49 protein-coding genes and 8 pseudogenes (2 of these 57 cut by a window edge) are annotated in these 56,805 nt (G+C 68.8%); 29 read left to right on the top strand and 28 right to left on the bottom strand.

From position 1 onward, the window contains the following. Positions 1-149, bottom strand: partial view of a CsbD family protein gene (locus AAFF41_RS49090; RefSeq protein ID WP_319753653.1) — the 5' portion only. Its footprint begins 25 nt before the window's first position; the window shows 149 of its 174 coding nt (coding positions 1-149); the start codon lies at positions 147-149; its stop codon lies off the left edge, out of view. 214 nt (positions 150-363) lie between these two features. Here AAFF41_RS49090 and AAFF41_RS49085 point away from each other — a divergent pair, with 214 nt between their 5' ends. The 3 genes from AAFF41_RS49085 (at position 364) to AAFF41_RS49065 (ending at position 3,231) form a co-directional block, all read left to right on the top strand. After that, on the top strand, positions 364-525 hold the full coding sequence (locus AAFF41_RS49085; RefSeq protein ID WP_319753654.1) for a hydrophobic protein: 162 nt from the start codon (positions 364-366) through the stop codon (positions 523-525). 968 nt (positions 526-1,493) lie between these two features. Next, positions 1,494-2,075: a DUF2231 domain-containing protein gene (locus AAFF41_RS49075; RefSeq protein WP_319753655.1), complete on the top strand. Its 582-nt coding sequence runs from the start codon at positions 1,494-1,496 to the stop codon at positions 2,073-2,075. 664 nt (positions 2,076-2,739) lie between these two features. Beyond that, on the top strand, positions 2,740-3,231 hold the full coding sequence (locus AAFF41_RS49065; RefSeq protein WP_343326130.1) for an SPW repeat protein: 492 nt from the start codon (positions 2,740-2,742) through the stop codon (positions 3,229-3,231). Positions 3,232-3,548: 317 nt separating this feature from the next. Here the strand turns inward: AAFF41_RS49065 and AAFF41_RS49060 are convergent, their stop codons facing one another. Further along, on the bottom strand, positions 3,549-4,418 hold the full coding sequence (locus AAFF41_RS49060; protein WP_425526217.1) for a UbiA family prenyltransferase: 870 nt from the start codon (positions 4,416-4,418) through the stop codon (positions 3,549-3,551). A gap of 149 nt (positions 4,419-4,567) precedes the next feature. Between AAFF41_RS49060 and AAFF41_RS49055 the strand changes: the two genes are divergently transcribed. Genes AAFF41_RS49055 through AAFF41_RS49045 form a run of 3 tightly spaced genes read left to right on the top strand, consistent with a single transcriptional unit; the run spans position 4,568 to position 7,205 of the window. Further along, complete coding sequence (locus AAFF41_RS49055) at positions 4,568-5,635, top strand: type III polyketide synthase (protein WP_343326129.1); 1,068 nt, start codon at positions 4,568-4,570, stop codon at positions 5,633-5,635. 26 nt (positions 5,636-5,661) lie between these two features. Then, positions 5,662-6,195, top strand: a complete 534-nt coding sequence (locus AAFF41_RS49050) for an isoprenylcysteine carboxyl methyltransferase family protein (RefSeq protein WP_319753659.1) — start codon at positions 5,662-5,664, stop codon at positions 6,193-6,195. Continuing rightward, positions 6,192-7,205 (top strand): NAD(P)/FAD-dependent oxidoreductase, encoded by a 1,014-nt coding sequence (locus tag AAFF41_RS49045; RefSeq protein WP_343326128.1) that lies wholly within the window; start codon positions 6,192-6,194, stop codon positions 7,203-7,205. Before AAFF41_RS49050 ends, AAFF41_RS49045 begins: the two co-directional genes overlap by 4 nt. 140 nt (positions 7,206-7,345) lie before the next feature. On the opposite strand, the pseudogene AAFF41_RS52045 reads toward AAFF41_RS49045, so the two are convergent. From AAFF41_RS52045 to AAFF41_RS49020, 5 genes and pseudogenes are all read right to left on the bottom strand, one after another. Next, positions 7,346-7,608, bottom strand: a pseudogene (locus tag AAFF41_RS52045) (transposase); the annotation flags it as partial. 376 nt (positions 7,609-7,984) lie between these two features. Beyond that, positions 7,985-8,191 (bottom strand): hypothetical protein, encoded by a 207-nt coding sequence (locus AAFF41_RS49035; protein ID WP_343326127.1) that lies wholly within the window; start codon positions 8,189-8,191, stop codon positions 7,985-7,987. Positions 8,192-8,477: 286 nt separating this feature from the next. Next, the gene (locus AAFF41_RS49030; protein ID WP_343326126.1) at positions 8,478-9,404 is read right to left on the bottom strand and encodes a TauD/TfdA dioxygenase family protein; all 927 of its coding nucleotides are present in this window, start codon (positions 9,402-9,404) and stop codon (positions 8,478-8,480) included. A 150-nt stretch (positions 9,405-9,554) separates the two neighbouring features. Then, positions 9,555-10,157: a TetR/AcrR family transcriptional regulator gene (locus tag AAFF41_RS49025; RefSeq protein ID WP_319753664.1), complete on the bottom strand. Its 603-nt coding sequence runs from the start codon at positions 10,155-10,157 to the stop codon at positions 9,555-9,557. Between the two features lie 382 nt (positions 10,158-10,539). Then, a complete protein-coding gene (locus AAFF41_RS49020) occupies positions 10,540-10,809 on the bottom strand; it encodes an Arm DNA-binding domain-containing protein (RefSeq protein WP_319753665.1) in 270 nt (89 codons plus the stop codon). A gap of 230 nt (positions 10,810-11,039) precedes the next feature. Here AAFF41_RS49020 and AAFF41_RS49015 point away from each other — a divergent pair, with 230 nt between their 5' ends. From AAFF41_RS49015 to AAFF41_RS49000, 4 genes and pseudogenes are all read left to right on the top strand, one after another. After that, a complete protein-coding gene (locus tag AAFF41_RS49015; protein WP_343326125.1) occupies positions 11,040-12,056 on the top strand; it encodes a DNA-directed RNA polymerase subunit alpha in 1,017 nt (338 codons plus the stop codon). Positions 12,057-12,314: 258 nt separating this feature from the next. Continuing rightward, positions 12,315-12,470, top strand: a pseudogene (merB, locus tag AAFF41_RS49010) (organomercurial lyase); the annotation flags it as partial. Positions 12,471-12,615: 145 nt separating this feature from the next. Continuing rightward, positions 12,616-13,146 (top strand): hypothetical protein, encoded by a 531-nt coding sequence (locus AAFF41_RS49005; RefSeq protein WP_343326124.1) that lies wholly within the window; start codon positions 12,616-12,618, stop codon positions 13,144-13,146. Positions 13,147-13,714: 568 nt separating this feature from the next. Further along, a complete protein-coding gene (locus AAFF41_RS49000) occupies positions 13,715-14,071 on the top strand; it encodes a hypothetical protein (RefSeq protein ID WP_319754485.1) in 357 nt (118 codons plus the stop codon). A 147-nt stretch (positions 14,072-14,218) separates the two neighbouring features. On the opposite strand, the gene AAFF41_RS48995 is transcribed toward AAFF41_RS49000, so the two are convergent. After that, positions 14,219-14,344, bottom strand: a complete 126-nt coding sequence (locus tag AAFF41_RS48995) for a hypothetical protein (RefSeq protein WP_319754486.1) — start codon at positions 14,342-14,344, stop codon at positions 14,219-14,221. Between the two features lie 380 nt (positions 14,345-14,724). Between AAFF41_RS48995 and AAFF41_RS48990 the strand changes: the two are divergent. The 9 genes and pseudogenes from AAFF41_RS48990 (at position 14,725) to AAFF41_RS48950 (ending at position 27,789) form a co-directional block, all read left to right on the top strand. After that, positions 14,725-14,950: pseudogene (locus AAFF41_RS48990) on the top strand (VOC family protein). 551 nt (positions 14,951-15,501) lie between these two features. Beyond that, positions 15,502-16,733, top strand: a pseudogene (locus tag AAFF41_RS48985) (IS110 family RNA-guided transposase). A gap of 297 nt (positions 16,734-17,030) precedes the next feature. Continuing rightward, positions 17,031-17,480 carry a HAMP domain-containing protein gene (locus AAFF41_RS48980; protein WP_343326123.1) on the top strand — a complete coding sequence of 150 codons (450 nt, stop codon included), beginning with the start codon at positions 17,031-17,033 and terminating at the stop codon, positions 17,478-17,480. 17 nt (positions 17,481-17,497) lie between these two features. Next, on the top strand, positions 17,498-21,604 hold the full coding sequence (locus tag AAFF41_RS48975; RefSeq protein WP_343326122.1) for a HAMP domain-containing protein: 4,107 nt from the start codon (positions 17,498-17,500) through the stop codon (positions 21,602-21,604). Between the two features lie 145 nt (positions 21,605-21,749). After that, the gene (locus AAFF41_RS48970) at positions 21,750-24,128 is read left to right on the top strand and encodes a SpoIIE family protein phosphatase (RefSeq protein ID WP_343326473.1); all 2,379 of its coding nucleotides are present in this window, start codon (positions 21,750-21,752) and stop codon (positions 24,126-24,128) included. A gap of 552 nt (positions 24,129-24,680) precedes the next feature. Continuing rightward, on the top strand, positions 24,681-25,040 hold the full coding sequence (locus AAFF41_RS48965) for an STAS domain-containing protein (RefSeq protein ID WP_319754488.1): 360 nt from the start codon (positions 24,681-24,683) through the stop codon (positions 25,038-25,040). Continuing rightward, positions 25,037-25,966, top strand: a complete 930-nt coding sequence (locus AAFF41_RS48960) for a sensor histidine kinase (RefSeq protein WP_319754489.1) — start codon at positions 25,037-25,039, stop codon at positions 25,964-25,966. The genes AAFF41_RS48965 and AAFF41_RS48960 overlap by 4 nt, the downstream gene beginning before the upstream one ends. A gap of 399 nt (positions 25,967-26,365) precedes the next feature. After that, a complete protein-coding gene (locus AAFF41_RS48955; protein ID WP_343326121.1) occupies positions 26,366-26,842 on the top strand; it encodes an Imm21 family immunity protein in 477 nt (158 codons plus the stop codon). Positions 26,843-27,210: 368 nt separating this feature from the next. Further along, complete coding sequence (locus AAFF41_RS48950) at positions 27,211-27,789, top strand: DUF4240 domain-containing protein (protein WP_343326120.1); 579 nt, start codon at positions 27,211-27,213, stop codon at positions 27,787-27,789. A 22-nt stretch (positions 27,790-27,811) separates the two neighbouring features. On the opposite strand, the gene AAFF41_RS48945 is transcribed toward AAFF41_RS48950, so the two are convergent. The 3 genes and pseudogenes from AAFF41_RS48945 to AAFF41_RS48940 form a co-directional block, all read right to left on the bottom strand. Continuing rightward, entirely contained in the window at positions 27,812-28,978 is a 1,167-nt protein-coding gene (locus AAFF41_RS48945; protein WP_343326472.1) for an ISL3 family transposase, read from the bottom strand. Between the two features lie 202 nt (positions 28,979-29,180). Continuing rightward, positions 29,181-29,405: pseudogene (locus AAFF41_RS52040) on the bottom strand (transposase family protein); the annotation flags it as partial. Between the two features lie 680 nt (positions 29,406-30,085). Then, complete coding sequence (locus AAFF41_RS48940) at positions 30,086-33,022, bottom strand: AfsR/SARP family transcriptional regulator (RefSeq protein WP_343326119.1); 2,937 nt, start codon at positions 33,020-33,022, stop codon at positions 30,086-30,088. Between the two features lie 392 nt (positions 33,023-33,414). Here AAFF41_RS48940 and AAFF41_RS48935 point away from each other — a divergent pair, with 392 nt between their 5' ends. After that, positions 33,415-33,816 (top strand): hypothetical protein, encoded by a 402-nt coding sequence (locus AAFF41_RS48935; protein WP_054229750.1) that lies wholly within the window; start codon positions 33,415-33,417, stop codon positions 33,814-33,816. 86 nt (positions 33,817-33,902) lie between these two features. Next, positions 33,903-34,745 (top strand): hypothetical protein, encoded by an 843-nt coding sequence (locus AAFF41_RS48930; RefSeq protein ID WP_319754603.1) that lies wholly within the window; start codon positions 33,903-33,905, stop codon positions 34,743-34,745. A 68-nt stretch (positions 34,746-34,813) separates the two neighbouring features. On the opposite strand, the gene AAFF41_RS48925 is transcribed toward AAFF41_RS48930, so the two are convergent. Next, the gene (locus tag AAFF41_RS48925; RefSeq protein WP_343326118.1) at positions 34,814-36,052 is read right to left on the bottom strand and encodes an IS256 family transposase; all 1,239 of its coding nucleotides are present in this window, start codon (positions 36,050-36,052) and stop codon (positions 34,814-34,816) included. 200 nt (positions 36,053-36,252) lie between these two features. On the opposite strand from AAFF41_RS48925, the gene AAFF41_RS48920 reads away from it, so the two are divergent. Beyond that, the gene (locus AAFF41_RS48920) at positions 36,253-36,447 is read left to right on the top strand and encodes a hypothetical protein (protein WP_319754605.1); all 195 of its coding nucleotides are present in this window, start codon (positions 36,253-36,255) and stop codon (positions 36,445-36,447) included. 283 nt (positions 36,448-36,730) lie between these two features. On the opposite strand, the gene AAFF41_RS48915 is transcribed toward AAFF41_RS48920, so the two are convergent. Next, complete coding sequence (locus AAFF41_RS48915) at positions 36,731-36,877, bottom strand: hypothetical protein (RefSeq protein ID WP_319754606.1); 147 nt, start codon at positions 36,875-36,877, stop codon at positions 36,731-36,733. Positions 36,878-37,153: 276 nt separating this feature from the next. Further along, on the bottom strand, positions 37,154-38,017 hold the full coding sequence (locus tag AAFF41_RS48910; RefSeq protein WP_319754607.1) for a LysR family transcriptional regulator: 864 nt from the start codon (positions 38,015-38,017) through the stop codon (positions 37,154-37,156). Between the two features lie 93 nt (positions 38,018-38,110). Between AAFF41_RS48910 and AAFF41_RS48905 the strand changes: the two genes are divergently transcribed. Further along, positions 38,111-38,848: an SDR family oxidoreductase gene (locus AAFF41_RS48905; protein ID WP_319754608.1), complete on the top strand. Its 738-nt coding sequence runs from the start codon at positions 38,111-38,113 to the stop codon at positions 38,846-38,848. 852 nt (positions 38,849-39,700) lie between these two features. Further along, on the top strand, positions 39,701-40,264 hold the full coding sequence (locus AAFF41_RS48900; RefSeq protein ID WP_319754887.1) for a dihydrofolate reductase family protein: 564 nt from the start codon (positions 39,701-39,703) through the stop codon (positions 40,262-40,264). A 156-nt stretch (positions 40,265-40,420) separates the two neighbouring features. Here the strand turns inward: AAFF41_RS48900 and AAFF41_RS48895 are convergent. The 5 genes and pseudogenes from AAFF41_RS48895 to AAFF41_RS48875 all read right to left on the bottom strand — a co-directional run. Then, a pseudogene (locus AAFF41_RS48895) lies at positions 40,421-41,048 on the bottom strand (transposase). Positions 41,049-41,333: 285 nt separating this feature from the next. Then, a complete protein-coding gene (locus AAFF41_RS48890; RefSeq protein ID WP_343326117.1) occupies positions 41,334-41,753 on the bottom strand; it encodes an SRPBCC family protein in 420 nt (139 codons plus the stop codon). Further along, complete coding sequence (locus AAFF41_RS48885; protein ID WP_343326116.1) at positions 41,750-42,073, bottom strand: metalloregulator ArsR/SmtB family transcription factor; 324 nt, start codon at positions 42,071-42,073, stop codon at positions 41,750-41,752. Before AAFF41_RS48885 ends, AAFF41_RS48890 begins: the two co-directional genes overlap by 4 nt. A gap of 147 nt (positions 42,074-42,220) precedes the next feature. Beyond that, on the bottom strand, positions 42,221-43,003 hold the full coding sequence (locus AAFF41_RS48880) for a class I SAM-dependent methyltransferase (protein WP_319754118.1): 783 nt from the start codon (positions 43,001-43,003) through the stop codon (positions 42,221-42,223). Between the two features lie 42 nt (positions 43,004-43,045). Then, positions 43,046-43,201, bottom strand: a pseudogene (locus tag AAFF41_RS48875) (IS630 family transposase); the annotation flags it as partial. 1,120 nt (positions 43,202-44,321) lie between these two features. Here AAFF41_RS48875 and AAFF41_RS48870 point away from each other — a divergent pair. Next, positions 44,322-47,030 (top strand): SpoIIE family protein phosphatase, encoded by a 2,709-nt coding sequence (locus AAFF41_RS48870; protein ID WP_343326115.1) that lies wholly within the window; start codon positions 44,322-44,324, stop codon positions 47,028-47,030. 700 nt (positions 47,031-47,730) lie between these two features. Here AAFF41_RS48870 and AAFF41_RS48865 read toward each other — a convergent pair. The 6 genes from AAFF41_RS48865 to AAFF41_RS48840 are packed head-to-tail and all read right to left on the bottom strand — an operon-like array spanning position 47,731 to position 52,546. Then, positions 47,731-48,348: an RNA-guided endonuclease InsQ/TnpB family protein gene (locus tag AAFF41_RS48865; RefSeq protein ID WP_343326114.1), complete on the bottom strand. Its 618-nt coding sequence runs from the start codon at positions 48,346-48,348 to the stop codon at positions 47,731-47,733. 26 nt (positions 48,349-48,374) lie between these two features. Further along, on the bottom strand, positions 48,375-48,950 hold the full coding sequence (locus tag AAFF41_RS48860) for a hypothetical protein (RefSeq protein ID WP_343326113.1): 576 nt from the start codon (positions 48,948-48,950) through the stop codon (positions 48,375-48,377). Next, entirely contained in the window at positions 48,947-50,344 is a 1,398-nt protein-coding gene (locus tag AAFF41_RS48855; RefSeq protein WP_343326112.1) for a hypothetical protein, read from the bottom strand. Before AAFF41_RS48855 ends, AAFF41_RS48860 begins: the two co-directional genes overlap by 4 nt. Then, complete coding sequence (locus tag AAFF41_RS48850) at positions 50,341-51,174, bottom strand: ABC transporter ATP-binding protein (protein ID WP_343326111.1); 834 nt, start codon at positions 51,172-51,174, stop codon at positions 50,341-50,343. Before AAFF41_RS48850 ends, AAFF41_RS48855 begins: the two co-directional genes overlap by 4 nt. Further along, positions 51,171-51,989: a zf-HC2 domain-containing protein gene (locus AAFF41_RS48845; protein ID WP_319754111.1), complete on the bottom strand. Its 819-nt coding sequence runs from the start codon at positions 51,987-51,989 to the stop codon at positions 51,171-51,173. Before AAFF41_RS48845 ends, AAFF41_RS48850 begins: the two co-directional genes overlap by 4 nt. After that, on the bottom strand, positions 51,986-52,546 hold the full coding sequence (locus tag AAFF41_RS48840; protein ID WP_319754110.1) for an RNA polymerase sigma factor: 561 nt from the start codon (positions 52,544-52,546) through the stop codon (positions 51,986-51,988). Before AAFF41_RS48840 ends, AAFF41_RS48845 begins: the two co-directional genes overlap by 4 nt. 382 nt (positions 52,547-52,928) lie before the next feature. Between AAFF41_RS48840 and AAFF41_RS48835 the strand changes: the two genes are divergently transcribed. Both AAFF41_RS48835 and AAFF41_RS48830 read left to right on the top strand, forming a co-directional pair. Next, positions 52,929-53,126, top strand: coding sequence for a hypothetical protein (locus tag AAFF41_RS48835; RefSeq protein ID WP_343326110.1), 198 nt, complete (start codon positions 52,929-52,931; stop codon positions 53,124-53,126). Positions 53,127-53,258: 132 nt separating this feature from the next. Then, a complete protein-coding gene (locus AAFF41_RS48830) occupies positions 53,259-53,807 on the top strand; it encodes a YciI family protein (protein WP_319754109.1) in 549 nt (182 codons plus the stop codon). A gap of 400 nt (positions 53,808-54,207) precedes the next feature. Here AAFF41_RS48830 and AAFF41_RS48825 read toward each other — a convergent pair whose 3' ends face one another. Next, entirely contained in the window at positions 54,208-54,903 is a 696-nt protein-coding gene (locus tag AAFF41_RS48825) for an alpha/beta hydrolase (protein ID WP_343326109.1), read from the bottom strand. Between the two features lie 76 nt (positions 54,904-54,979). Between AAFF41_RS48825 and AAFF41_RS48820 the strand changes: the two genes are divergently transcribed. Next, positions 54,980-55,570, top strand: a complete 591-nt coding sequence (locus AAFF41_RS48820) for a TetR/AcrR family transcriptional regulator (protein ID WP_319754107.1) — start codon at positions 54,980-54,982, stop codon at positions 55,568-55,570. Here AAFF41_RS48820 and AAFF41_RS48815 read toward each other — a convergent pair. Then, positions 55,549-55,992 (bottom strand): hypothetical protein, encoded by a 444-nt coding sequence (locus AAFF41_RS48815; protein WP_319754121.1) that lies wholly within the window; start codon positions 55,990-55,992, stop codon positions 55,549-55,551. The genes AAFF41_RS48820 and AAFF41_RS48815 overlap by 22 nt on opposite strands. Positions 55,993-56,167: 175 nt before the next feature. Then, positions 56,168-56,467, bottom strand: a pseudogene (locus AAFF41_RS48810) (transposase family protein); the annotation flags it as partial. 50 nt (positions 56,468-56,517) lie between these two features. On the opposite strand from AAFF41_RS48810, the gene AAFF41_RS48805 reads away from it, so the two are divergent. Continuing rightward, positions 56,518-56,805, top strand: the 5' portion of a protein-coding gene (locus AAFF41_RS48805; RefSeq protein ID WP_319754106.1) for a VOC family protein. 153 nt of this gene lie beyond the right edge of the window; the window shows 288 of its 441 coding nt (coding positions 1-288); it begins with the start codon at positions 56,518-56,520; the stop codon falls past the right edge of the window.

The following is a 56,805-nucleotide window of genomic DNA, read 5'->3' as shown; positions in this document are numbered from 1 at the left end:
TTTTCCTTGGCTTGGCGGGCGTCGCCCTTGGCCTGCTCGGCACGGCCCTCGGCGGTCAACTTCTCGTTGCCGACGGCGCCACCCGTGGTCTCCTTGACCTTGCCCTTGGCTTGCTCGGTCTTGGCCTGAGTCTTCTCGCTGCCGGACATATCACTCAACTCCTGGGAATCGCTCGACGGATTCGACATCAGCACGCCTGACCCGAACGCCCACTCTCAAACTGGATGCCAGCACATACTCAAGAAACCTCACGGTCATTAACCGATGAACCTGTGTGCCGTACAAGAATCGCGGAGAACATTCACTTCCCGATGGCGTGACGTGGAAGAAGCTGGGCACACGGTGGCCTGGAGGTTGATAACTATGGTTCCCCTGCTTCTCGTTCTTCTGCTCGCCCTGATTCTCTTCGGCGCGGGATTCGCGCTGAAGGCTTTGTGGTTCGTCGCGGTCATCGTGTTGGTGGTCTGGCTGGTCGGGTTCGTCGCCCGCCCCAAGGGAGGAAGCGGCCGCTGGTACCGCTGGTAGCCGCAGCAGACGACAGCTCTCCGTGTGGGCCCAGCCACCAAGCCTGGCTGGGCCCCCACGTTTGCCACGCGTCCGCAAGAGAATGGGGTCGCTGTTCTGACGGGAAGATTCCGGCTACGCGGGTGAGGAAGCCGCAGCGATGGTGGTCAGGGAACCGTGCCTGTCGCCGTCCGGGGGAGCCTTCGCGCGGCGCCTGCTCCGACCACTGACAGCAGTCGGCCGCCACCCGGGCCGCAAAACGGACGAAGCTGCGATCCACCACGTCTGCTGGATGTGCCGCAGGGCCGGCCGATCGCCGAACGCGCGACGCGGCCCGTGGATCGACTCGTCCAGTTCACCCCCGGCCAGCAGCTCACGGGACAGGCCGTCGAGCCGAACCGAGACCCCGCTGCGGACAGCCCGGCGAGCGGATCGGGACGCGGTGGAAACAGATGTGCGCCCGTCCGCCCCACGGGCGTACCTCGATGGCGACGCGCGCCGTGCCCAACCGACCGCTGTCGGCCTCGAGCTCCAGCCAGCGGGGCGGTTCCACCCGACGAACCACCGTCCGCCTTTCGTACGTCCATGGGCCCAGGCCGACGCGATACGCCAACGCCGCGTCGACCTGCGGCCACCGAGATGAATGGGTTGAGATCGTCGAGTAGCCTCCCGTAGCCGCATCATGCGCAGGACGACAACAGGCGTTCTTGCGGCCGTCCCCGCGCCTGGCCGCACACTGGATCGATGGTGCTCCCTCATGCCACCGCCGGCGAGGAGGCTTCACGCTGATCACCCCGGCCTGTGCGGCTCCAGCGACTCATCCGTCCGGCAAACCCTGCCGCCCTGTCGACCTGCCGCCCACCCGGGAGACATCGAGCCGCGGCGCACGGCTGGCCCAGCGGCCGGACACCGAAATCGTGCAGGCCAACCGTTCGGGTTCAGTCGAGGCCGCGGTGGGATGGTGGCGTGATGCCGGGTAGTCGTTGTGCATGAACACTCACACCCTCGACACCTCTACGAAGGCGGGAAAGGCCTCGGCCCTAGACACCGCGTCGACATGGTGGCTGACGACTCTGGACCGTATCGAACGGTCGGTAGGAGCGGATCCGGCGATCCGGGTTCTCCAGCGGGGAATCCGCTCGGTCCCGCTGGGCGAGGTACGCGATCTGCTGCGCGGCAGGCCGCTGGGCCATCCCGTACATCCCATTCTGGTACAGGTACCGATCGGCTGCTGGCTGTCGGCCGCTGTACTGGACCTCGTGCCCGCAGGGCAGCGCGCGCCTACGATCCTCACGGCCGTCGGTTTGGCCGGAGTCGCCCCGGCAGCGGTCGCCGGCTGGGCCGACTGGGCGGACCTGCCGCCCGAACAGGCCCGGGTCGGACTGGCCCACGCGGTCTCGAACGTGGCCGCGGTGGCCTTCTACACCGCGTCCCTGACGGCGCGGCTCCGCGGGCACTCGACGAAGGGCAGGCTGTGGTCATTGGGTGGGCTGACGGCGGTCGCTGTGAGCGGCGCGCTGGGCGGGCACGTCGCCTATCGGCAGGCCGTCGGAGCGCAACCCACAATCTGAGCAAAGCGCGTGGCGACCATGCCGAATGCGGGTGAAGGTCCAGGCGCCGTGCCCGCGAAACGGCAGGGGCCAGACGCCAGCGCAGTCGGGCTGGTCGCTTCGGACGGCCGGGCAGCCCCGGGCCGAGCCGCCGGGTCCCGGATCGGACCCGCACCCTCGACCCGTGCGGCCTGCTCGTCGTGGCCCGCCTCGCGCAGGAGCCGGACGGCCTCGCCGAGATCGAAGTCCGCCGACCCGGTCAGCTGGTGGAACCCATAGAGGTGCCCGCGGGCCCGATCCGTGGTCTCCAACACCTTCGAGAGAGCGCGCCCGGCGCGAGCGCCGTCTAGACGTCGACGCCGTCGGGTACCTGGTGCGCCGCGTCCCATTCGCGATTGCTTTCCATAGTGGTTCCCTGCCCCCGAGGGTGTCTTGCCGAGCAGGCGATTGCGCCATGCGGCGTACGCACGTCCACCGGGCGCAGGCCCGAGGTAGAAGGTCGGTAATGCCTATCTGGTCGTGGGTGCGCGCATCAGCCGTCCACCATCCGCGCGGACGGCGTGCGCCAGCGGCCACATCCGGCACCGGCGCACGCCGCCACGACGAGAGACATGCCCCGTTTGAGCATTTACGCATGCTTTATGGGGGTAGATGGTGAGTGAATATCTTTCCCTTGGAGGCCATCATGGCGACCCATCACGCACCCATCGAAGAACACCCCGACCTGATGGAACTGCGCGCCCGGCACGACCGCGCCGCCATCACCCCACGCGCCCAGATGATCGAGGCCCTCGCGCTCATCACCGGCCTGTACCTCGCCGCGTCCCCCTGGATAGTCGGCTTCAACGGCTTCACCACCCTCGCCGTCACCAACCTCATCGCCGGGATCGCCTACATGCTGCTCCTGGGCGGCCTGGGCAGTTCCTACGAGCGCACCCACTCCATGGCCTGGGCCGCCGCCGCCATCGGCATCTGGACCTGCGTCGCCCCCTGGATCGTCGCCGGCGACGTCGCCCACACCCGCTCCATCACCAGCAACCTCATCACGGGCGCCATCGCCACGCTCCTCGCCCTCGCCGCCGCCTCCGCCGCCCGCGACCACACCGACAACCGCCGCAGCAGCACCGGCAACTACAACGACCGCCGCACCCGGTCCCAGGGGCGCGAAGACCGCTGACCCTTCGCACCTCGCCGTCCCAGGGGCGCGAAGACGCTGACCCTTCGCACCTCGCCGGGAGAACCGCGCCCCTTCACCTCCTGGCGCCCCCTCTCATCGCCAAGGCCCTGATCTTGCTCCGCCGGTCTCGGACGGTGATCGACTCCTCCCCCTGTGCGGGCAGAGTCCGAAGGGCATTACTCGTCGCGCCATACGTCCACTTGCTCTGCTCGGGCTGCGACCCAGGACTGCATGGACCTTTGGACCCGCGAGCTGTGAGGCGATCCGCACGATCTCGGGCTAGGTCATGGTGTGAGCCGACCAGCGAGGCCAAACGGTCAGGCGATCCCGGTGCCGCGCAGCAGCAACAACGCCACGTCCACCACCGCCACTGCGACGGCTGCCGCGAACGCCGCCCGCTGCCGGCGGCGTCCCAGCACCATCCCCGCCACCGCCACCACTGTGGCCACCGCGAGGGCCGCCACTCCCCATCTGCCGGGGCCTCCGGCGGGCCCCAGCGCCAGAACCGCGGACGCGGTCACCAGCGGCACCGGCAGCAGCAGCCGCGCGCCGTCCGGGCCCAGCCGGTGCGGAAGTCCCCGTACGCCTGTCGCCAGATCCCCGTGGATATCCGGCAGCACATCACCCAGATGGGCTCCAACCCCCAATAGGGCCCCGGCGGTGACAACCCACCAGGCCGGCCACGGCTGCCCCGGCAGCCCCAGCGCCACGAACGCCGGGAGCGCGGCGAAACCCACCGCGTACGGCGCCCAGGACCATGCAGTCGCCTTGAGCCGCAGGTCGTACGCCCACGCCGCCGCCACCCCGACCAGGTGAACGACGCCCGCCCACAGGCCGCAGGCGAACGACAACGGCACGCACAGCGCCAGCGCGACATACGCCGCCACCCACACCTCCGTCACACCCACCGTGCCGTCGACGACGGGTTTGCCACGGCGGCCGGCGGCGATGTCCCGGCGCGCATCGAACGCGTCGTTGCACCAGCCCACGGACAACTGCCCGGTCAGAACTGCGGCTGCGGTCAGGACACACCGTGCGGCGCCCTGTTCGGCGGTCGCGGCCAGCGCGGCCATCAAGGCGGTGACCGCCACGACAGGCCCGGGATGGCACGACCCGGCCAGGCCTCCCATCCGGTCGGCCCAACTCGCGGCCGCGCCGTCGGCCGTCGACTGCTCAGGAGTGCCCACCCGGCCGATCGTAGGCGTCCCGGCCCCCACCCGGCTGGAGCACGCGCCCCTGGACTAACGGCCGGACGGGCGATCCATGGTGTCGAAGCCCCGGTCCGGGGAACACGTGCAGAGCAACTCACCCCAGTCGATAGCCGGACGGGAACCATATGACGCGGATCGCCGCCGTTCACGGTGCCCTCGCACCACACCGTCGCACCCAGTCCGAGATCACCGACATGGTGGCTCGCACCTGCCTGCCCGAGGGCACCGACCGCCGGGTCCTGGACCGGCTGCACCGCAGCGCGAAGGTCAGCGCGCGCCACATGACGCTGCCGCTGGAACGGTACGAGGAACTGGACGGATTCGGCGCCGCCAACGACGTCTTCATCGCCGCCGCCACCGACCTGGGCGCCAAGGCAGTGAGAGCCGCACTGCACATGGCTGGTCTGTCCGCCGCCGACGTGGACCTGCTGATCTTCACCTCCGTCACCGGCATCGCCGCCCCCTCGATCGACGCACGGCTGGCAGGCCGCCTCGGTCTGCGGCCGGACGTCAAACGGCTGCCCCTGTTCGGCCTGGGCTGCGCCGGCGGCGCAGCCGGACTGGCCCGTATGCACGACTACCTGCTGGGCCGCCCCGACCACGTGGCGGTACTGCTGTCCGTCGAACTGTGCTCGCTCACCTTCCAGCGCAACGACGCCTCCATGGCCAACATGGTCGCCACCGGACTGTTCGGCGACGGCGCCGCCGCGGTCGTCGCGTGCGGCGCGAACCGCCCGGGCCGCCCTGACGAGACCGCCGGCCCGACGATCGTGGACACCCGCAGCCACCTGTATCCGGACACCGGGCGCGTCATGGGCTGGGACGTCAGGAGCTCCGGCTTCCAGGTCGTCCTCGACCCGCAGGTCCCCGATGTCGTACGCCGTTACCTCACCGATGACGTCGAGGGGTTCCTCGGCGATCACGGCCTGAAGCCGAAGGACGTAACTGCCTGGGTGTGCCACCCGGGTGGCCCCAAGGTCCTGGACGCCGTCACCGAAGCCCTCGACCTGCCCGACGACGCGCTCGATGTGACCTGGCGTCACCTGGCCGGCGTGGGCAACCTGTCCTCGTCATCGGTACTCCACGTGCTGCGCGACACCCTGGCGGAAAACCGGCCGCCGCCGGGCACCCCGGGTGTACTGCTGGCGATGGGGCCCGGGTTCGCCTGCGAACTCGTCCTGCTGCGCTGGTAGTCGAACCCTCGAAGGACACAGGACACATGATCTGGTACGGACTGCTGGTGGCCGCCGTCGCTGTCGAGCGCGTCGCCGAACTCGTCGTCGCCCGCCGCAACGAGCGGTGGAGCACCGCCCGCGGCGCGATCGTGACCGGGCAAGGCCACTACCCGGCGATGGTCGCCCTTCACACCGGCCTGTTGGTCGGCTGCCCGGCCGAGGTGTGGCTGGCCGACCGGCCCTTCGTACCCGCCCTGGCCTGGCCCATGCTGGCCGCGCTGGCAGGCGCCCAGGCGTTGCGGTGGTGGTGTATCGGGACCCTGGGACCCCGTTGGAACACCCGGGTGATGGTCGTACCCGGCCTGCCGCTGGTGACGAGCGGCCCCTACCGTCTGCTGCGGCATCCGAATTACGTGGCCGTCGTCGCCGAGGGCGCGGCCCTGCCACTGGTGCACACCGCCTGGGCCGCCGCGGCCGTATTCACGGTACTCAATGCCGCCCTGCTCACCGTGCGCATCCGCTGCGAGAATCGTGCGCTGGCCACAGCGACCGCCCCGACCACGTCCGCACCGGCGTGATCGACGTACTGGTGGCCGGTGGCGGGCCGGCCGGTCTGACCGCCGCCATCCACGCCGCGCTCGCCGGCCTGGAGGCCGTCGTCGTCGAACCCCGGACCGCGCCCGTCGACAAAGCCTGCGGAGAAGGCGTCATGCCGGGCGGTGTCGCCGCGCTGCGAGCCCTGGGCGTCGAGGTCACCGGCCGCGAACTGCGCGGCATCCGTTACGTGGACGGCACCGTCCGCGCCGAAGCGTCTTTCCGCGGCCATGGCGGCCTGGGGGTCCGCCGTACAACGCTGCACTCGGCACTGCACCAGCGCGCTCTCAGCCTCGGAGTGCGCATACTGACGGGCAAGGTCGGCGAGGTACACCAGAACGCGGACACTGTCACCGCCGCGGGGACCACGGCCCGTTGGCTGATCGCCGCCGACGGCCTGCACTCCCCCGTGCGCCGCAGCCTGAGTCTGGAATTGCCGGGCCGCCCCCACGGCCGCTATGGACTGCGCCGGCACTACCGCGTCGAGCCGTGGACGGACTTCGTGGAGGTCCACTGGTCCCGGCACGGCGAGGCCTATGTGACACCGGTCGGCGACGACCTGGTGGGCGTCGCGGTCCTCAGCCGCAGCCGTCGCGGCTACGACGAGCACCTGGCCGGCTTCCCGGCTCTCACCGCGTCGCTCCGCGGCCCGGCCGCGACGGAGGTACGCGGCGCCGGGCCACTGCGGCAGCGGGTGCGGCGCAGAACCGCCGGCCGTGTCCTGCTCGTCGGCGACGCCGCGGGCTACCTGGATGCCCTCACCGGCGAGGGCATCGCCCTCGCGCTGGCGACGGCCGGGGCTGCCGTCCGCTGCCTGGCCGCCGGGCGACCGGACGCGTACGAGCGCGCCTGGGTGCACCTGACCCGGCGCCACCGGCTGCTGACCGGGGCCCTGCTGGCCGCGAGCCGCCGTCCCAGCACCGCCCGCCTCATCGTGCCGGCAGCGTCCCGGATGCCCCCGATGTTCTCAGCCGCGGTCCACGCACTGCAGTAGCGGCCTGGCTCTATTCACCCCAAGCGTGAACGAAGTCAACCGTACGAGCTCTCCCGCCAGCGGAGGTGGGTCTGGTGACGAGTGGTCGCCGAGTTCCCCGAGCTGCTTCTCTCCGCGCCAGAGATCTTTAATGGCTGGGGTTACAGCGGTTGGAGGTCGAACCCCGTCTTGGCCATGAGGCCCTCGATGAGACCGGGTCGGTACTGCATCCGTTTCAGCCGCGCCTTCATCAACGCGGTGAGCTGTTCGAGATTGTGTTTGGTGAGGTTGGCCAGCGACCTCTTCAGGTGCGACCACACGCCCTCAACGGGGTTGAGTTCGTCTGTCTAGGGGGCAGTTGGTAGACGGTGAGCCATAATCGGGCGGCGATCAGCTCCTGCATGCTGCCGCTGACGTTCGTGTTCCAGATGCCCCCATGTTGCGTCAAGCGGCAGCAGACGGGGTACCAAGGACGGGCGTCCGCTGGATCTGACCGTATATCTCACGAGCGACGTAGCGTTTGAGGCAACGGATGATCTCGCGTTTCGACATGCCCTGCTTGGTGCGTCGTTCGAGGGAGAGACGTGTGCGCGTATCACGGCGACGGCGAGTAACCACGATGCGGTAGAGGGCGGCGTCGGCCGCCCCGCCGATGCCCCCGAATCCGCCGGCTCCCTGCACAACCTCGCCATCCGCCTGGCCCACCTCGGCCGGTACCACGAGGCCGTGATATCCAAGCGTGCCGTCACCGCTGCCGCCATGACCGCAACAACTGCCGTGCTCCTGGCCTCCGGTGACGCCTATGCCTGCAGCATCGGCGACTTCAGCGCGAAGGCGACGTGCGACACCAGCACCGGCGAGGCCCGGGCCGCCATCACGATCACGGACAAGGACCCCTCCGGCACGCCCGCGGACATCACCGTGCGGATCCGGATGGCGGTCGGTACCGACGGCGAAACCGTCGGCACCGGACACATCGACCACCCCACGGCAGCGGGTGCGAGCACGACGATCCTGGTGCCGTGGCTCCAGGGCTACCAATGGAACGTCTCGGTGACGGCGGGCAACCTCGTCGACGAGCGCCTGACGGACCTGCCGATCTCCCCTGACACCCCCTGCGTGCCGGCCACTTCCCCCACATCCGGCACTCACGGCCCTCGTGCGGTGAGCGGGCACAGCGGGTACGACATCGGTGTCGGTCACAAGGGCTCCGCGGGAGACGAGCGAAAGGGGGAGGGGCAAAAGGGAAGAGGCGGAGACCGGCCCGGACCCGAGTGCGGGTCCGGGCGGTGCTCAGGAGAGCGGGACCCCGGCGATCGCGATGCGTTCCATGACGCGGCGTTGCGGGTAGTAGTCGTTGATCGCGTAGTGCTGGACCGCGATGTTGTCCCAGATCGCGACGGAGTCCGGCTGCCAGCGGAAGCGCACCTGGTACTCGGGGATCCGGGCCTGCAGCACGAGCCCGTGGAGCAACTCGCGGCTCTCTTCCTCGCCGAGTCCGACGATGCGCGTGGTGAACGGTTCGTTGACGTACAGCAGCCGGCGCCCGGTCGCAGGATGCCGGACCACCACGGGGTGCTCTACCGCCGGCAGGGTCTGTCGCAGCGCGGCGATCCGCTCCTGCGTCATCGTCGCACCCCAGGTGGGCACCCAGTCGTGTTCGGCCGTGAGGCCCTCGATCCGCTGCTTCGTCGCGTCGGGGAGGTTGTCGTAGGCGGCGCCCATGTCGGCCCACAGGGTGTCCCCGCCGGAGGCCGGGATCTCGACGGCGCGCAGTACCGAACCGAGGGCCGGGGCCGCCATGAACGAGTGGTCGCTGTGCCAGATGTTCTCGTTGCCCACGGCCATGGCGTCCTTGGCCAGCCGGGAGACGCCGGCCCGGTCGCCCTTGGGGAAGAAGGGGTTGGCCTCCGGCTCGCCCCAGAGCCCGGCGAGCGCGGCGTGGTCCTCCGGGCCGAAGTCCCGTTGGTCGCGGAAGAAGATCACCTTCCATTCCAGCAGCGCCTGGCGGAGCTCGTCGGCCAGGTCCGCACCGATCGGGTGGGAGAGGTCGACGCCCGTGATCTCGGCGCCGATGTGCGGCGTGAGCGGGTGAATGCCCAGGATCCGGTACTCGCCCGGAGCCGTGCCGGGTGCGGTGCGCTCCAGGATGCGCTTGCCGAACCGGATCAGTGGCTTGTCGAAAACGGGGTGGGGCGTCGAGGCGGCGGTGCCGGCCATTGCAGTCCTCCACGGCGGGAACGGCTGATTTCATTACCGGCAGTATCGATATTTCAATATGGGGCCGCAAGGGCTCGGGGCAACGAATTTCACGAATCGGGGTGGGCCGGTGTCGCCGTCAGGGCCGCGCCGGGCGGCCCGGCGTCACCGTCAGGGCCTCGCCGCCACGGCACGTGCGACCAGGTCGACCACCTCGTCGACGAAACGGCCGTCGAGCGGCTCCTGCTCTCCCAGCAGGCGGAACACCAGTGGCGCCGCCACCAGGGTCGACGCGGCCGCGACATCGACGTCGGCCCGCACGTCCCCCCGCTCGATTCCGCGCTGCAGAATCACACGCGTCTGCGCCGTCACGCGGGAGCTGTACGTCGCGTACGCGCTCCGCGCGGTACCCGCCTTGGCCGCCGCGCCCATGAGCTCGGCCAGCAGACGGTCCGTGCCGGGCAGGCGGTAGACCTCCAGACGCGCCGTCAGCAGTGCGTGCAGTTCGGCACGGAAATCCCCGAGGTCGGCGACGGAAACCGGGCCGACCCGGCTCTCCGCGGCGGCGAGAATCAGATCCTGCTTGGTCGGCCAGCGCCGGTAGATGGCCGGTTTGCTCACCTCGGCCCGGGACGCCACCGCGTCCATCGTGACCGCGTCCATACCCTGCTCCGTAACCAGGGAGAGCACCGCGTCGAGCACGACCCTCGTGACCCGCTCCTCACGTGGCCGCCCCGGCCCACGCTTCTCCGCCTGGATCTGCCGTCCACCCATGACCACGAGACTAGAGGGCGCCCACCGGCTGAGGCACACGAGGTCGGAACCGTGCGACAGCGGAAATTCGACGGGAGAGCCCTGCCGCCGCTGTCGGCCCTGCCGTGGCGCTTCGCTCCGCCTTGTGTACCTTCCGAGGGATCACGACCTCCTGGGCAACGTTCACGGCGACCAGGCGCCGGGCCACTGCCCGGTACAGTGCCTCCTTCAGCCGCGCCAGAGACATCTCAACCGAGGTCACCCCCAGCCCCGTGCCCGTCTCGCCACCACGAACGCGGCCCTCCCGAAGCGCCCACCTCATCCACGCCTCGACGTGGCCCTCGGCCAGTTCCTGTAGCCGGGCGTGCCCAAGCTTCCCCCAGACACGGCCCAGGGTCATCGTCTAGTTGTAGACGGTGCTCTCCTCCAGGTCCTCCGCCTTCCTGTAGAGCCACTGATCGAGCCATTCGTTCACCGTGATCTTGTTGGGCTCGACGAACCTTTCCTCGTAGCGACGATTCGTGATGCGGGCGTACTCGACCTTCGCTCCCCTCAGCGTTCCGAAGGTACGGGTCACCTGCTTGCGCTTCCCGGTAGCGGGATCGCTCCCCACATCGACCACAAACCGATACCGGACCTGCCCCTTCGCATTCGGGGGCAGCTTCTTTTCCACGCCCGCGAGGAGAGTGAGCAGTTCTGTCCGTTTCGATCAAAACTTCCACGCAGGCACAGGCGCCGCTGCGTTTCAGCGAAGGGCGCCGCGGTCATCGGGAGGCAGCCGAGGTTGCGGGCACCGTGCGCCACGAGGAAGTGCAGCGCGGTCACCGGAGACCGTATCGCCCGTACCCTTCGTGGTGTCTACGGCGTCACATAGCGGGCGCCAAACCACTGGAGGCAACACCCGTGCTGATTGCTCAGCGTCCGTCCCTGACCGAAGAGGTCGTCGACGAGTTCCGCTCCCGGTTCGTGATCGAGCCGCTGGAGCCGGGCTTCGGCTACACCCTCGGCAACTCCCTGCGTCGCACGCTCCTGTCCTCGATCCCGGGTGCGGCGGTCACGTCCATCCGCATCGACGGCGTTCTGCACGAGTTCACCACCGTGCCGGGCGTCAAGGAGGACGTCACCGACCTGATCCTCAACATCAAGCAGCTGGTCGTCTCCTCGGAGCACGACGAGCCGGTCGTGATGTACCTGCGCAAGCAGGGCCCGGGTCTGGTCACCGCCGCCGACATCGCGCCCCCGGCCGGTGTCGAGGTGCACAACCCCGACCTCGTCCTCGCCACGCTCAACGGCAAGGGCAAGCTGGAGATGGAGCTGACCGTCGAGCGCGGTCGCGGCTACGTCTCCGCCGTCCAGAACAAGCAGGTCGGTCAAGAGATCGGGCGCATCCCGGTCGACTCGATCTACTCGCCGGTGCTGAAGGTCACGTACAAGGTCGAGGCGACCCGTGTCGAGCAGCGCACCGACTTCGACAAGCTGATCGTCGACGTCGAGACCAAGCAGGCCATGCGTCCCCGTGACGCCATGGCGTCGGCCGGTAAGACCCTGGTCGAGCTGTTCGGTCTGGCTCGCGAGCTCAACATCGACGCCGAGGGCATCGACATGGGCCCGTCTCCGGTGGACGCCGCCCTGGCCGCCGACCTGGTACTGCCGATCGAGGAGCTGGAGCTCACCGTTCGTTCGTACAACTGCCTCAAGCGTGAGGGCGTCCACTCCGTGGGTGAGCTCGTCGCCCGCTCCGAGGCCGACCTGCTCGACATCCGCAACTTCGGTGCGAAGTCCATCGACGAGGTCAAGGCGAAGCTGGCCGGCATGGGCCTGGGCCTCAAGGACAGCCCGCCCGGATTCGACCCGACCGCCGCCGCACTCGGTGCGGACGACGACGCGGACGCGGGTTTCGTGGAGACGGAGCAATACTGAACGCTGCGCTGCGCCGGTCATAGAGACACCTCGCACACGGGGACAGGAGAAACCTCCACGCTGTTCCCTGCCCGCTGAGCGACCTCAGCCGGGTCCTCGCCCGCGCACAAAACCTGGCGAAGGCAGCCGGCGGCAGAGCGGCGCAGCGCCGGCACTTCATGTACGACCCGCTGCTCGGCCAGCCGCGGTCGTCGGCTTCTGGGCTTGCCTGCTGTGCCCGTCACCCCAGCTGGTCTGGCGCAGGCGACCCCGGCCGGGTTCCCCGCCGTCCTCGGCCACACCGCCCAGGTCACCTCCCCATGCCAGGCCGCCGGGGACCCGGTCCGCCTCACCGCGACGCCCGACGGACCCACGAACGTGGAGCCGGCCACCGCGGTGGTCTCCATCGTCACCCCCGACGCGCGGACCATGGTCCTGCCTCGCCTTCACCGCCATTGCGGCGACCCTCATATGCCACCGCAGACTCCTTGAGTGAAGCGGGGTCCGACACTGCTCGAATCGACGTCAAGTACGTCTGTGAACACGTCCATTGTCAGTGCCGTGCGCTTCACTGTCCGCCATGGAGCTCACGCAAGCGACCGTCAACGACCTGCTGGCCCAACTCGGCCCGGGAGACGGCTACATGTACCTGCCCAGTGACCTGGACCCGCAGGCCCTGACCGACCTGCTCGACGGCAGGTACGGCGCCGCGCGCACCCTTGTCCTCGACGGCTTCACCGATCCGACGGTCGACGAGTCCAGGGGCGCGGCTCTTCACGTCCCCTTCGAGGACCGCGCCGTGAAGATAAGGGCGTGGGCGTACGGGGATCAGTGGGTCGGCACGGGTACGGCGCGAGACGCCGAGTGCACCGAGCGGCCGGTGTTGGTGGTCGCTCACAGGAGGGTGCCAGAACCCTTGACGGTTGCTCCGGACGAGGACGTCGACTGGATGGAGCGACTCAGACGGATCACCGGCTGGATACAGCCCGCCCAGCGGCCGGACGTGGACTGGGCGGAGGTGGAATCGCGCCTGGGCAGCGCGCTGCCGAGCGACTACAAGCGCATGGTCGAGACGTTCGGCGAGGGCGCCTTCGACGGATACCTGGACTGACCCAGGAGCCGTTGACGCATTTCAGGGAGGACGGTCTGCTCGTCTGGGCGGGCACTGAGCACGAGGACCTGTACTGCTGGAGGGCCGACGGTGAGGACCCCGACCGCTGGCCCGTCGTGGTCCAGTCCTTCGACGGCGAGGACGTCCCCTTCGACTGCCAGGCCGCGGAGTTCGTCTGCCGCATCCTCACTGACCCGCACCACCCATTCACGATGGCCCGCTATTTCGACACCCACTGGCTCATGAACTACGCGGCTGACCGAACCCCGCCGCCAACAGCCTCCGCAGCCTGGCTGACGGTGCCTTCGGGGAACAGGGCAGGAACACTCGTCTGCCACAGCAGACTCGCCAAATACAATGACGTCTTGGGAGAGGTGCAGATTACGTGCCCATGTTTGGGATATCTCGAGGGTGGTGTAACGCGGCGGCGGCCGCAGGCCGCTGACTTATACAGGCCCGCGCGACGACCTGTGCGCGTGATGCCGCAGGAAACCCTCCTGGGAAAGACAACCCGGGAGCCTGACGGCTGTACCCCGGCCTGTCCAGTGATGCGCCAGATTGGATTCCCGTGAGCAATACCGAACCGACGCCCGGATACGGCGCCTACGACCAGCCCTCGAGGCGCCCACACCATGACGAGCGGAGCCAGTCCACTGCTCGACGGATAGCCCTGACTGTCCACACAATCGCTGACATCGCCGCCAGTTGCCTGGGGCTGTGGATCCTGCTCCATCTGCTCGGAGCCAATGAAACCAATGTCTTCGTCGAGCTTGTGCACGGAACGGCCAACTGGCTGGCCTGGTGGTCACAGGACATTTTCACTATGGACACGGAAAGCCTTCGCGTTCTCCTCAATTATGGTCTGCCGGCTCTGATTTATTTGTTGGTCGGTCACGGGATCGCTGCACGGCTCGGCCGCGCATGACCACATTCCCACGGCTGGAGAGTCCTGCCGACCAGACGCCCGATGTGGTGGAGCCACGATTGTGCTAGCGGTCACCAGGAATTTCGGGGTCCGATCCGGCGGCCCCGCAGTACGACACCAAGAAGGGCCAGCCCTGTGACACCCAACTCAACCGGAACCGATCATCTTCCGGTCTACGAGAGTCTGGTACGTGAACGCGGTGACGTCGTAGCGGAAGCTCGTGCGGTGGCCGAACAGACGCAGCGTCAGGCAACGCAAGCGCTCAGCAGACACGACGGGGTTCCGCAGGAGCCCGGTCCTCAGTGAGGTGCTCCGTCCCGCCAGGCGGCCGGCATGCCCGACCGGTCCACAGGCCCAGCAGGTGCCGCGCCGGCCCGCAGGTCCACGGGTAGCGCCGGGCTTCGGGCCATGTCACCAAGCGCCATCGGGACTGCCACGGCCGTCGACAACTCACCGACGGTTCACGCCGACACCGGTCACGCCCTCTCTGCCAGAGTCTGTAGTGAAAGTGCGTACGCAGGCGGGCGTGCCGTTGTACTCGTGGGGAGTCCCGGAGACACGCCAGTACTCACTTGGAGTCGTCGATGGCCGTTCGCCGTGTCATGCCCGTCCTCCAGTCGGACGCAGCGTAGGAGAACCGGGAGTTCTATGGCCTGCTGGGCTTCGAGGAGGTCATGAACCTCGGCTGGATCATGCCGCTCGTCTCGCCGTCCGCTCCGGCGGCGCAGGTCAGCCTCATGGCCAGCGATCAGATCCGCCGGTCACGCCGGACATGAGCGCGGAGATCGTGCACCCCTTGCAGGACGAGGAGTGGGGTGTGCGGCGGTTCTTTATCGCGGCCCCAACGGCCGGGTGACCAATGTGCTGAGCCACCGCTGACATCGGCCTCGCGCTGCTGGCAAGGCGTTGGTCACCACACTCGTGGACGACTGCGGCAGCACCTGCCTGCATCTCGAGCCCGGTACCGCAGCGGGGTGACAAGAGCCTGCACCAGCTGCTTCGTACGGTCCTGTGTGCGCTCATGGTGTCGTAGTCAGGAACGATCAAGACATCCAGCCGGAACGGCCTGCGAACATAGCGCCGCAGAGCAGTGTGCAATGCCGGGTGCCACGTGTCTGACTGCAAGATGCTCCCCGTCTTCTTGTCTGCCACGAACACAGGGACGTCCAAGTGGTCCCGCTGCGGCGACGGCCGGGGCCTCCGGGCGTCAACACTCCTACGTTGATCCCTCGTTGGTGTTGGTGGTGCGAGCCCGCCACACGGTGACCTCTTGCGAAGCCCGAGCCGTCAGAGCTCCCGCATAGACCGAGGCCCGTGGGGTGAGCTGGTGTCAGGAACGGCTACTGAGGTGGCGGACCGGCTCTCGCGTCGAGTCCTGGGATCAGCTCGCTGCGTGGTTCCGCATGAGCTCGTGACCAGCGAAAACAGCAATGGGGAGGAACATCTTGGTCTACTGCGGCATCGACTGGGCCGGGCGGACACACGACGTCGCTCTGGTCGACGACAGCGGCCAGTTACTGGCCATGCGGCACATCATCGATGACGCCGCTGGTTACAAGATTCTGCTGGATCTGCTCGTCGAGTACGGCGACAGCGAGGAGAACCCGATCCCGGTCGCGATCGAAACCTCCCGCGGCCTGCTCGTCGCGGTCCTGCGGACCGGCAAGCGCCAGGTCTTCGCGATCAACCCGATGGCCGCCGCCCGCTACAGCGACCGTCACTCCGTCTCGCGCAAGAGGTCCGACCCGGGCGACGCCCTGGTCCTGGCGAACATCCTGCGCACCGACATGCACGCCCACTGACCGCTGCCCAACGACAGCGACCTCGGACGGGCCATCGCTGTCCTCGCCCGTGCTCAGCAGGACTCACTCTGGAACCGGCAGCAGCTGTCCAACCAGCTCCGTTCGCTGCTGCGGGAGTACTACCCGGCTGCCCTGGCGGCCTTCGAGCCCTGGCGCAACGGTCTGTGCCGATCGGAGGCCCGAGAGCTTCTGAAGGCGGCCCCGACTCCGACCCGGGCCGCGCGGCTGACCCACCCACAGTTGGAGGCCGCGCTCAAGCGGGCCGGCCGCAAGCGGGGCATCACGGCCGAGGCCGAGCGGCTCCGTGACGACTACGCTCACCAGCCGCTGCTGATCGAGGACGCGCTGGGCAAGCAAATGCTGGCCCTCCTGGTCCAGTTGGAGGCCGCATGCACCGCCGCCGACGACCTCACCCAGGCCGTTGAAGAGGCTTTCCCTCAGCACCCGGACGCTGAGATCATCCTCAGCTTCCCCAGCCTCGGCGTCCAGCTCGACGCCCGGGTGCTCGCCGAGGTCGGAGACGACAAGGCCCGCTTCGCAGACGCCCTCGGTCTGAAGGCATACACCGGCGCCTCGCCTATCACCCGGGCCTCCGGCCAGAGGTCGAGCATCACCCGGCGTGGGTGAAGAACGACCGGCTCAACCACGCCGGCTATCTCCGGGCCTTCGCCTCCATCACGGCCTCGCCCGGCGCCAAGGCCCACTACCGACGCCGCCGCGACGACCACGGAGACTGGCACGCCGCCGCACAGCGCAACCTTTTCAATCGCATGCTCGGCCAGCTCTACTACTGCCTCCAGCACCACACGCTGTTCGAGGAACACACGGCCTTTCCAACCGCTCTCGCCGCAGCTGCTTGACACGTTGAGTGCCTGAGGTGTCTGGTAGACGGTCTCGTGGACCGCGTGCATCTCCGACCGTCGGGGGAAGCGGGCGCGCAGAGCCTGACACCCGGGCCGGGAGTTCAAGGCAGGCCGCGGCCTCGGCTATCGGCAGGGGGTGACGGCCCGACACCCTCGCCACCCGGCACAACCTGGCATCCGGCTTGCGATTTCCCCCGTACGATGCTCTGGGGGCGTTTTCCCGCAGCGTGGTGTGCTCGTGCATGGGCATGTTCCGATCCGTTGCTTGAGTGGGCTCAAAAGGTGAGGTTGGACATGGCTGAATCGAGGGTCGAGGGGCCGCGTACGGCGCCCCGCAGAACCAACCGCACCACGGGCAAGATCGGCGAGCCGGAGCTGCGGCAGTTCCTTGCCGGCCTGACCGCGGTACGGGATGGGGATTTCGGTACCCGGCTGCCAGACGACGCGGACGGCCTGCTGGGCGAGATCGCTACGGTCTTCAACGGCATGGTCGACCAGCTCTCGCTGTTCACCTCCGAGGTGACCCGGGTCGCCCGCGAGGTGGGTACCGAGGGAACCCTCGGCGGTCAAGCCGATGTGCCCGGTGTCTCCGGCACCTGGGCAGATTTGACCGACTCGGTCAACGCCATGGCGGGCAATCTCACGACCCAGGTGCGCGACATCGCCCAGGTCGCCACTGCGGTTGCCAAGGGTGATCTGTCCCAGAAAATCGACGTGGACGCGCGGGGGAGATCCTGGAGCTGAAGAACACCGTCAACACGATGGTCGACCAGCTCTCCTCGTTCGCCGACGAGGTCACCCGGGTCGCACGCGAGGTGGGCAGCGACGGGCGGCTGGGCGGGCAGGCGGACGTGAAGGGGGTCTCCGGTACCTGGCGGGACCTCACCGACTCGGTCAACTTCATGGCCGGCAACCTCACCGACCAGGTCCGCAACATCGCCCAGGTCACCACCGCGGTTGCCAAGGGTGACCTGTCCCAGAAAATCACCGTCGCCGCGCGCGGGGAGATCCTGGAGCTGAAGAACACCATCAACACGATGGTCGACCAGCTCTCCGCGTTCGCCGACGAGGTCACCCGCATGGCACGCGAGGTGGGTACCGAGGGGCGGCTGGGCGGGCAGGCGGACGTGAAGGGGGTCTCCGGTACCTGGCGGGACCTCACCGACTCGGTCAACTTCATGGCCGGCAACCTCACCGCGCAGGTCCGGTCCATCGCCCAAGTCGCCACCGCCGTCGCCCAGGGCGACCTGTCACAGAAAATCACCGTCGCCGCGCGCGGGGAGATCCTGGAGCTGAAGAACACCATCAACACGATGGTCGACCAGCTCTCCGCGTTCGCCGACGAGGTCACCCGCGTCGCCCGCGAAGTGGGTACCGACGGGCGGCTGGGCGGGCAGGCCGACGTGAAGGGCGTCTCCGGCACCTGGAAGGCCCTCACTGAATCGGTCAACGTGATGGCCGACAACCTCACCGCGCAGGTCCGGTCCATCGCCGAAGTGACGACCGCCGTCGCCCAGGGCGATCTGTCACAGAAGATCCGCGTCGACGCGCGCGGGGAGATCCTGGAGCTGAAGGAGACCATCAACACGATGGTCGACCAGCTCTCCGCGTTCGCCGACGAGGTCACCCGCGTCGCCCGCGAGGTCGGCACTGAGGGCAACCTCGGCGGCCAGGCGACCGTCCGTGGCGTCTCGGGCACCTGGAAGGACCTCACCGACAACGTCAACGTGATGGCCTCCAACCTGACCGGGCAGGTGCGATCCATCGCGCAGGTGGCCACCGCCGTCGCCCGCGGCGACCTGTCGCAGAAGATCAACGTGGAAGCCAAGGGCGAGGTCGCTGCCCTCGCGGGCGGCATCAACACCATGGTCGACACCCTCTCGGCGTTCGCCGACGAGGTGACCCGGGTCGCCCGCGAGGTGGGCACCGAGGGCCGCCTCGGCGGACAGGCCCAGGTGCCGAATGTGGCCGGTACGTGGAAGGACCTCACGGACAACGTCAACTCGATGGCGAACAACCTCACCGGGCAGGTGCGGAACATCGCCCAGGTGACCACCGCCGTCGCGAGGGGCGATCTGTCGAAGAAGATCGACGTGGACGCGCGGGGCGAGATCCTGGAGCTGAAGACGACGATCAACACGATGGTCGACCAGCTGTCCTCGTTCGCAGCCGAGGTGACCCGGGTGGCACGCGAGGTCGGCAGCGAGGGCCGGCTCGGCGGACAGGCAGAAGTCGAAGGGGTATCGGGTACCTGGAAGCGGCTGACGGAGAACGTGAACGAGCTGGCCGGGAACCTCACCCGGCAGGTCCGCGCGATCGCCGGGGTCACCAGCGCAGTCGCAGAGGGCGACCTCACCCGTTCCATCACGGTCGACGCCTCCGGCGAGGTCGCCGAACTCAAGGACAACATCAACTCCATGGTGGAGTCCCTGCGCGAGACCACCCGGGCCAACCAGGAGCAGGACTGGCTCAAGACCAACCTCGCCCGGATCTCCGGGCTGATGCAGGGACACCGGGATCTCCCCGTCGTCGCCGAGCTGGTCATGCACGAGCTGACCCCGCTGGTTTACGCCCAGTACGGCGCGTTCTTCCTCGCCGAAGAAGGCCCAGACGGTACGGAACTAGCGCTGGTCGGGTCGTACGGATTCCCCGACGACGAGCGTCCCACCCGGATCCCGATCGGCCGTTCCCTGGTCGGCCAGGCCGCGCGCGGCCGCCGCACCATCGAGGTGACCGACCTGCCGCCGGGGTACGTCACCATCTCCTCCGGGCTGGGCAACGCCACGCCCGGTGCGTTGATCGTGCTGCCCATCATCGTCGAAGACCAGGTGCTCGGCGTCATCGAACTCGCCTCCGTCACTGCGTTCACCCAGACCCACCGGGACTTCCTGAGTCAGCTGATGGAGACCATTGGCGTCAACGTCAGCACCATCGTCGCCAACGCCCGCACCGACGAACTCCTCGGCGAGTCCCAACGGCTGACTGGTGAGCTGCAGGCCCGCTCCGAGGAACTCCAGGTCCAGCAGGAGGAACTGCAGCGCTCCAACGCCGAACTGGAGGAGAAAGCCGCCCTGCTGGCCTCCCAAAACAGTGACATCGAGGGCAAGAACCTGGAGATCGAGCAGGCCCGGCAGGAACTGGAGGACCGGGCCCAGCAGCTGGCGCTGGCGTCGAAGTACAAGTCGGAGTTCCTGGCCAATATGAGCCACGAGCTGCGCACCCCACTCAACAGCCTGCTGATCCTCGCCCAGCTGCTGGCCCAAAACCCCGGCCGCAACCTCACCTCCAAGCAGGTCGAGTACGCCGGTATCATCCACTCCGCCGGCTCGGACCTGCTCCAACTGATCAACGACATCCTCGACCTGTCCAAAGTCGAGGCAGGCAAAATGGACGTCAACCCGGAGCGGGTGGCGCTGCGACAGCTACTTGACTACGTCGAGGCCACGTTCCGGCCGATGACCACGCAGAAGAGTCTCGACTTCACCATCACCACCGCCCCCGGCGTCCCGCTGGACCTCGTCACCGACGACTCCCGGCTGCGGCAGGTGCTGCGCAACCTGCTCTCCAACGCGGTCAAATTCACCGAGCGCGGCGGAGTGGAACTGCGGATCGAAACCGCGGACGAGGCTGAGCTGCCCAAATCCGTGCTCCGGGACGGTCCGGTGGTCGCCTTCCGGGTCAAAGACACCGGGATCGGTATCGCCAGCCAGCAGCTGGAGACAATCTTCGGGGCGTTCCAGCAGGCGGACGGCACCACCAGCCGCAAGTACGGCGGCACCGGCCTTGGACTGTCCATCAGCCGCGAGATCGCGTTCCTGCTCGGTGGCGTCGTCACGGCCGAGAGCGCCGAGGCCCAGGGCAGCACCTTCACCCTGTACCTGCCCGCGGCCCGCGCGGACTTCGAGGCGCTGGCCGACGGAACCCTCGGTGGAGCCGGCTCTCGGACAGGTGCGGCATCGAGCTCGTCGGAGGGCGAGCGCGCTGTGCCCGCTGCCTCCATTCCACGACAGACCAGGCGGCTGCTGGTGATAGAGGAGCGGACCGGCGGCCTACTGTCACTGGTCGCGGAGAACGCCGTAGCCGACGTCGTGGGCAGCCGCGAGCTGGAGGTGAGCGGGGGTGCTGTCGAGATCGTCACCGCCCGCGGCGCGCAGGAGGCCGCGGCGGCCCTCGCAGCGGCCCCCTGCCACTGCGTGGTCCTCGAACTCGACATGCCCAATGCGGCCGCGTTGCACTTCCTGGAGGCGATGGACGGCGACTCGGCCCTGACCAGCGTTCCCGTCCTCGCCCACAACAACCGGCGCCTGGAGGCCGATCAGGAGCAGCTGCTCCAACGGCGCACCGACAGCCAGCCGCTGGAGCTTCTCTCCAGCCTAGATGAGCTGCGCGAACGGATCGCCCTGCACCTTTCGGCCGAGGAACCCGGCCACGTGCTGCCGCTGGTACGCACGGACGAGGAAGTGTCCCCGTCGGCGCGGCAGCGCGATGGCAGTCTGGCGGGGCGTACCGTCCTGGTGGTTGACGACGACGCCCGCAACCTCTATGCCCTCAGTGGCATCCTGGAACTCCACGGCATGCAAGTGCTGCACGCGGAGAACGGACGCCTCGGCATCGAAGCCCTCACCCAGCAGCCCGGCATCAGCCTCATCCTCATGGACGTGATGATGCCGGAGATGGACGGCTACGCCGCGACCGCCGAGATCCGACGCATGCCCGCCTATGCAGGGCTCCCCATCATCGCCGTCACCGCCAAGGCGATGCCCGGCGACCGTGAGAAGAGCTTGGCTGCCGGCGCCAGTGACTACGTCACCAAGCCCGTGGACGCGGACGACCTGATGGCCCGTGTACGGCGCTGGTTGCAGCCCTGATGCCGCTCCCGGCGAAAGGGTCCGAGGCACCGGCACGCCCCGCATCCGCAGGTCTCTCATCCACGGTTCAAGGAGGAGCAGCACGGTGATCAAGTCGGCCCAGCAACCCGGCGAGCCGGTCCCGCAGGTCGGTCCGGGCACGGAGATGTGCGCCAGTGCCGGCTCCCCGCCCGCGTCCGAGGAAACCCCAGTAGGCCGACTCGCCGCCACCGTCGAGCGGCTCCGCAGGGAGGTCCGCTCCGCCCACGCGGCCGCCGACGGCCGGGCCCTGATCGAGGTCGCCAAGGGCGTCCTCATCGAGCGGCTCCAGTGCAGCCCGGCCCAGGCGAGCCGACAGCTTTCCCTCCTTGCCGACCAGGCGGGCGTGCCGCAGCTGGAGCTCGCCGCTGACATCATCAACCAGTCCGCCAACGACCGGCTCACCGAGATCACCAACGACCTCGTCCTGAACGTCGCCAACAACCCGCAGCCCCAACGCGAGAAGGTGCCCACAGCGGTCCGGCTGCGTACCGCGGAAAGCGGCGCCCTGGCTGCCAAGGACACCCAGGCGGTCGCCGAATCCCTCCTGGAACACGCCCTCGGCCCGTTGGGCGCCCGCGCCGTCGCCGTGTGGGACACCGGCGCGGACGGCTCCCTCACTCTGGCAGGTCACGCCGGATTCACCGTGGAGGAGGCCACCCGGTGGCGCTACGTTCCCCCGGGTGTCGCCACCGTGGCCCGGCAGGCGCTGGCCGACCGCGCCCTGGTGAGGATCCCCACGCCGGCCAGGTCCAAAGTTCCCTCGATCGGTCAGATTGAGATACCCGACGCCGGCCGGATCGCCGTCCCCGCCGGGACCGGCGGCCGGATTCTGGGGGTGCTGGAGATCTGCTGGCCGAACACGCTGCCCGCGCCGTCGCCCCAAATCGACCGGCAGATCGAGGCGCTCGCCGAACTCTGCGCGCACACCCTTGAAATCCACGGTCCCGCCGCACCCGACACCGCCACGACGGGCCGGGGCGGCAGCGTCGACGCCGACTACCTGAGCGAGATCGCGGACAGCCTCTACGACCCGGCCCTGGTGCTGCGGCCCTGTCTGGACGACGAGGGCCGCCTCGTCGACTTCCGGATCCACCACGTCAACGCAGGCTTCGTCGACCCGGCGGGTCGGCCGCACAACGCCATCAGCGGCACCAACATGCTGGAGGCCTACCCGAGGTCCGCCGACGCCAGCGGTCTGTTCGAACACATCGAACGGGTCTACGCCACCGGCGAGCGATTTCGGTCACAGCGGATGACCCTCACCGCGTTGGTCGACCAGGTCCCGCTGACCTCGGTCGCCGACATCAACCTCAGCAGGCACGGCGACGGCATCCTGCTCATCTGGCGCATCGAGGACGAGGCGGCCCGGCTGGCCCATCTGCTCCGGCACGCCCAGCGGCTGGGGCGGATCGGTGGGTTCGAGGAGGACACGACGACCCGCGAGATCACCTGGAATGATCAGCTGTTCGCGCTGTACGGGCAGCCACTCGCCGCTGGCCCCATTCCCCTGGAAGAGTTGCCGGCCTACGCCCACCCCGACGACGCCCTTGCCATCGGCCGCTTCCTCCGCACCGTGCTTCACCGCCGCCGCCCCGCCTCGACCGCCTTCCGGCTACGCCGCCCGGACGGCGTCACCCGCCACATCCGGGTCGTCGCCGAACCCGTCCTGGACCCTCGGGGCAAGCTGCTGTCCCTGCGCGGCGCGTACCAGGACATCTCCTCCCAGCACTGGACCGAGGTCGCGCTCGCAGCGACGCGGGACCAACTGGCCCACAGCCAGGAGCAGTCCGCCGAGCGCACCCGACTCGCCCTCCAGCTTCAACACGCGATCATGCCGCCCACCACGGAACCGCTGGTCGTGCCGGGCCTTCAGACCGCCGTTCGCTACCGGCCGGCCGAGACGGACACCCTGGTCGGCGGAGACTGGTACGACACCGTCGCCCTGCCCTCGGGGAAGATCTTCCTCTGCGTCGGCGACGTCGCGGGCCACGGCATCAAGGCTGCGACCAGCATGGTGGTACTGCGCAACGCGCTGCGCGGCCTGGCCGTCACCGGCGCGGGACCGGGCCAGCTGCTGACCTGGCTCAACATCGTGGCCCACCATCTGACCGACCAGGTCACCGCCACCGCCGTCTGCGGCCTGTACGACCGGAACGACCGCACCCTGCGCTGGGCCCGCGCCGGACACCTCCCCCCTGTCCTCGTCCGGGCCGGCCAGGCCTCCGCACTGCCGCCACTGAGGGGCGTACTCCTGGGCGCGGTGGAGGAGGCGACTTATGAGGAGGCGGAGCTGGAACTGCGGGCCGACGACACGCTGGTGATGTACACCGACGGCCTCGTGGAACGCAGAGACGACCCGAACCAGGACTCGCTCAGCCAGCTGCTGACCATGGCCCAGGTCTACGCGGCCGGTCCCCTGGAGCACCAACTCGACCAGCTGCTCACCTACAGCACTGCCGACACCGACGACGACACCTGCGTCATCGGCATCCGCCCGACGTAACAGAGCCCCGGCGCGGGAAAAGCTTCTTCGTCCCGCGCCGTCGCGGGAAAGTCCGAAGTTTCGCCCTTCAGCAGCGATACGAGATACCGCAGAGGAGGGCGCCCCTATACCCCCGGGCCAGCGGTGTTCACACGACCGACGGGGCTGGTTTCCCACTCACGTGAAGCATGCCGCCGGCGAGGGGCTCCAGCGGCAGAGCACGATGGGTGTTGTGCTCTGCCCACGGTGAGGTAGGAAGGTTCCTGTTTTCCGGGCTCCGATGCGACCTCGGAGCAGGAAGACGCTGCGGCTGGTCTCCGCTTCGACGGTCACGGGGCGGCGCCTTCCTCCGCAGCCTTGCGGGCAGCCGCTCGACTCCGCCCGGGCGCGTGCTCTTCCCGGCACGGCCTTGTCCAGCGGAACGTTTCGCCCGAACTGCGCTGGTTGAACGGACATGAGCCACGGACGGCGCACCGTTGTGCTCTATAGTTGGCTGGCTGTAATCCGGCATTCAACATTGCGGTAGGCCCGGACGAGACGCCATTCAGCGGCACCTGACGTAGGGGAGAGAATGTGAAGGCCTCCCACGGCATGGACGGATCCGTCGCGGTGCCGTCGAGCAGCGGAGCTGCGCTGGAGGTGGCATCCTTGTCCGGTCTCTCTGGTTTCCGCGCAACCGGTGAGATCGGCGTGATCACCCGCGCCTCCTGGGACCAGGCGCTGCAGCGTCTGGCGAGGACGCATACAGACGTCTCCCTCGTGGATCTGTCCGGTGTGACGTCCATCGATGTGGGTGGCGCGGCAGCTCTGGCAGTCACTGCACAGAACCTGGACACGGGCCGGATCGTCGTGGACCGGCCGCCGCCGGAGCTGCCGCGCATTCTGGACATGTTCTGGCCTGGCGTTCCGACGATTGAGGTTGCGGCGCGATGAGTACGGCCACTAGCAGTGAACCTTTTGTACACCCGGCGCTGATTTACCGCGGCACGGAGCAGTACACAGCGGCCACACTGCCGTTCCTTCTGGAAGGGCTGGCCGCCGGAGAGGCCGTCGCGGTCGCCGTTCCCGGACCCAACCTGGAGCTGATCAAGGCCGGACTCGGATCGACTGCGGACCGGGTCAAGCTGCTCGACATGACCGAGGCCGGTCGCAACCCGGGGCGGATCATCCCCCGCGTGCTGCGGGCCTTCGCCGACGCTCACTCCGCCGGCCGGGTACGGATCATCGGAGAGCCCATCTGGGCCGGTCGCACCGCGGTGGAGTACCCTGCGTGCGTCCAGCATGAGGCGCTGATCAACGCCGCGTTCCGGGGCCGCGAGGTGACCATCCTGTGCCCGTACGACGCGGACCGCTTGGAGCCGCAGGTAATCGCCGACGCCTACGCCACCCATCCCGTCGTCATCAACGCGGACGGCGAACTGGCCAGCGAGACCTACGACCCCGAGCGTGCCATCGCCCGCTACAACAAGCCGCTTGCCTACCCTCCCGACGCGGCGACCTTCTCGTTCAACACGGAAGATCTCCCCAAAGCCCGCTACTTCGCCGTTCAGGAAGCAGAGCGACTGGGCCTGGCCGGTGTGCGGCTGCAGGATCTGACGTTGGCGGTGGCGGAGCTGACCACCAACAGCGTGAGGCACGGCGGCGGATCGGGGACGGTGCGGATATGGGCCGAGGGCGAGCAGATCGCCTGCGAGGTCCACGACCGCGGTTGGCTGACCGATCCCCTGGCCGGCCGGCGGCCCCCGGCACGCGACCAGTTGGGCGGCCGCGGCCTGATGCTCGTTCACTACGTCGCCGACCTCGTCCGCCTCCACACCGCCCCAGAGGGCACGACTGTCCGCTTCTACCTCACCCACTGACCGCCCGGCCGAATCGGACCGAGGCCGAGGCTCAAGCCACCCTCCGCGACCGCTCCCCAAGATCTGTGCCAGAACCCAAAACTCAGGCGCTCCCCGTCGGCCCTCATCTGACGATCAGCGATATCGCTCCCCGATGAGATCGGATGGTGTCGTCGCTGACCGACATACGGTTCACTACTCACGCACACAGCCAACCCCCATCCCACCAGGGCGGATGAGGATTTCGGCAAGGGCACGGTGACGCCTACAACCGCCTCGGTGGCGTTCGATTGCAGGGGATGGTCACGACCCTGGGCCCGTCACCGCGCACCTCGACCACCACAGGCATGAGCCCTGTCCGACCTGGCACATACGCTGTCGCGACGGAACTGAGATCCTGAAGGTGGAGGCGGCATGTCTTTGACGTGGCTGGAGACGGAGGGCGGCCCGTTTATCGTGGTTCCACGCACCGCGCTGGCGCACTGGTCGGGAACGGAGGGCGACTACGACCAGGCTTGCGCGGTGATGGATTTCGTTGGAGTCCTCGCACTGCCTGACGGAGCTGAGGCGCTGGTCCTGGGGGACGAACCTCTCTCCACCGCCTACCTTCCTGAGTATCGAGTCCTCGTCCGCTGGTGCTACGCGGAGAGCGAGGATGGTGTCGCCGACTTCATCCGGGCTGGGCTTCCCACCGCCGAGTGGGAGGAAGGACCTGTACTGAGCACCACTGGCGAGCTCGTGATGTTCGATGCCGCCCACTTCGGCACCGAGGTCGGGACACTCACGGACAGCACCGCTCTCGAACTCGCCGCTGGCCGCTACCGGGTGGACTCGGCAAGCATCGAACCCGACCACCTGACGTCCTTTCGCGTCCACCGATTTGTCGAGCTGGCCTGACCCGACGTTGTAAAGATCCCGGGGCGTCGCTGCTGAGGGTCACTGAAGCAGGATCATCTTGCGTAGGAGTTCGAATCCGGCTCGCCCGTAGAGCTGCCTTTTGATCTTCTTGATGCGGTTCACGGCGCCTTCGATATGCCGGAACTTTAGTCCAAGGTGAGGCCAGCTATCACGGCGTCGAGGTCCCGGAGCAGGTGGAGTGCGAAGCCGGTGAGGCCGGGTAGTTGGCTGGCGTCGACTGCGTCGATCCAGGCAGGGAGCACAGCTGATGGGGATTCTTGAAAACGGCTGTGTCCGCAGTTCCGTGAAACGGGTACCGGCAGGGTGGCCAGATCGATTGTCATCGGCTCGTGGCAGAGTGCGCGGTCATGGAGATCCACACGTTCTGGGATGTCATCGAAGCCGCGCAAGCCGGGGCTGCCACAATGGGCGAACCGTTTGACGAGGTTCTCGTCAAGCAGCTCGCAGAGAGACCGCGGCAGGAGATCCTGGAGTATGCGGAACGCTTCGATGAGTTGCATGACGCCCTGTATCGCTGGGATGTGTGGGCGGCTGCTTACCTCATCGGGGGCGGGTGCTCCGATGACAGTTTCATGGACTTTCGCGCCGGTGTGATCGCCTTGGGCTGTCAGTGGTACCAGCGCGTGGCCGCTGACCCCGACAGCCTCGCTGCGCACCCTTATGTCGTTCAGGCGGCGAACGTCCAGGACCGTTCCGAGGTGCTGTTCTACGAGGACGTGAACTATGCAGCCAGCGGGGCGTTCGAACGGATCACGGGTGATGCGGATGCCTTCTACGAAGCCTGGCGCAGTTTCCGCGGGGCTGACACAGAGAGCGACAACACGGTTGATATGGGCGAGGATTTCGATTTCGACGACGACAGGGAGATGAGCCGTCGGCTTCCCCGTCTGGCCGCCCTGTTCCTTGGCACAAGCCTCTGGAAATGAGGCTCCCGCAGTTCCGTGATGCTCATGGCTGGGTGAGGATGCGGGCTCGGAGGAGTTCGAACGAGGCCCTGCCGTACATGGCTCGTTGGAGTGTTTTCACGCGGTTCACGTGTCCTTCGACCACACCGCAGCTCCACCGGAGGGTGAGTCCGGCGGTCACTGCGTCGAGGTCCTGGCGGAGGAAGCCGGCGAAGCCCTTCATGGGCTTCGGCGCGTCCTGCTCGGCCTGCCGGATCCACTCCAGCAACAGATATCCGCGCTGGTGACGGACCAGGTCGGCGCACGCTCGAGCGAGATCGCAGGCCCGGGTGATGTCCGGCCAGGCGAGCCGGACTTGGAGGAGTCGCTCGTCCTGGCTTTCGGTGAGCGTCTCCCGGGGCCGCATGATCCACGAGGTGATTTTGCGGGGGCTCGGAATGTCGGCCCGGACCGGGGCGGCGGTGCCCGCGCGAAGGGCAGCGAGGTGTTTGCGAACGACCTGGTGGCTGCCGCGGTAGCCGCGAGCCTGGATCTCCAGGAACAGTCGGGTGCCGCTGACCTGGCCTTGTGCTGCGGTGAAGCGGGTGTTGGGGTATGCCTTGAACGGCTCCAGGACGCCGTTGGGGTGGCGCTCGCAGGCGGAGGCCAGCAACTCGTCGAGGCCGGTGTCGCGGAAGCGGCGCACGGTCTTGCGGTCGAGGTTCAGACGGCGGGCGATGACACTGATCGTCCAGCGTTTCTCCAGCAGGCGGTGGATGTCCTTGTAGCGGTGGCGGGTACGTTCGATGATCTGGGTGCGGGGCAGTTCCGCGGGCGGTAACAGCATCGGGGCCACCTCCGGCACCTCGGTCACCGTCTCCTCCTCGGCACGTTTGCGCAGGCAGTCGCGGTGCTGGTGGCAGGTCTTCTCCACCGCGGCGGACAGGTTCTGCAACAGGTGCCAGCGGTCGGCGACTTCCAGGGCATGAGGGGCGGCTTCCTTGACCGCCTTGGTGTAGGCGCTGGCCCGGTCCCGGCAGATGATCTCGGCGCCGGGATGGCTTTGGAGCCAGGCCGCGAAGGTTTCGGAGGTGCGGTCGGGCAGCACGTCCACGACCCGGCCGGCTTCGACGTCGACCAGCACGGTGCCGTAGGTGCAGCCCTTGCGGAAGGCAAACTCGTCCACCCCCAGCACCCGCGGCGCACGGTCCGGAACCGACGGCGCTACCAGCAGCCTGAGCCCGGGTACGGCCCGCAGCCATCCGCAGGCGACGGCACAGCCGTGCGGCCGGACGGCCGCCGAGCTCGATCGCGATCGACCGCAGCCAGCCTGTCAGCCCGGTGCTGGAGCGGCGGCGCCGCTCGGACAGCCCTGGCACCTGCTCGACGAACGTCTTACGGGAACAGCTCTTCCGGTCACCGAAGTACCGGCGGACCCGCAGCCGGACCATGACCCGGCGGGAGCCCAACGGCTCCTCATCCAGGGCACGTTGGTACGTGCTGTGTCTACGTCTCGCCCGCGTCCCGCAGTCCGGGCACCAGCCCGGCCGAGCGGTGGACACCGCCTCCACCACGAGGACGTCGGAGGAGTCGCTGACGCGCTCCACTCGCACATCGATCCCGGGAAACAGCACAGCCTCGACCGTCTTGCTCGCCATGCCGGGACATACTCCGCCGAAACGATCCCTCGCTCGCTCCGCCGACCTGGGGATTCACGGAACTGCGGACAGAGCCAAATCCAAATATCCCCATCAGCTCCCAGAACGGTGCATCGGTCTGCATGACCAGCACGATCACCGTCTAGGACTTACCGCGGCAGGGACAACCAAGAATTTGATGGATCGTCACTTTCGGCTGCCGGGCGGGTAGGCGTACGCGGTCTCACTCGACCCGCCCCCTTGCAATCGAACACCAAGGTGACGCTCCGCGACCGCTCCCCAAGATCTGTGCCAGAACCCGAAACTCACCGACAAGCGGTGTCGGCTACCACCCACAAAGCCACTCTTCCGGTTACCGCGTCGCGCGGACCCGTCGTCATCATCCGCACACGGAGCTTTGAACTTGTACTGCACCGGCTTCCGACCAAATCGGTCGGCGTGCTCATCACAGTGGGTTCGGCCATTACGAGCGTCACGAGCTCCCTCGTATCTCGCTGACGAGCCGCATCGGGGTCCTCGCCGGCTCGGGGCCGGCCCTGACACGGCGGGGACCGCACGCGCTTACAACCCCTTTCGGCGCCCTTGGTCAAAGCGGCGGTTACTCATGGGCGGTGCGGTCCCCGCGCGTTGCCTCACGCCCCCTGATCGGACGGACATCTCCGATCAGGGACATGGCCACCTCACGGCGACGATGGTCGCGCCGGAGCTTTCGTCTGGTTAATGTCGCCGATCATCTGCCACAGCCGCAGCGCCCGCCCGCGGTGCTGGTGCGCCAGATGGTGAACGCCGGCGGCGGCGTCCAGGTCGCCGATCAGTTGCCAGCAGGCGGCCTCGTCTTGGCGGTCGCCGTGCCGGTGGAACAGGGCCGCCGCGCGCTCCAACGCCGGGCTCGCCCGGTCCCGGTCGTGTTGACCGGCGTACACGCGGCCGACTTCCAGCAGCGTGTACGCGGCGCACCGCTCGTCGGCCAGTGCCTCGAAGGTGGCCAGCGCCTGCTCCAGGCATCGCAGCGCCTCGTCCGGATCACCACGTCGATCGTGCAACCGGCTGAACCGCCGCAGCACGACGGCGACGCGATGCCCGTCGCCCAGCGCGCTGGCCTGGCTCAAGGCCCCGTCGAACCATAACTCCGCCTCGTCGAGCTTGCCCTGCATGAGCTTCATCACGGCCATGGTGCAGGACAGCTGCGCTTCGATGTGCCGCTCGCCCTCACCGGCCGCGATGGCCAGCGCGTGCTCGACACGTTCGAGGGCTTCGTCGTCACGGCCCTGCACCCGGCTTACCGTGCCCAGCATGGCAACCGACAGCGCCTCGCCGCGTTTGTCCCCGCCGTCCTGGCACAGCCCGAGGGAGGACTCCAGGGCTCGGGTGGCCCGATCGAACTCGTCTTGGTAGATGTGCAGCTGGCCAAGACCGCGTAGCAGCACCGATGCGCCGCGCACGTTGCCGGCGGCCTCGGCCGCGTCCAACGCGAGCCGGTGCCCGTGCTGCCAGTCCTGATAGAGACACCGGTGGTCGTAGTAGGTCGCCGCGCCGGCCGCCAGCTCCCAGGCCAACTCGTCCAGGCCCCAGTCCACGGCCAGTTTCACCGCGCCGAGCAGGTTGTCGCGTTCCGCGTCGAACCAGCCGACCGGGTCGGCCATCAGCCGGTCCACGACCGCATCGGGCAGCGACCGGCGCGGTGCCGAACCAGGCGCGGCTGCCAGCAGCCCGGCTGCCGGCAGCCGATCGGTGCCGCGCCCAGTCAGCTCGAGCCAAACGGACAGCACCCGGATGATCGCGTCCTGCTTGTCCTCCGTCGGCAGCGGGGCGGCGATCTCCACGGCACAGGTCCTGATCAGGTCGTGCAGCCGGTAGCGCGGCTCGCCGAGGGCGTCGGTGGCGGTCAGCCGCACCAGGCTGGCGTCGACGAGGGTGTCCAGCACCTCCTCGGCGTCCGGGCGGTCCAGCAGCGGGCCGACCACCCAGCCGGGCAGGGTGTAGGCGCCGAGCAGACCCAGCAGGCTCAGCGCGCGCACCGCGTCGGCCGGCAGCAGCCGTAAGCTCAGTTCGACGCTGGCTCGCACGCTGAGGTCCCCGATCCTCAGCTCGGCCAGCCTCCGGGACTCATCCTCGATCCGTTCCCGCAGCACCCGCAGCGACCAAGCCGGGCGGCCCGTGAGCTTGCCGCTGGCGATCCGGATCGCCAGCGGCAGGTTGCCGCAGCAGTCGAGGATCGCGTCGGCCTCCGCCGGTTCCCGCTCGACCCGCCGCCGCCCGACAATTCCCGTGAACAACTCCCGCGCCTCTGCCGGGCTCAGCACGTCCAGGTCGATGTGCCGAGCTCCGGGAAGTTGCGTCAGCAGAGTGCGGCTGGTGATCAACACGGCACAGCCGTCGGCCGCAGGCAGCAAGGGCAGCACCTGATCGGCGTGACCGGCATCGTCCAGCACCACCAGCATGTGACGGTCCACCAGCAACGACCGGTAGAGTGCGGCTCGCTCGGCCAGGCCGTTCGGGATCGCGCTGCCGGCGATCGAGAGCGCGCGCAGTGCCTCGGCCAGCATCAGCCCCGGGTCCCGTGGCTCGTCCGATGTTGCCGCGAGGTTGAGGTAGAGCTGGCCGTCGGGGAAGTTGGCGCTCGCCAGCCGCGCAGCGTGCGTCACGAGGCAGGACTTGCCGACACCGGGACCGCCCACGATGACGGCCACCGGGGCCCGGTTCGGCGCCGAGCCGTCGAGCAGCCCGGCGATCTCGGCCAGTGCTTCGGCCCGGCCCACGAAGTCGGGTATGTCAAGGGGAAGTTGACGCACCGGCATCGCCATTGCCGGCCCGGGGTCCGCCGGGGCAGGGCTCTCCGGTGGTATGTCCAAGGGCCTGCTTGCTGGGACCGGAGCCGTCAGGGCGGGATCCGCGGTGAGGATGCGCTGATGCAGCGCCTGGAGCGGAGGGGTGGGATCGACGCCGAGTTCGTCGGCCAGTGTCCGGCGCAGCCGCTCGTACACCTGCAGCGCCTCGCCTTGTCTTCGACACCGGTAGAGGGCGACCATCAGGTGTTCGGCGACCTGTTCGTCGTAGGGGTGCTCGTGGAGCAGAGCGGTCAGTTCATCGATGACCTCTCGATGACGCCCCAGGTCGAGTTCGATGGCCAGGCACTGTTTGTGCGTGGCCGCGCGTTTCTCGTTCAGCCGTGCCGCATCGATCTCCAGGGCTTGGCTGGGGGTGTCGACCAGGGCGTTTCCGCGCCAGCAAGCGAGCGCCCGCCGCAGCGCGACTGCTGTCTCGAACGGGGCCGTGTGCTGTTCGGCGAGGTGTCGCTGGTGGTCGAACTCCAGTAAGTCGAGCTGATCTTGAGCCAGGTGGATCTCGTAGCCGCCGCGCCGCGTGCTGATCAAGGAGCTGGGCGCTCCGCAGGCGACGAGGTTGCGGCGCAACCCGGAGACGGCGTCCTGGACCTGGCGGACCGCGGTGGCGGGCGCGTTCGTGTCCCACATCACGGCGACGAGCCGTTCCCTGGCGACGATGTTGTTGGCGTCGATCAGAAGTGCTGCCAGCATCTTGGCCTGCCGCGGCCCGTTCAACGGGACCGCGCGTCCGGCGATCTGGGCGTGTAACGGCCCCAGTAAGCCGAATTTCATGCTCCCCCTGGTGCGTGACGATGAGCACCGATCCCCCTGGCTGACCTCGTACGAGGACGAATCTAGGACGGCCGACGGATCTGTGTCCATAGCGTCTCTGCGGCACGGCTCGCCGAAGACGCGTGGGGGAGGCAATGGGTGTGGAGGGTGCCTTCGCCCGGTACCTCGGCAGCATCCGGGCCGGAATCCCGGGAGCAGGAGCAGCCTCCCCGATTCCTGGGGGCACCGGTTGCCCCCTGAAGCTCGTCGCAGGGTGGCCCGGCCGGCGAACTCCGCCGCGCCCGCGGCCGCACACGCGCCGCCGCTCAGTCCACGCGCACCGCTGCGCGGCTCCATACGTACCGCTGCACCACTTCCGATCGGCAAAACGACAGAAGGAGCACTGATCAACCATGGCTCGCAACTGGAAGACCTTCGGCGCACTGGCAGTCGCAGGTTGCTGCGCCACGATCGGCCTCACCACGGGCACCGCTGAGGCGCAGACGGTGATAAAGACCAGCAACGTCACGGAACTCGGTTCGTACAACGACTCCGGCAGGACCGGCAACTACCAGTTCGTGGCCAACAATTGGGACAGCCGCTACCAGCGCTACCAGCAGTCGCTCGTCTGGGTGTCCGGGCAGGACGGCGGCAAGGACATGGCCCACTGCCTCCGGGGCAACGGCGGGGCAAACTGGTACGAGTCCTCGATCGTCGCGCGCAACGGTACGAACTCCTCGCACTACGACTGCACCAACAACGGCACCTACAACCAGGGTTTGGACCAGGTGGGCGTCGACCTGAGCAACTGGTGACAGGTGCCTGAGCAGGCAACAGGAGCCCTGGTGTGCCCCGTTCGGAGCGCACCAGGGCACACCAGTCGAAGGAGGAGGCCCGGACGATGCTGGGCAAACACAAGACCCTTGCGGTCGCGCTGGCCGTGATCATTGCCGCGATGGTCGCGGCGGGATTCGCGTATTTCCCGTCCGACGACGGCCAGACGGCCCGGGCGACGGCCAACACCCGCCGTTTCGTGCTGATCCTGGCAGGTGCTTCCGGCCAGTCGGAGTCGGAAAATTTCGACCTTGAGGTTGCCGCTCGCACGGAGGCCCTGACATCCACATGCATGAAGTCGCACGGATTCCAGTACCTGCCCAAGAACCCGCACAGCGTGGTTGATGTCGAGGACGCATCAGACTTTTCGAGCCTCAACTACGCTCGCAAGCACGGGTTCGGAATATCGGTATTTCCCCACTTCGCCCCTGAGGCCACGGCAGCCAAGAGCTACCTGAAGACCCTTTCCGCTGCTTCCCTCAAGGCTTACGATGCGACCCTTCCCGGTTGCGTCGACAGCTCACAGCGTACGACCGAAAAGGAGTATGGAATCCCGGAGGCGAACTCCGAGTGGGCTCGGGTGGACGGTGAGGTGCAACACGACAGACGTTACCAATCGGCACTTGAGACGTGGAGATCCTGTGCGGCGGCGGCCGGTCATCCGGCGCAATCCCGTCTCGCGCTCATCACGGACCTGCGCAAGGAATACACGTCGGTGATGGCCGGAGTTCAGGGTGGGGACCAAGTGCTGTCCCGGGACCGATTGGCGGCGCTGGCCGCTCAGAATCCTACGTGGCGGAAGTTCCATCGATCGGAACTCGATGCCGCCGTGGCGACATTCGCCTGCTCGCAAGCCACCGATCGGACATATGTGTCTATATTCGTCCGATACCTGAACCGGAACAGTTGAGGGCGGGGCGCTAGGTCGCGTCCGCTGGAGTGGTGTATCGACGGCCACTCGGTGATCTCGTTTTGAGGCTATACGGTGAGTTCGGTGGGCAGGGCGGTCTCGTCTCTTTCTGACTCGATCGGGTGGAGGCGGGCCTTGGCCAGAAGGTCGAGTCCCATGTAGCGGCGGGCTTCGGTCCATGCGTCGTTCTGCTCGGCCAGGACCGCGCCGACCAGGCGGATGAGGGCGGTGCGGTCGGGGAAGATGCCGACCACGTCGGTGCGACGCCTGATCTCCTTGTTCAGCCGCTCCTGCGGATTGTTCGACCAGATCTGCCGCCAGATCTCCCGCGGGAACGCGGTGAACGCCAGCAGGTCGTGCTGGGCGGTGTCCAAGTGGGCTGCGGCCTTGGGGAACTTGGCCTCCAAAGCGTCCAGGACGTGCCGCATCTGGGCCTGGACCGCGTCCGTGTCGGGCTGTTCGAAGACGGTCCGCAGCAGCGTGGCCACCCACGGCTGGGCGGACTTCGGAACCTGGCAGAGCAAATTTCGGGCGTAGTGCGTGCGGCATCGCTGCCACGATGCTCCGGGCAGGACCGCGCCGATCGCGTCGACCAGGCCGGCGTGGGCGTCGGAGATGACGAGCTGGACGCCGGACAGGCCTCGGGCGATCAGGGAGCGCAGGAAGGCGAGCCGGCCGGCGCCGTCCTCGGCGGTGGCGACGTCGATGCCGAGGATCTCGCGGTGGCCGTCGGCATTCACGCCGACCGCGATCAACGCGTGGACGTTGATGATCCGGCCGCCCTCGCGCACCTTCTGGGTGAGCGCGTCCACCCAGACGAACGCGTAGGGGCCCTGGTCCAGGGGCCGGTTGCGGAAGGCGGCGACCTGCTTGTCCAGGTGCTTCGCCATCGCGGAGACCTGGGACTTCGACAGCTGGGTGACGCCGAGGGAGGCGGCGAGCTTCTCGACCCGGCGCGTGGAGACGCCGAGCAGGTAGGCGGTGGCGACCACCGAGATCAGGGCATGCTCCGCTCGCCGACGGCGTTCGAGTAGCCAGTGTGGGAAGTAACTGCCCTGGCGCAGCTTGGGAATGGCGAGTTCGACGGTCCCTGCGCGGGTGTCCCACTCGCGTGGGCGGTATCCGTTGCGGTGGTTGACGCGTTCGTCGCTGACCTGTCCGTATTCGGCATTGCAGAGAACATCCGCCTCCGCGGACATGAGCGCGTCGGCAAACGTCTTGACCATCGCGCGCAGCAGGTCGGGACTCGCCGCGGCGAGGTTGTCCTCGGCGAGGGCGTGCAGGGGCAGACTGTCGGGTGCGGTCATCGTGCTGGTCTCCTTCGGGCTTCGACACCTCGAAGATCAGCCGGTGGCCGTTCATCTATGCGGGCATCACCCAGAAGCCGGAGCAAACCCCCGGATCAGGTCGAACCCGTACACCACATCCATGGACGCAACCCGCACCATCACGGGCCGGGCGAGACCCCCTGACCTGGACGGCGCACAGCTATCTTGCATGGACACCGATGGACGACACCGAACGGCGCGTGCTGCCGCTGGCCGGCTTCTCCTGGGGGTTCACCATCGACTCGGCCAGCCGCATCACGCTGCAACCGGTCCAGACAGTGACAGCTGTGGAGTGGGAGGCGCATCTGCCCTACCTCGGCACTTCCCATCCAGGCTGGGTGTTCGACACATGGCGGCCCGACAGTGAGCCCTGACGGTCTTCGCGGCTCCCGGACGACGCCGACGCCGCGCTCGAGGTGTCACGGCCCGCGGCCGGGGAGTGGTGGCCCTGCCCATCGGTAGTGCCACGATGATCAGTCGCGTTCCTACGTCCCGACAGATGCCCCGGCGACTTCGTCACCCGTCCCGCAGGGCAGAGCCCGGCAGCCCGCCCGGCGCGCCGAAGGCGTACGCATCGACGGCCGCAGTCCATGGGCGCCAGTGCGGCTGGCTTGGGGGAACGGATCTGCCTGCGGTGCGGCGGGGAGGTGGCGGTGGTCAGCCCCGCTGCAACTCGTTCGCGCCGCGGTCCGCCGCGCTGTTCCGCGTCCGGGCGAGGATCGCGCGGTGCGCCTGCTCGTACGAGGCACCGGCGGCCGTGTTCCGCCCGTCGGTGCCGACGACCTGGGTGAGGTAGGCGGTCAAGGCGTGCGGGCCGCCGCCGTTGTACCCGACGTCATGAAGCCGACCCGACCCCAGCCTTTCAGGCCGCCCGACCGAAGTCGGCTCGCCGACCGGGGCTGTGACGGCTTCGCGGACCCGGCTGCCCCGTGGGCGGCCCGGTACGCCATCTGCCGGCGCGGAGGTCGGCAGTACACGGAGTCGCGGCGGCGCCTGCGGGCGGCCGGCGGCGGAGTGTGAGGCCCGGTGGTCGGGCGGTGTGTCGTCAGGGTGATGGCGGCGACGACAGGCACGAGAGGGTCATAGCTGTGTGGCCGTGCGGATCAGCCCGGCGAGGGCGAGGGAGCGGCTGTGCGCGGGCCAGGCGATGTGGGTGACGACGGGGGGCGCGTCGGTCAGGGGGACGGCGGTGTGCTCGGTCCATAGCCAGGCGCGGGCGGAGTCGGGGAAGACTGCCATGGTGCGTCCGAGGGCGATCAGCTGGGCCAGCTGCGTCTGGTCGTGGATCTCAGGGCCCGGGCCGGGTGGGTACGTGCCGTGGCGGGGCCAGCGGGCGAGCGGAAGATCGGGGACGTCGCTGACGTCGGCCAGGGACAAAGTCTTGCGCGCGGCGAGGGGGTGCCCGGCGGGCAGGATGGCAACTTGCCCCTCGGTCATCAGTTCCTCGCTGTCGAACCCGGCGAGCGAGTTGAACGGCGCGTGCATGAGCGCCACATCGGCGCGGCCATCGCGCAGTATCCCTTCCTGCTCGCACATGCCGCACGGCAGCACCTCGATCTCGGCGGCGTCGGGTTCGGCCGCGTAGGCGTCGAGGAGCTTCTGCAGCAGCTCGTGGGACCCGGCGGCCTTCACCGCCAGGACCAGGCGATTGCGGGGGCCACGCGGACTGTCGGCGCCACCGGCGCGACGAGTGCGACGAGCGGCAGCGGTGGTCGCGTCGAGGGCTGCGCGGCCCTCGTGCAGCAGCACCTCTCCGGCGGCGGTCAGACGGACGCCGCGGCGGTTACGTTCCAGCAGACAGACTCCGAGGCGCCGCTCGAGCTGCTGGATCGCCCGGGACAGCGGCGGCTGGGCCATGCCGAGACGCTCGGCGGCGCGGCCGAAGTGCAGTTCCTCGGCGACGGCCACGAAGTACCTCAACTCGCGGATCTCCAAGGTGTCCATGGCCGCACGATACCTCGGTGATACCTACCGGGTATGACAGGGCACCGTATCGGTGTTGGATGCACCGCTCGTCCGCGAGCGAACATCAACGACATGAGCGAAACGAAGATCGCGCTGGTGACCGGCGCGAACAAGGGAATCGGGTACGAAATCGCGGCCGGGCTGGGCGCCCTCGGGTACCGCGTGGGCGTGGGCGCCCGCGACGGGGCCCGGCGCGAGAGTGCCGTCGAGAAGCTGCGCGCCGCCGGGGTGGACGCGTTCGCGGTGCCGCTGGACGTGACGGGCGACCAGAGCGTCACCGATGCCGCGGAACTGATCGAACGGCAGGCCGGTCGCCTGGACGTCCTGGTCAACAACGCCGGCATCTCGGGAGAGACGGGGCCGGGGTGGGTGCAGGACCCGACCACGCTTGATCTCGACTTGGTCCGCACGGTCGTGGAGACCAACGTCATCGGCGTCATCCGGGTGACCAACGCGATGCTGCCGCTGCTGCGGCGCTCGACGTCACCACGCATCGTCAACGTCTCCAGCGCCGTCGCCTCCCTGACCCGGCAGGCGGACCCGGACATCGAGATCGGCCCTGTCATGGCGGCCTATTCGCCGTCGAAGTCGTTCCTCAACGCCGTCACCGTGCAGTACGCCCGGCAGTTCGCCGATACGAACATCCTGATCAACGCCGCCTGCCCGGGCCTGGTCGCGACCGACTTCACCGGCTTCCACGGACCCCGCACTCCGGAGCGGGGCGCAGCCACAGCGATCCGGCTCGCCACACTGCCCGATGGCGGCCCGACCGGTTCGTTCTTCGAGGACGACGGCGTCATCCCCTGGTGAACCCGGGCCCGTCGTGGTCGCGCTGTAGGCCCTGGCATCCTTGACGCGACGGCGCATACGGAAGGTCAGTAAGGCGTGGGGTCCTACCGCTCCCAGCCCGAGGAGCCGTCCGCCGCACGTTGACCACTCGATCGTGTGGTCAACGTCGGCTGTCGCCGGGCGCGAGCAGTCTCGTGACCTCGGCGATCGCTTCCAGCCCGTGCCGCTCCAGCCGCCGAGGACGGTGTGCTCGTCCAGCAGTAGGCGGGTGCGAAGCGGCGGCCCTCGTTCACGAACTCCGGCTTGACACTTAGCCGGTGAGCAAGGCGGCATAGCCGACCGGTTCATGAGTGGCGGTCACATGGACTCTGCGGGCATGACGTCATGAATGCGGAAGAGCGTGGAGACACGTTCATCGTCGCGCAGGTGACACCAGGCGTGCAGTGCGGCAGGGCCTCCGCGATCCGTCAACCCGTCCTCCAGGCTCCGGCTCCCGTCATCGCCAAGGCACTTGGCTACCACGGCAAGACCGCCACCCGACTCGTCACCGAATCCGGCGGAACGTGGAGCCGATACGCCCCGGCGACCACACACGGTGACACCAGGACAGGCCTCACGCCTCACCGAGGAATACGCGACACCTCAACATGCGATCCCACCAGTCCCAACGCCCTCGTCGCGCATGGTCGCATCGGGTGGACGGTGAACGTCGACTCCACGATCTGCTGGACTCACCAGCATGCCGCCGGGGCACGCCGGGACGGCCATGCCCAGAGGAAGGGCCCGCTTGAGTCCAGGGGATCCCGCGAGCCGCGATGAGTCCTGCGGCGTCCGGCGGTCGTACTGTCGAACCCGTTACGAGGAGGACTTCTGATGCGCAGCGTGACCTATTCGATGAACGTCTCACTTGACGGCTACGTCGTCGGGCCGGACGGCGACTTCAACTGGACGGCGCCCGACGAGGAGGTCTTCCGCTCCTGGATCGACGAGATTCGAGAGGTCGGCGTCCACCTGTTGGGGCGACGGCTGTACGAGACGATGCTGTACTGGGAGACCACCGACCAGGATCCATCGCTCGACGACTCCATGCTCGAGTGGGCCGCGATCTGGAAGCCGCTCCCAAAGGTGGTGTTCTCCACCACGCTGCCGGCGGTGCAGGGCAATGCCCGGCTGGCCTCCGGCGGCCTGGCGGATGAGATCGAGCGGTTGCGAGCCGAGCCGGGAGCGGGTGACATCGCGATCGGCGGCGCGACTCTCGCCGCCGAGGCGGCCGAGTTGGGTCTGATCGACGAGTACCGGGCCAGGGTCTACCCGGTGCTGGTCGGCGGTGGCCTTCCGTTCTTTCCCCAGCACGAGCGCCGGGTGGATCTCGAACTCGTCGAGACCCGCACCTTCAGCTCGAAAGTCGTCTACCTCCGGTACCGCGTGGCGCGCTAGGAGTATGTGTCAGTAACGGGCAAGCGGCGTGTCAGGCGTGATCGACGAGATTGGTTGCGGTTGCGCCGCTGGCACCTGTGAGGCGGCGGTTGGGCTCCTGGCCGTCAGGTGTGCGGCCGGGTATGTGTCCGTGGCGCGGCAGGGAGGTCCGGTTGGTCAGCCGGCCAGGGCGGTGAGTCCGGCGCGTCGGAAGATCTTGCGGAGGTTGTGGCAGGCGGCCAGCAGTCGCCACTCACCGCGGGCGCCGTCCTCGCCGCGCAGGAGGAGCCGGTGGCCGTTCTGGCAGGTCATGATCTGGCCGAAGACGGATTCGACGATAGCTTTTCGGCGGCTGTAGGCGGCCATGCCGGGCTTGGTCCGCAGCTGGCGGGCCATCCGTTCCTTCAGTGTGGCGCTCGCCGGTAACCGTCCGCGTGGCGCGGGCGGGACCTCCGAGCTTCCGTGCGAGGTGCAGGGACTGGGTGAACAGGGCGGCGAGGGCGTCCAGGTGGCGGCGGCGGAACCGTGAGATGGAACGGAAGCCCGGGGCCTGCTCGGCGGCCAGGAACCGAAACGCGATGTCGTCGGCACCTTTGCTCGATCGCCCGCGAAGAGCGGACCCTGGTGGTGTAGCCGTAGATCAGCAGACGCAGCATCAGCCGCGGGTCGTAGGGCGGGTAACCGCGCTTGTCGGTGAGTCGGCCCGGACCTGTCCCAGGTCCAGCACCTTGTCGACCAGGTCGGCGACGAACCGGGCGAGATGATCCTGGAGCGGCCAGTCGTCCAGCGACGGGGGCAGCAGCAGGACCTGGTGCGGGTCGAACGCCCCCTGAACCGCTTGTCCACCGCCGCCGGGCGGTCCTGCGGCTGCCTCTTCCCGACCGGCTCGACCTCGAACAACCCATCCCACCACATATACCGCCGTCATCCCGCACGAATGATCACGGAACGCAGGTGGGCAGCCGGTTGCTGTGACACGCTCTTGGTCCCGACATCCGTCAGGACCGGGTGCCCTCACCCTTCCCGAAGCCCATCGAGCCTCCGGGACGCAGAGGGTTCGGTCTCGCTCGGGGATCGACACCCCTGGCTGTCAGCGGACTGACGCGCCGAGCACCGATTCGATGCGGCGCAGGAGGCCTGGCCAGCCGTTGCCCATGCCCTCGACTGCGGCCTTGCCCAGCGGGGAGTCCAGGTCGAATCCGGCGTGTTCGAGGAACAGCCGGGTGCCAGTACCCTCGCTCTGGAGCCGCCAGGTGATCGTGGTGTCCAGGGTGCCGGACGCGAAACTGTAGCGGAGCAGGCGCTCGGGCTCGACCGTGAGCACCTCACAGGGCTGCTGTCCCCACTGGCCCATGTCGAGCGTGAAGCGGTGGCCGACGACCGGCCGCACGTCACCAGCCGCCCACCAGCGCGCGTGCAGCTCAGGATCGGTCAGGGCCTTCCACACCGCGGCGGGGGGATGCGCGATGAACTGCTCGCAGTTGATGACGGTCGGATCGGTGGTGGTCATTGAGACTCCTCGTCAATCAGGTCGCGCAGTGCGCCCAAGCGCGAGCGCCAGTAGCGTTCGAAGGGATGCAGCCACTCACTCACCTCGACGAGTGGAGCAGCCTCGAGGTGGTAGTAGCGATGGCGGCCCCTGGGCTCCTCGCGCACGAGCTGCGCGTTCTTGAGCACCGTCAGGTGCTCGGAGATCGCGGGTCGGCTTAGTGCGAACTGGCCGGCGAGTTCCCCGGCCGCACACGGTCCGTCCTGCAGAGCTTCCATTAGCCGCCGCCGCACTGGATTGGCCAGCGCGCTGAACACATCTCCTGGGGGCATGGAAACCATAATGCGTCGGAGAGTTCCGACGTGTCAACTTCTTCCGACACGTTTCCGCCCTGCCACCTCATGACAGCCCCAAGCGCCAAACAGCACGGACTGCCCAACTTGCCGTGGATGAACGGAGAACCAGGCAGGGCGGAACCCAGGTCTGGACTACTGCGTTGAGGGAGCGCGCTGTGCGGTGAGCACGGGCTGGTAGTACCCGCTGGAGGCCGGACTCTGCCAGGTGATGTTGGTGAAGCCGGCTTCAGTCACGAACTCTGTCAGCTGCGGGGACGTCAGCGCCCAGTGGGTGGTCCGGCGGACTCGGACCTGCCAGGTGTTCTCCGCGGGGATGAGCTGGAAGTGCTCCAGGTCGTAGCGCTCGCCGTCTTCATGCCAGTGCCACAGCTGGAAGGTGATCACTTGGCCGTCGCGTGTCTCCGAGACCTGGGGAGGAGTCGCCGTGGGTCTGGTCTGGCGCGTCTCGTCGTAGGCCCGGACAGTGATCATCAGCAATCCGTCGTCTCGGAGCACCCGTCTCATACCGTGGAGTGCCGCCCGGAGATCTTGCCCGGAGAGCAGGTGCGTGAGCGAGTTGTCCGCGCAGAGGACGACGTCGAATGACGTCTCTCTGAACGGCAGTTGGCGCATGTCAGCCGCAGCGACGAGAACCCGGCTGCCCCGGGCCGCCGCTTCGGCGGCGGCGCGCGCGGCGGCGACCGGGCTCAGGTCGCTGCCTACGACCTGGTGCCCGGCCAGGGCCAGCCCGATGGCCTGGGTGCCGATCCCGCACGAGCAGTCCAGGACAGTGTGCGGTCCCGCGCCGAGAGATGTGCGGACAATCCCGCCCAGCACCTCGGCCTGGTAGGCCATGCTCGCGTCCCAGTCCCGGAACATCAGGTGGTAGTCGTGGGCCAACTCGTCGTAGAAATTCCGCACGGAGTGCTCGGACATGCATCCCACCGTAGTGCGTGGCCGCCAGGGAGGACGGGCAGTTCAGGCAGCGGCTGCCAGACTTCGGCCGGCCCAGCGGACGCCCTTCTCGCTGCGGATACGGGCGCGTTCGCGGCGTTGGGCAGCCAGCACGTCAAGGTGGCGGGTGATCGCGTTGCGCCGGCGGAGGTAGGCGTGGAGGGCCGCGGCGTCGACGGTCCGCTTCCACGGCATGGATCTGCTCAGGTGGTGGCGTTCTCTGCAGGCAGTGGGCATCTCTTGGGACCGAGCGACCCGGAGGTTCGGGCCGTCGGCGGCCTGAACCCGGTGGCAGGGAAGCCGCCGGTCGGCCCCGGTTACGCTCCGACCCTCGTCGCGCACAGCGAGACGGTGCTGCGACGCTTCTACGACATCCATCTCGACGCGGGGACCGGCCCGCCGGTCAACCCGTTCCCGCTGGACCTGTCGCGTCGTTCCGGCCGGGCGCACGAGCACCACAACCCGATGGACGGTCGGAAAACCGAGCGGGTGGGGCGCTATCGGCCCCACCTCCGAAGCGGATCCCGCGCTCGATTCCCGACGACTGGTTCAACGAGCTGTTCGCCGCGCCGCCCTCCCACCGCGACCGGATCCTGGTCGCGCTTTGGATCTCCACCGGCGTACGCGCGCCGGAGCTGATCGGTCCGGCAGCGGGACATCGATCCCGGCCAGCAGTTGATCAGTGTGGTGCGCACGGGCTCGCGGGCGGTGCAGCAGGTACCCGCGTCGGCGGACGCGTTCGTGTGGATGCGCCTCTACGCACACAAGATGCATGGCCGCGTGCCACGCGGTCGCACACAGCCGGTGTGGTGGCCAGGCGACGTCCATTTCGGCCGCTGAGCTGTCACGGTGCACACCGGATGACCGGATGTTCGGGCACGCAGTGATCGAGCCGCGAGGAGTCGCGGACTCCAGTGCGGAGGCACAGGGTGTGAGGATCCGGTGCCGGGGCCGGCCATGGCGCCGTGCACGGCGTGGCTGAACAGCAGCTCGCCGGGCGGGACCATGCGCTCCAGCCAGGAGGACGGAGTGCTGGGTGGCCCGAAGCGCACGTCGGCAGCCCCGTCGAGCCGGGCCGCCCACTCGACGCGCTCGCGGCGTACGAGCGCCTTCTCAGCGGGAACCGAAGGGCGCCGGCTACACGGGGATGGAGCGCTCCGGGTGCCCGCCCGGGCCGACGGCGACATCGGGCATGACGCGCACTCACCATGCGTACACATCCGGGCACGCTCCGAACCGCCAGTAAGGCCGTGCATCACCTAGGGGTGATATTGGCATATCCGCGATGTTATATGGGCGTATGCATCAGCTGATCGGGCGTATGCGGTCCTGGCGTGGACTGCCCACCGTCGCGGGCCAGGTCTTCCTCCTGCAGGCCATTTTGATCCTGGCGCTTGCGGCAGCGGCGGTCGCCGCCCTGATGTTCCAGTACCGGGGCGACGCCGAGCGCGAGGCCCGCACCCGGTCACTGGCCGTCGCCTCGGCAGTCGCCGCCTCCCCCACCGTGCGACAGGCGTTGTCCCGCGCGAATCCGACCGTCGTACTTCAGCCGCAGGCCGAAGAAACCCGCCGACGCACCGCCGTGGACTTCGTCGTCGTGATGAGTCCCACGGGCATCCGCTACACCCATCCGAACCCCGCGCAGATCGGCCGGCGGTACATCGGCAACATCACGGCAGCGCAGCACGGCGGGATCGTCACCGAAACGACTGCCGGGACACTGGGCCCCTCGGTCCGCACCGTCGTTCCCGTCACCACACATGACGGGAGGGTCATCGGCCTCGTCTCCGCGGGCATCACGGTCAAGCAGGTGAGCCTGGCAGCCGAGCGACAGGTGCCCCTCGTCCTGGCGGCGACCGGAATGGTGCTCTCGGCGGCCACGGGGGGAACAGCACTGATCAGCAGGCGCCTGCGCCGTCAGACACACGGCCTCGGCCCGACGCAGATGACCCGCATGTACGAGCACCACGACGCCGTTCTGCACTCGGTACGGGAAGGCGTTCTGATCGTCGATGCCCACGGTCGTCTGTTGCTGGCCAATGACGAAGCACGGCGCCTGCTCGGGCTGAGGGCCGACGGAGACGGGCGGCCCGTCACGGATCTGGGACTCGAACCAAAGGCCGAGCAGCTTCTCCTGTCGGGCAGGGCGACCACGGACGAAGTCATCGAGGTAGGCGACCGACTCCTGGCCGTCAGCCAACGCCCCATGGCGCAGCGGCCCGGGCTGGGAGGCTGGGTCGCCACGCTGCGCGACACAACCGAACTCAGCGCACTGATGGGCCGGGTGGAAGTGGTCCAGGAACGGCTCACACTGCTGTACGACGCCGGTATACGCATCGGCACCACCCTCGACGTGACCCGCACGGCCCAGGAACTGGCGGCGTTCGCCGTGCCCAGGTTCGCCGACTACGTCACCGTCGACCTGGTCGATACCGTGCTGCGCGGCGACGAACCGAGCCCATTGCGTGCAGCGGAACTACGTCGCGTCGCAGTGGACGGCATACGCAAGGATGCGCCGCTCTATCCTCCCGGTGGGCTCATCCATTTCGACCCGTCAACACCACAGGCATCCGGCTTCGGCTCCGGGCAGATCGTGTTGGAGGCCGACCTGGCGGCCTTCTCCGGCTGGCAGGCTCAGGAACCCGACCGAGCTCGCAGACTGGTGGCATACGGAATCCACTCCATGATCGCTGCTCCCCTGCGTGCCCGCGGAGTGATTCTCGGCGTGGCGACATTCTGGCGTTCGAAGGAGCCGACACCGTTTTCTCAGGAGGACCTCTCGCTCGCGGAGGAACTGGTCGCCCGCGCGGCGGTGAGTATCGAGAACGCCCGTCGCTTCACCCGCGAGCACGCCACGGCGATCACGCTGCAACGCAGCCTTCTGCCGCACGCGCTCCCCGAGCAGAGCGCGGTCGACGTGGCCCACCGCTATCTTCCGGCAGAGGCAGGCCTCGGCGGTGTCGGCGGTGACTGGTTCGACGTCATACCCCTCCCCGGAGCCCGCGTCGCCATCGTGGTGGGCGACGTTGTGGGACACGGACTGCACGCCGCCGCCACCATGGGACAACTGCGCACCGCCGTCCACAACTTCTCCACGCTCGACCTGCCACCTGACGAACTGCTCTGTCACCTGGACGAAGTCGTCACCCGCATCGACCAGGACCGGGACGGCGACGGTGAAGCACCGACACTCACGGGCGCCACCTGCCTGTACGCGATCTACGACCCGGTCTCCCGTCTCTGCACCATGGCCAGGGCGGGCCACCTGGAACCCATCATCGTGCGCCCGGACGGGCATGCGGACCTGCCCGGCGTACCGGCCGGCCCTCCGTTGGGGCTGGGAGGACTGCCCTACGAAAAGAAAGAGATACTTCTGCCCGAGGGCAGCTCCATCGTCCTCTACACCGACGGCCTGATCGAAGACCGGCAGCGTGACATCGATCAAGGCATCGAGCTCCTGCGGCGTGCTGTTGCACACGCCGGGCAAACGCCGGACCAGGTGTGCCGTGCAGCGATGGATGCCATGGTCCCCGTAGCGCCACGCGACGACGTGGCCCTGCTCGTCGCCGGCACTCGGCTGCTCGACGGCGATCGCACCGCGTCGTGGGACGTACCGTCCGACCCCTCGGCCGTTGCCGACGTGCGTGCTGCCGCCGCCCGGCTCCTGGACGACTGGGACATGAAAGAGGAAGCGTTCACCCTGGAGTTGATCCTCAGCGAGCTGGTCACCAATGCCATCCGGCACGCAACCGGCCCGATCGGTGTGCGCCTGATCCGCGACCGCAGCCTCATCTGCGAGGTCTCCGACGGCAGCAGCGTCTCTCCGCACCTGCGCCGAGCCACCACCATGGACGAAGGCGGCCGGGGCCTCTTCCTGGTGGCCCAGTTCGCCGACCGCTGGGGTACTCGCTACACATCCGGCGGAAAGGTCATCTGGACGGAACAGCAGCTCTCCGCAATCGACCAGCCCACCGCACAAGCCCCGCCCAACACCCCACCGCCCGCCTGATCCAGCCCCGCCTCGCGGCTGCCCGCGACCTCCTCTGCGCCCCGACCGTGCAACCGGCGCCGCAAGCGCAACGCTGTAGGTTCTCGCGGCTCAATGGAGTCCGGTGCCGTCGGACGGCCGGATCGTCAAGCCAGCCTCGCTGCCGGCCTCGGCGATGACCCCAAGCAACTGACCAGACCGCCCGGGCAACAGCTCGACGGCACCCTCGCCGCACCGCCGTTCCCTCCCCTGCCCCCACATCCGTGGCACGAGACACGGCGCACCGCGCCCATCAGCGAGGACCGGCTGCCGCACCCTCGGCCTCGACCAGGGCACCACTCGTTCCGCCACTCATCGCGCAGCCGGCGTACCGCGGCGACAGCCCGTACGGCTTTCTCGGCGAGTGCCGGCACCTGATCGAGGACGTAGCCGAGTACGAGCACGCACCCACCGAGCGCCGCCACCGCGGCGGTTGCCCAACCGACCGTTTCCAGGCGTCCGACGTACCTTCCGTGAAGGGGGTCGGTTCGCTGACGTCGTGACCGTTGATCAGGCCCGTCGTGTGCCCGCCGGAACAGATCAGCCTGCTCGGCCTGCATCGGCGACAAGCCGGGTGTCTGCGACTTCGCGCTGCCCATCGCCGCACTCTGCACCAGGCGTGGGTCCAGGACCTCGCGCCCGCCTTGCAATCCGGGCATTTCGGCCTGGATGGTCCGTCACATCACCGAAGCCCGGGGGCTTGGGCTTGAGTACGGTCTCTCGTTCCTGTCTGCCGCTGGTGCGGCAGGGTCGCGCCGCCTGCCCACCCCGTCCCCGTCGTGCGGCGGGGGCGGGTGGTGCGGGTCTTTGGGTCGGCTCCACGAGGCTTCGACACCTTGGCGGTGTCCTGATCTGCGGCCACTCCGGTACCAGTGGGTGCTGTTGTTGCCGCGAGGGCGGCGAGGTTGCGGGCCGCGTTGTCGTCCCGGTCGATGACCAGGCCGCAGGCGTCGCATGCGTAGGTCCGCACGTGCAGCGGCAGTTTGGCTTTCACCGCGCCGCACCCGGAACAGGTCTTGGAGGAGGGGAACCAGCGGTCGGCGGCCACGACGCGGCAGCCGTTCCTGCGGGTCTTGTAGGTGAGCCGACGGCGGATCTCCCCGAACCCGGCGTCGGCGATCCGGCGGGCCAGGCGCCGGTTGCGGAGCATCCCGGCGACATTGAGGTCCTCGACCACGACGGTGCCGCCGGGCTCGACGCGGATCGTGCCGGTGGTGAACCGGCAGGACAGACGGGCTTTGCGTTTCGACCGCCGCAGGGACACCAACGGACGTCGGCTCAGGTGCACATGAGGCGGCATGCCGCACCGCGACCGCGCTGCGGTCGTCACCGTCTCGGTCCCGCGACGGCGTAGGCCGCGGTGCCGGCAACCGCGAGGACCAGGGCCGTCCAGGTGCCCGCTGTCGTGCCGGACGGCACCAGCATCCAGCTCGCCACCTGCATCGGCGCACTCGTCGGGGGCGGGGCCAAGAACGAGAACGAGAGCCAGGCGAACGGCAGCGTCCAGGCGTACTGGCCGCCCGCGAGCACGGCACCCAGGGCGACCAGTCCCATCAGACCCGTGCTGTCCCGGACGACGAACGCGGTGGTGGCCATGTCCTCGCCCATCGCCTGCACGGTCAGCAGCACCGTGCCGACGACCGCGCCGCAGAGCAGCACGTGTGCCGCTCTGCGGGGCACCCAGCGGATCGCGGCCGTCCGGTCCAGCGCGAGGTCCTGCCCGCTGAGCCCGATCGAGGCTGCCATCGCCCCCGTAGCGAGGACGAGCACGGGCAGCCGCGGATCACCCGGCCTCCCACCGCCGTCCCGGGCGAGTGCCCCCACCGCCACCGCGCTGATCACCACCGCGGCGAGCGAGGCGGGTACCTGCCGCGAGCGCGCGTACAGCGTCAGCCATCTCACCGGGACGCACCGCCGTTCAGCGCGGCGAACGCGTCGCCCTTGCAGGAGAGCGCGGCGGCGCGCATCGCGTTGATCCGCGAGAGCTGCTCGGCCCGTGGAAGCGTCTTGAGTTTCGTCCACACCGGGCGGGTCTCGGATTCGACCTCGCGGCGCAAACTTGCCGACAGGGTGCCGGGAAGCGGCCTGAGGTCCCCGAGGACCCAGCCCACCGCGACGGTCTGCGCGAATTCATCTCCCCCAAAGCTGCTCCAGCCGACGGGGGTGCACCCTGGCACCATGCCTTTGGCGATCAGGGCCCGGGTCAGCTCCTTGCCCTTCGCGGAGGCGACGATGTCGTCGTCGAAGTCGAAGAGCACGGTCGTACCCGACCACTGGGGCGTGGACCCTTCCGGCAGTACGGCGGTGTTCTCCCGGACCGAGACCGGCGCCTGGCTGCCCAGAGCGCCACGCAGCAGGCGCAGCGCCTCCTTACCGGGACCCGCGAGGTCGGCGAGTCGCGCCTGTTGCGTCTTCGTCACGCACACCGGGCCGTCGCACACCAGCTCCGCGGCGGATTTGTCGACGACATAGATCCGGCGCGGATCGGAGGGAAGGACGAGCAGAGCGATGACCGCGCCCGCCAGGACGGGCGTCAGGGCGAGCAGCCGGGCGCGCGGGGTCGCGGCGACCAGCAGGGCGAAGCCGGTCGCGGCCATGGCGAGCAGCCAGATCGTCTGCCCGACGTGCACGGAGACGGAGAGCGTGACGAGTGCATCGCGCACCTCCTGCACCGCCGGTGACAGCAGGGAGACCTGGTTCGGCTCCGTGCTCGGGAGTCCCGTCGCCCTGGTCGTCTCCGTCCGGCCCAACGACATCTGCATGAGGGCCGTGAACACGAAGGCGCCCATGGCCAGCGCGGGCGGGGTGAGCACGGACGGCAGGGCCCGCCCGGCCCCCATGCCCAGCGTGGCCCCCGCGACGAGAGAGAGTGCCGCTACCAGCGAGATCGGCAGCCACCCGAGGTGCGTGTACTCGGTGTTGGCGACCACTTGGACCGCGCCCACGAGGACGAGGAGCGCAAAGGCCGAGGCCAGCGTGATCGCCGTCGCGCCCGCCAGCGTGGCCGCGCGGTGCCGGGCGGGTCGCGGCGTGCTCGTCAGCAGCTCGGACATCTTCGAGCGGTGGTCGCGCAGGCCCTGCAGCGCCCCGAGTCCCACGGCGAGCGGCCACAGGTAGAACAGCACGGAGCGGGTCCACAGGGCCATGGACGTCCACTGGGCCGTCCACGCCGTGGTGCCCGTCCACCACGATCCGGGAATCAGGTACAGGAACGCCAGCGCCGTCGTCAGGACCACGGCGCCGGCCCACGGGGCGACGGAGCGCTTCAACTCGATACACAGGACGCGGACGTTCACCAGGTGCCCCTTCCCTGCTCGGGATTGAGCAGCATCGCCGAGTAGCCGCGCTCCAGCGGGCTGTCACCCACGTGCTCGGGGCCGCCCACCGAGGCCAGCTCGTCCGGAGGACCCTGGAAGACCAGTCGCCCCTCGGCGAGGAGCACCACGTTGGTGCAGGCGGCGGCGACGTCCTCCACCAGATGGGTCGAGACGAGCACGCAGGTGTCCGTACCCAACTCCTGCAGCAGCTCACGGAAGCGCAGCCGCTGCGCCGGGTCCAGGCCGGCCGTCGGCTCGTCCAGCAGCAGGATCGTAGGGTCGTTGACGATGGCCTGGGCGATACCGACCCTGCGCACCATGCCGCCCGAGAGGGCTTTCATCCTCTCGTCGGCGCGGTCCGCCAGACCCACCCTCTCCACGGCGCGCTGTACAGCGGCGGGGATGTCCGCCTTGGGCACCTCCTTCAGCCACGCCATGTACTCGACGAACTCGCGCACCGTGAAGCGCTTGTAATAGCCGAACTCCTGCGGCAGGTAGCCGATCCGGCGGCGCAGCGACCGGTGCTCGCCCAGGCCGCCCGCGGACTCGCCGAGCAGCTCCAGGGTGCCCTCGGTGGGGCGCAGTACGGTGGCCAACGTCCGGATGAGGGTGGTCTTGCCCGCCCCGTTGGGGCCGAGGAGGCCGTGTACGCCGGTGCCCAGCGACAGGTCGAGCCCGTCGACGGCCATCCGGTTCCTGCCGACCCTGACCTTCAGCCCGGTCGCCTGGATCTCCCAGGCGTAGGCCGTCGGTGCGATGCCGGCCGCGCTTACCGCGGACATGATGTGGTGTTCCTTTCCGATGGTCATCGATGGGCTCCCAGCACGGAGTACGCGCCCCTGCGTGCGATCACGACAGCGGTACCGAGCGCGAGGACCAGTCCCCACACGGGCAGGCTGCCCGTCTGCAGGGCGAAGGTCGTACGGCTGGTGGCCAGGGTCGGCGCCACGACCGCGGCGGCCCACACGGCCGCCAGCGCGACAGCGGCGCGGGTCACGCCCACGACACCGCCGAGCGCCAGGGTCGTCGAGGTGAAGGCCAGACAGGGCAGCAGCCACTGCGCGGCCGTCACATCGGTCACCCATCCGGCCACCAGCAGCGCGGGGATAACCACGGCGAGCACGGACGCGGTGCGCCGCAGCACCAGGTACAGTCCCGCCCTCGGCGCGGAGGCCGTCAGCTCGTACGCCGGGTCCAGGCCTCGCGACCACGACGCCGCGACGCCCAGGACGGGCAGGATCGGGGCGAGCAGCAGCACCAGCGACACCTCGCCGGAGCCGGTGTCGACCAGGTCGAGCAGGAGCGCGAGCAGTGTCACGCTCACGACCATGGCCAGCCACGGCACCATCGTGGGCGTCATCCACCTCGACAGCCACGCCGACCAGCGCCGTTGGCGCGGCATCGTGGCAACCACGGCCAGCTGGGGTTCGAGGCCGGACCAGACGGTGCCGACCAGCGCCGCCACGGCGGGCGCCTCGGCAGTGACGGCGGCCGACAGCCGGTCACGGCACACCCCGCACGCCTCCAGATGGGCCTCCAGGGCCCACATCTCGTCGGCGGCGAGGTCCGTGCCACCGCGTGCGTATCCGTCGATGATCCGCATCGACGCGTGTTCCACGCTCATGCCAGCGCCTCCCTCATTGCGATCCGGGCCCGGCGGGCACGGGTCTTGACCGTGCCCTCGGGCAGCCCGAGCAGGACCGCGGTCTCCCGGACGGACAGCCCGTCGAGCACCATGGCCTGCAGTACCTGTCTGAGTTCCGGCGAGAGGCGCCGCAGCGCGTCGCCGACGTCACCGCCGACCGTCGTCGCGAGTGCCTCCTCCTCGGCGGCGGGCGCCGCGTCGGGGAGAGCGGCGGCCGCCGGCGGCTCGGCGTGGTGGGCCCTGCGCCGGAAGGCGTCGACGAGGCGGCGTGCCGCGATCGTCCACAGCCACCCGGCGGCCGTCCCGCCCGTCGAAGACCCCGCGAACGCGCCCGCCGCACGCCACACCGCCAGATACGTCTCCTGCATGACCTCCGCGACGATCTGCTCGTCGGCGCAGCGCCGGCGCAGCCGCAACGCCATCCACGGCGCTGTGCGTCGGTACAGCTCCTCGAACGCCGCGCGGTCACCCCTGGCCACCAGCCGCACGAGACGCTCCTCGTCCAGCGCGCGCGGTGCCTTCCTGACTGATCTCACACCGGCTAGACGCCCGAGCCGGGCCGCAGGTTTTCCCCCAAAGTGATCCCCGCCACATGCGGGAGAACCCGTGGGCTCCCTCAACTGATGTTTCGCCATTACGCAACGGTGGCTTCGCCGGCCTGGAGGGTCTCGCTGAAAAGGGCGGAGGTGGCTTGAGCTGCGGTGGCTTCGGTCATCCGAGCAGCGTCGGAACGCGGTGATCACGCCTTCGATGGAGATGACCCATCGGGAGCACCGAATGCTCGCTCTCCCCCATGAGCGTTCGGTTGTCCCCGGTGGGCCGAGCCAGCCGTAACAGAGCAGACAGCTGTCCTCGAACTGCTGTGCTTCGCCAGCGAGTTGGGCACCATGGGTTCGACGGCGGGCAAGAACGTCCTCGATGTCGTCGACGGAGGTGGCATTGACGGCCGCCAGGCCGACGTCGACCACAGCGGCGATCCGGGCCCGGGCCGCCCGGCCCGGCGCGATCAACCGCCTCCAGCTCGACGACCTCGACATCGACAACCGTTGGCTCATGGTCGACGGCCGCGTCCGGACCCTGGACAAACTCACGCTGCAGGCCGCCCCGCCTTGCTGAAGCACCGGCGACGGCACTGGCCCAACACCGCCAACCCGCACCTGCTGATCAACGAGCGGGCCCCACTGGAGACCGGCCCCAGCAAGTGAAACTCGCTCGACCTGGTCACCTCCTTGCGGAGATCCTTTGGGCATGGAATTCCTCTGCTACCACCGCGACCGGCCCGGCTCTCTGCCGCTGCGCGACGAGCTACTGGAAGAGCATTGGTCCTACATGGACCAGTACGCGAAGGAGATGATCGCCCGGGGCCCAACCCTCGCCGATGACGGCGACACGCCCACCGGAAGCGTGCACATCCTCGACCTGCCCGATCCCGCCGCCGCCCGCGCGTTCGCCTTCGAGGAGCCCGGCTACCAGACCGGCGTGTACCGGGACGTGCTGCTGCGGCGGTGGCGCAACCTGCTGGGGCGCACCATGTGGGACTTCCCCGGCGGCCGGACCGGCGGCAACCGGTACCTGGTGCTCGGCCTCGGCACCGGGCAGGCCGCCGACCTCGCGGTGCCGCCCGACCGGGAGCTGATCGCCTACGGGCCGCTGCTGTCCGACAACGGCGCCACCTGGCTGGGCACGGCGGCGCTGCTCCGGGCGCCGGACCCGGACACGGCACGCGCCATCCTGACCCCAGACCGGTACGCCGACATTGAGGTGCACAACTGGCAGTTCGGCGGGCGGCCGTCATGACCCGAGGACGTCCAGGCCGACTCGCCGCCGAAGCCCTTTGGATCGCACAGCATCCTCGTGTTTCACGCGAACTCACGGATGCATCGGCCTGACACACACCGGTGGACCTGTGGGTTCGCGCTGAAGAACCCTTGGTTTCCCTGAACCCACGGGGATCAACGGATTCTGGTGGCTTCCAGCGAAAAACAACGCTGCGCGGTTGGCCTTGGACGGCCGCGCGTCAGGAGGAGACGGCCCCTGAGGATCAACGGCCGGAAGATCTGGCGCCAAGCCGGTGTTCGACGGTCGACGTCCGGCCGATGGTAGTCCGTGTAGGCCTTCGGCAGAAGTTCTACCTCGGCGCTCACGACGGCACCCTCCTGGTCCTCGGATCGCCGGCCCGGCTCGTCCGGGGCTGCCGTCACAGGCTCAGCAGCAGGTCCCGGACCGCGGCGGGCTGGGAGAGGAACGGGTGGTGGCCGGCCTCGAGTTCGACGACGCTGCCGGCCCGGCGGGCGAACTCGCGCTGTAGGCGCGGCGGGGTGCCGCGGTCCTGAGCACAGACGAGGTACGTCGAGGGCACCTGCTGCCATGCGGCCGCCCCCACCGTCTGCCCGGTCACCCGCAGGCTCTGCCGGGCGAGGTGGCCCGCCGCCCGCGCCTGGACCTCGGGGTCGCAGTCCTGCAGGAACGTGTCCACGAGTAGCTCGGGGCGAACCCCGAACGTGCCGGCGTCGGGGTCGACGTCGAGGAACGGGGCGGGGCTGCCGTCCCCGAACTCCGAGAGGCTCTGCCCGACCTCGGGCAGGTAGCTGGAGACCAGCAGCAGGTGGCGCACCGACCCGATTCCCGCGGCGGCTTCCGCGGTGATGATGCCGCCGTAGCTGTGGGCGACCACGACGGTCGGCTCGTCGCTGTCCTGCAGCGCCTGCCGCACCGCGGCAACGTCCTCGGACAGCCCCGGGCCGCCGATGCCGCCGGGCAGGCCCGCCTCGCCGCAGCTCGGTAGCGCCGGGGCCACGCTCGACACCCCTCGCTCCTGCAGCAGTTCGGCGGTGCGGTGCCACCACCACGACCCGTCCCGCACGCACGCCCCATGCACGAACACGACCCTCATCACTTCCTCCACGTCTGCCTCGAATGCCTTTCGATCAACGGTAGACGTAGCCGCCGTTACGTGAAAAAGTCGCGCCGTGGGCAGACGACCGCAACCGCACATCAAGGAGAGGCTGCTCGACGCCTGCGCTGATCACGCCCTCGCGCACGGCCTCCCCGACCGCCTCGAGCCGCTGGCCACCGCCACCGGCACCTCAGCCCGCATGCTGATTTATCACTTCGGCACCCGCGACGCCCTGCTGCGGGCCGTCCTCGGACGCGCGCGGCAACGCCAAATCGACACATTCGGCGACCTCCTGCGGGTGCGACCCGACGAGCCCTACACGGCCACCCTGGATCGCGCCTGGACCTCCATCACCGGCCCGGACGGGCGTCCGTACCTGCGGATGTTCGGTCAGCTGCGCGAGAGCGCGGAGCAGCAGTTGTGGCCCGACTTCCGGCGCACCGCGACGACCGACTGGCTCGGGCCGCTCGAGGACGGCCTGCGCAGCATCGGTCGGCCGGAGCTCGCGACGCTCGTTCTCGCTGTCATCCGTGGTCTCCTCATGGACCTCGACGCCACCGGCGACACCACCCGCACCGACCGGGCCTTCCGCGACTTCCTCGAGGCAGTCGAGCGCCTTTCCAGCGGCTCCCGCTCAACCGCTTACGACGTGGTGCGCGAATGACGTCGGAACGTGCTGGCCTGGTGGACTGTCTGGTGGTGATCAGCAGGCCGTGCACCGGACGGGCACCAGTTCGGTGCTCGTCCGGTGCCGGGCCGGTCTGCGGGCGGCGCGGTCGGAGACCAGCCGTCGATGGCGGCGTGGGTCTCGGGGTGGTACTCGCGCCGTCCGGTGTGCCGCCGCAGCGGGCACCACTTCTTCTCTTCTCCGATGACATGCTCCACGCAGATCCGGCGGGAGGATGGGCGTCGGCGCTGCTCGCGCCAGGCATGGCGCTCGCCGAGCGGGGCGTCATCCTTCGGCTTCTTCGGCGGGGCGCTGACCTGGTCGGGGAACTCGTTGGTCAGTCCTCGGTAGCCCTCGTCGGCCTCGGCGTTCACCTTCGGGTGCAGGCCGAACTGCTCGGCGATGCCCTCGGTGCGCACGGCGGACTTGCACTTCGGTTCGGTCGACGCGCAGGTCGACTCCCTCGGCCTCGGCATAGGCGAAGACGTCGGCCAGGATTTGCAGCCGCGCGCCGGGCCGCTGCGGGACGGCAAGGCCACGCCGGGCCAGCACAGGACGGATCTCGTGGATTGCACGGGTAACGGTGGGCCGGGTCACTCCGTACAGCTCGGCCAGCGCTGCATGCGGCAGCTGCAGCCGCAGGTAGTCCAGGGTGATCAGCCCCCGGTCGAAGAAGACCAGCTGGTGATTGGGCCCGGCACCGGCCGCCCGCTGACGGTTGCGGCCGCGTCGTTCGTGAAGCGCAGACTCGCGCTGTGCCGCCCACGGGCCAGCCACTTCCTCGATCAAATCGCCGAGATGCGCACGATCAAGACCGCAGAAGGCAGGATGGAACAAGGCCGCGCGGGCCGGGAAGGACGTCACAATCCACTCAACCTGCGCGGCCGTCGGCATGTCACGTCCGACTCCGCGCTACCGCGTATCGCGTCGTTAGGCTCAGAGACATGACTATTCTGCGGATGGACAACGTCGCCATCGTCGTCGACGATCTGGACGCGGCTGTCGCCTTCTTCACCGAGCTCGGCATGGAGCTGGAAGGCAAGGCGCAGATCGAAGGCCTTTATGCGGACCGCACGGTCGGACTCGAGGGCGTCCGGAGCGACATCGCGATGATGCGCACCCCGGACGGCCACAGCAAGCTGGAGCTGACCAAATACCACACCCCCGCGGTATCCGACGCCGAGCCGCGGAACCCTCCGCCCAACACGCTGGGCCTGCATCGCGTCATGTTC

The sequence above is a fragment of the Streptomyces mirabilis genome (genome assembly GCF_039503195.1).
Taxonomy (GTDB): Bacteria; Actinomycetota; Actinomycetes; order Streptomycetales; family Streptomycetaceae; genus Streptomyces; species Streptomyces mirabilis_D.
Note: the sequence above shows the minus strand (reverse complement) of the source record. Positions and strands in the feature narration are given on the sequence as shown.

Coding starts and splice junctions, on each gene's coding strand:
- AAFF41_RS49085 (WP_319753654.1), top strand. CDS start 364: ATGGTTCCCCTGCTTCTCGTTCTTCTGCTCGCCCTGATTCTCTTCGGC.
- AAFF41_RS49075 (WP_319753655.1), top strand. CDS start 1,494: ATGAACACTCACACCCTCGACACCTCTACGAAGGCGGGAAAGGCCTCG.
- AAFF41_RS49065 (WP_343326130.1), top strand. CDS start 2,740: ATGGCGACCCATCACGCACCCATCGAAGAACACCCCGACCTGATGGAA.
- AAFF41_RS49055 (WP_343326129.1), top strand. CDS start 4,568: ATGACGCGGATCGCCGCCGTTCACGGTGCCCTCGCACCACACCGTCGC.
- AAFF41_RS49050 (WP_319753659.1), top strand. CDS start 5,662: ATGATCTGGTACGGACTGCTGGTGGCCGCCGTCGCTGTCGAGCGCGTC.
- AAFF41_RS49030 (WP_343326126.1), bottom strand. CDS start 9,404: ATGGCCGGCACCGCCGCCTCGACGCCCCACCCCGTTTTCGACAAGCCA.
- AAFF41_RS49025 (WP_319753664.1), bottom strand. CDS start 10,157: ATGGGTGGACGGCAGATCCAGGCGGAGAAGCGTGGGCCGGGGCGGCCA.
- AAFF41_RS49005 (WP_343326124.1), top strand. CDS start 12,616: ATGGAGCTCACGCAAGCGACCGTCAACGACCTGCTGGCCCAACTCGGC.
- AAFF41_RS48980 (WP_343326123.1), top strand. CDS start 17,031: ATGGCTGAATCGAGGGTCGAGGGGCCGCGTACGGCGCCCCGCAGAACC.
- AAFF41_RS48975 (WP_343326122.1), top strand. CDS start 17,498: ATGGTCGACCAGCTCTCCTCGTTCGCCGACGAGGTCACCCGGGTCGCA.
- AAFF41_RS48970 (WP_343326473.1), top strand. CDS start 21,750: ATGTGCGCCAGTGCCGGCTCCCCGCCCGCGTCCGAGGAAACCCCAGTA.
- AAFF41_RS48960 (WP_319754489.1), top strand. CDS start 25,037: ATGAGTACGGCCACTAGCAGTGAACCTTTTGTACACCCGGCGCTGATT.
- AAFF41_RS48950 (WP_343326120.1), top strand. CDS start 27,211: ATGGAGATCCACACGTTCTGGGATGTCATCGAAGCCGCGCAAGCCGGG.
- AAFF41_RS48940 (WP_343326119.1), bottom strand. CDS start 33,022: ATGAAATTCGGCTTACTGGGGCCGTTACACGCCCAGATCGCCGGACGC.
- AAFF41_RS48935 (WP_054229750.1), top strand. CDS start 33,415: ATGGCTCGCAACTGGAAGACCTTCGGCGCACTGGCAGTCGCAGGTTGC.
- AAFF41_RS48930 (WP_319754603.1), top strand. CDS start 33,903: ATGCTGGGCAAACACAAGACCCTTGCGGTCGCGCTGGCCGTGATCATT.
- AAFF41_RS48925 (WP_343326118.1), bottom strand. CDS start 36,052: ATGACCGCACCCGACAGTCTGCCCCTGCACGCCCTCGCCGAGGACAAC.
- AAFF41_RS48920 (WP_319754605.1), top strand. CDS start 36,253: ATGGACGACACCGAACGGCGCGTGCTGCCGCTGGCCGGCTTCTCCTGG.
- AAFF41_RS48910 (WP_319754607.1), bottom strand. CDS start 38,017: ATGGACACCTTGGAGATCCGCGAGTTGAGGTACTTCGTGGCCGTCGCC.
- AAFF41_RS48905 (WP_319754608.1), top strand. CDS start 38,111: ATGAGCGAAACGAAGATCGCGCTGGTGACCGGCGCGAACAAGGGAATC.
- AAFF41_RS48900 (WP_319754887.1), top strand. CDS start 39,701: ATGCGCAGCGTGACCTATTCGATGAACGTCTCACTTGACGGCTACGTC.
- AAFF41_RS48890 (WP_343326117.1), bottom strand. CDS start 41,753: ATGACCACCACCGATCCGACCGTCATCAACTGCGAGCAGTTCATCGCG.
- AAFF41_RS48885 (WP_343326116.1), bottom strand. CDS start 42,073: ATGGTTTCCATGCCCCCAGGAGATGTGTTCAGCGCGCTGGCCAATCCA.
- AAFF41_RS48880 (WP_319754118.1), bottom strand. CDS start 43,003: ATGTCCGAGCACTCCGTGCGGAATTTCTACGACGAGTTGGCCCACGAC.
- AAFF41_RS48870 (WP_343326115.1), top strand. CDS start 44,322: ATGCATCAGCTGATCGGGCGTATGCGGTCCTGGCGTGGACTGCCCACC.
- AAFF41_RS48865 (WP_343326114.1), bottom strand. CDS start 48,348: ATGCCGCCTCATGTGCACCTGAGCCGACGTCCGTTGGTGTCCCTGCGG.
- AAFF41_RS48850 (WP_343326111.1), bottom strand. CDS start 51,174: ATGACCATCGGAAAGGAACACCACATCATGTCCGCGGTAAGCGCGGCC.
- AAFF41_RS48845 (WP_319754111.1), bottom strand. CDS start 51,989: ATGAGCGTGGAACACGCGTCGATGCGGATCATCGACGGATACGCACGC.
- AAFF41_RS48835 (WP_343326110.1), top strand. CDS start 52,929: ATGTCGTCGACGGAGGTGGCATTGACGGCCGCCAGGCCGACGTCGACC.
- AAFF41_RS48830 (WP_319754109.1), top strand. CDS start 53,259: ATGGAATTCCTCTGCTACCACCGCGACCGGCCCGGCTCTCTGCCGCTG.
- AAFF41_RS48825 (WP_343326109.1), bottom strand. CDS start 54,903: ATGAGGGTCGTGTTCGTGCATGGGGCGTGCGTGCGGGACGGGTCGTGG.